The sequence below is a fragment of the Rhodococcus sp. YH1 genome (genome assembly GCF_009939605.1).
GTDB classification, from domain to species: domain Bacteria; phylum Actinomycetota; class Actinomycetes; order Mycobacteriales; family Mycobacteriaceae; genus Rhodococcus; species Rhodococcus aetherivorans.
In genome coordinates this window covers 1-40,807 of the sequence record NZ_WVTE01000236.1, presented here as the reverse complement: position 1 = coordinate 40,807, position 40,807 = coordinate 1, and the positions used below count along the sequence as shown (strand labels likewise).

The following is a 40,807-nucleotide window of genomic DNA, read 5'->3' as shown; positions in this document are numbered from 1 at the left end:
ACCGAGAAGGTGCCGACCGGGGTCTCGTAGCCGGGCTTGCCCATCGACGCCGGCATCGTCCGCACCACCTCGCCGTTGAGGATGACCGTGAACTGGTGCGTCGACCGGTTCGCGACGGCGACGAACTCGTCGCCGACCTGGAACTCGGTGCGCGCCCCGGCCACGGCGACGGTCACGGTGGTGTGCCCCGGCCAGAGGCGGTCGGGAACCCACTGCACGCGGCTGTCGTCGAGCCACGCGAAACGGCCGCTCACGGGCTTCGACGTGGTGATCTCGACGGCACGTTCGGCGGCGGCGCGGTCACCGACCGGTGCGCCGAACCGGACGGTCACGGGATGTCCCACCCCCACCACCGCGCCGTTCGCCGGCTCGAGCGCCGACGCGGGCAGCCTGGCCGGCGGCGCACCGCCGACGGTTCCCGCCGCGGCCGCGGCCCCCGAACCGAGCAGGGCCATGGCGGTCAGGATCGAGACGAGAAGAAGTCGTGCAACCCGCTGTGCGTTCGGCATGGCCGTCAGCCCCCTCGAAGATGGCGCGGTTGGCTCGTTACCAGTCAACCACGCCAAGATCGAACTCGAAACGGGTCCTTTGTCACTCCCCCGGCGGGCACGACCACGACGCCGGGAAACGACGAAGGGCACCGCGGTCCGGCGAACCGGACGACGGTGCCCTTCGGATCAGCTGTCAGCGCAGCAGCTTGCGCAGCGCCAGGGCGCCGATGACGACACCGACCGCCGCGAGCGCGTACTTGACGTTGGGCTGGTTCACCTTCTCCATCACGGTCTGCTTGGCATGGGCCATCACGTTCTTCGGGCTGGCGCGCACACTCAATTCGTCGAGGGTGCTCGCAAGCTGGTTGCGGGCGTTCTCGATGTCCCGTTCGATGGCCTCGGTGTCCCTACCCACGTGATCCTCCAGTTGGTCGCTGCACTGTGCTGCGACCACGGTAGTGGACGCACGGGTCCGTTACCCTCTCGGAGGTGACGGAAAACAGCAGCAGGCTCGCCCCCGGCGATACGGCTCCCGAGTTCACCCTCCCCGACGCGGACGGCAACGAGGTGTCGCTGTCGGACTACCGCGGACGCAAGGTGATCGTGTACTTCTACCCCGCCGCGAGCACCCCCGGGTGCACCAAGCAGGCCTGCGATTTCCGCGACAGCCTCGCCGACCTGAACGGCGCCGGGCTCGCCGTCGTGGGCATCTCCCCCGACAAGCCGGCCAAGCTCGCGAAGTTCCGGGACGCCGAGCAGCTGACGTTTCCGTTGCTGTCGGATCCGGACAAGACCACGCTCACGGCGTGGGGGGCGTTCGGCGAGAAGAAGATGTACGGCAAGACCGTCACCGGAGTGATCCGTTCGACGTTCGTCGTCGACGAGGACGGCCGGATCGAGGTTGCGCAGTACAACGTGCGCGCCACCGGGCACGTCGCGAAGCTGCGCCGCGACCTGTCGGTCTGAGCGGCGGCTCACCGCGTGAGGGAGGCGAGCACCAGCGCCTCCGCGACGGCCATGTGCTCGAGCTCGGACGGGTCGATGCTCTCGTCGGGCCCGTGGATCCGGGCGCTCGGCTCCTCCACGCCGAGCAGCGCGATCTCCGCGTCCGGCAGCACCTGTTGCAGCACCGTGCACAGCGGGATCGATCCGCCCTGCCCGACCGTGCCGACCTCGCGTCCGTAGACGGCGCCGAGCGCGCTGCGCAGCGCGGCGTATCCCGGTCCGTCGGTCGCGGCCCGGAACGGTTCGCTCACGCCTTCCCGGTCGACCCGCACCCGCACGTTCCACGGGGCGTGGGCGTGCAGGTGGGCGACGAGGGCGTCCTGAGCGGTGGCCGGATCCATCCCCGGCGGGACGCGGAGGTTCAGCCGGGCCGACGCGCGCGGCACGACCGCAGCCGCCGATCCCACCACCGGTGGGGCGTCGATGCCGAGGATCGTCAGCGCGGGACGCGCCCACACGGCGTCGGCCACGGACCCGGCCGACAGCAGTGAGACCCCGTCGAGCACACCGGCGTCGGCGCGGAACACCTCCTCGGGATACGGTTCGCCGCTCCAGATTCCGGTGGGGTCGAGCCCGTCGATCACGGTGTCGCCGGCCTCGTCGCGCAGGCTCGACAGCAGGCGCACCAGCGCGGCGAGCGCGTCGGGGGCTGCGCCGCCGAACTGGCCCGAGTGGATCTCCCCGGCGAGGGCTTCGACGTGGACGACGACGTTCGCCAGGCCGCGCAGCGACGTCGTGAGGGTCGGCCGTCCCACCTCGGCGTTGCCGCAGTCCGCGACGAGCACCAGGTCGGCGGCGAACAGATCGGGCCGTTCGCGGGCCAGGTTCTCGAGCCCGCCGCCACCGGTTTCCTCCGAGCCGTCGCCGACGATCCGGATCCCGACGGGAAGCGGTCCCCGCTCCCGAAGCGCGCGCAGCGCGAGCAGGTGCATCACGAGATTGCCCTTGCAGTCCGCGGCGCCGCGCCCGTACCAGCGGCCGTCGCGTTCGGTGAGCGTGAACGGCGGAGTGTGCCAGAGCGATTCGTCGCCCGGGGGCTGCACGTCGTAGTGGCTGTAGAGGAGCACGGTCGGCGCTCCCGCCGGGGCCGGCGTGTGCCCGAGCACCGCGAGCGAGCCGTCCGACGTCTCGATCAGCGCGGTGTTGTCGACGCCGACCGCGGCGAACGCATCGCGCACCCATCGGGCGGCAGCGACGCATTCCTCGGCCGGGAACAGCCGCGGATCGGCCACCGACCGGAACGCCACCAGTTCCCCGAGGTCCCTGCGCGCCCCGGGCATCAGCCGGCGCACCCGCTCCCGCATGTCCGCGACGTCCACCGCGCCTCCTCGATCGTCGTGTCTCGTTTTCGCTACGGGTACCGCCCCTCGAGATCGAAGCATGCTCGCAGCGGCCGCGTCCGGCGTAGATTCCGCGATATCGAGGTTGCCATCGGGCGGAACGGTCCAGGAAGCGGGACCGGACGGCCCTCGAACGGAAGGCACAGCGATGCCACCCAGCCCGCAGAGCGCGCTCACGCCGTTCTATCGGCAGGTCCAGTCCCACTACGACCTCTCGGACGAGTTCTTCACGCTGTTCCTCGACCCGTCGATGACCTACAGCTGCGCGTATTTCGAGCGGGACGACATGACGCTCGAGCAGGCCCAGGCCGCGAAGGTCGATCTGTCGCTCGGCAAGTGCGACCTGCACCCGGGCATGACACTGCTCGACGTCGGATGCGGCTGGGGCTCGACGATGCTGCGCGCCGCCACGCACTACGACGTGAACACGATCGGGCTCACGCTCAGCCGCAACCAGTACGAGCACGTCCGCGACCTCGCAGCGGGGCTGCCCGGCCCCCGCACCGTGGACGTGCGGCTGCAGGGCTGGGAGGAGTTCGACGGGCGCGTGGACCGCATCGTGAGCATCGGCGCGTTCGAGCACTTCCGGAGCGAACGCTACGACCGGTTCTTCACCAAGTGCCACGACATGCTGCCCCCGGACGGCCGGATGCTGCTGCACACCATCGTGGGGCACCGCCTCGCGACGCTGCGCGAGCGGGGAATCCCGGTGACCCGGGAGAACGCGCTGTTCCACATCTTCATCAAGCGGGAGATCTTCCCCGGCGGGCAGTTGCCGCAGCCGGAGACGGTGGTCGACGGCGCGGAGCGAGCGGGGTTCCGGGTCGAACGCATCCAGGCCCTGGCGCCGCACTACGTCCGCACCCTCGAACACTGGGCCGCGGCGCTGTCGGCCCGCCGGGACGAGGCGGTCGCCCTGTCGTCGGAGGAGATGTACGAGCGCTTCATGAAGTACCTGAACGGTTCCGCCGAACACTTCCGCACGGGCCACATCGACGTCATGCAGTTCACACTCGTCAAGTGAGCGCCGGCGACCGCGGCACCACCGGCGGTGTTAGCTGAGACTCGCCCTCACAGCTAAAAGTTCGGAATTCGGACAACCTCCAGTTAGCCTGGGCGCGTGGAGTCTGCAACGAAGCGCGGCCGCACCCCACGCCGTATCGATCCGGCGCTGGAGGTCCAGGCGGCGCCCCAGGAACTCGTGCCGCGCCGTCGCCCGACGCAGGAGCGCAGCCGGCGCAAGTTCGACGCGCTGCTCGCCGCGTCCCGCGAACTGCTCACCGAGGTCGGCTTCGAGTCGTTCACCTGCGAAGAGGTGGCTGCCCGTGCCGATGTCCCCATCGGAACCCTCTACCAGTTCTTCGCCAACAAGTACGTCATCGTGTGTGAACTGAACCGGCAGGACCTGGTGGGTGTGCAGGACGAGCTCGCCAAGTTCGACGGCGTCATCCCCTCCGTGGATTGGCTGCGGTTCCTCAACGCCTTCGTCGACCATCTCGCCGGGCTGTGGATGTCGGACCCCTCGCGGCGGGAGGTGTGGCTCGCGATGCAGTCCACCCCGTCGACCCGGGCGACCGGCGCGATCCACGAGAAGGAGTTCGCCGAGCAGATCGCGCGGATGCTGGCTCCGCTCATGCCCGACACCCCGCGCGAGCGTCGCACGCTGATGGCCGAGGTGCTCGTGCACGTCGTCTACTCGATGCTGAACTTCTCCGTGCAGGACGACCAGAGCCACGCCGACGCGGTCGTCGAGCTCAAGCGGCTGATGGGTGCGTATCTGATGGTGGCGGAGAAGGAGTCACGCACCAGCGCCAAGCGGCGCAGGCGCCGTGAGGCCGCCGCCCGGGCGGAGGAGACCGAGCGGCCGGTCCCGGAGGACGACGGCCAGGTGGAAACGCGTCAGGCGGAGGAGACGCACGCCTCCCCCGCCTGACGCGGAATTCTCCCGCAGACTCCTACGCCTGCGGGTCGTCCTCGAGCACGACGAACGCGCCGGCCATGTCTCCGTCGTGGGTGAGCGAGACGTGGATCCGCACCCCGGTCAGGTGCTCGGCGACGTCGCCGTGCAGCCGGATCCCGGGTCGGCCCCACGCGTCGGAGACCACCTCGATCTGCCGGTGCACGGTCTCCGGCAGCACCGGTGGGCTGCCGAACAGCGACGCCGACCACGCCTTGATCAGCGCCTCCTTCGCCGCCCACCGGGCGGCGAAGTGCCGGCCCGGACGGGAGCTGCGGGTGTTCGCGTCGCGACGCTCGCCCGGGGTGAAGTTCGAGAGCATCGCCGTGCCTGCCCGGCCCAGCTGTTCCTCGAACTCCGACACCGTGACCAGGTCGAACCCGATCCCCGCAACTCCCATCCGTCCCGTGACCCGCTCTCTGTGACCGTGCGGCCGGCGGCTACTTGCAGCCGGGCAGACCCGAACGGTACACGTCGCCGTCACCCAGTCGTGCCTCCGGCGAGAGCAGCACGTCGGCCTCGAGCTGGCGTGCCGCCTTGGCCGGCACCGAGTCCCCACCGAAGCGACGGTCGGCGGGCCGCTGGTACAGGGCCGCACCCCCGGTCATCGCCTCCGCGAGGCGGCGCTTACCGGCGACGGCGCGGGCCTGAGCCTGCTCCACGTAGGCCTCCCGGCGCTCCGCCGGGATCGCCTCGACGAACGCCTGCGGGTGGACCACCGCGATCAGCCCCGACACGTGACCGAACCCGAGGCTGGTCAGCAGACCGGCCTTGAGCGCGTACCGCTCGCCGAAGCGCAGCGGGGTGCGCGGCCACACCAGGTGCTCGAACTCGGCCATCTTGTCGTCGACGCAGTCCAGGCTGCGGTTCGGCGGGACGACGCCCTGGCTGAGGACCTGGCACAGGCCGATCAGCTGGAACGCCGCCGCGCCGCCCTTGGCGTGACCGGTCAGCGACTTCTGCGACACCACGAACATCGGCGCGCCCTTGCTGCGGCCCAGCGACCCGGCCAGACGCTCGTGCAGCTCCGCCTCGTTCGGGTCGTTGGCCGCCGTGGAGGTGTCGTGCTTGGAGATCACCGCGATGTCGTCGGCGGTGACGCCGAGCTTGCGCAGCTCCCGCGCCAGGCCCGACTCGAGCCCGCCGCGACCGGCGCCGAGGGCACCGATGCCCGGAGCCGGGATCGAGGTGTGCACGCCGTCGGCGAAGGACCCGGCCCACGCGACCACACCGAGGACGGGCAGGCCCATCTCCAGCGCCAGGTCGCCGCGGGCGAGCAGGACCGTGCCGCCACCGGCGGACTCGACGAAACCGCCGCGCCGGCGATCGTTGGCCCGGGAGAACCGGCGATCGCTGATGCCCTTGGCCGTCATGTCGTCCGACTTCGCGGTGGCCGACATGTCACCGAACCCGACGATGCCCTCGATGCCGAGGTCGTCGAAGCCGCCGGCGACGACCAGCTGCGCCTTGCCCAGCTTGATCTTGTCGACGCCCTCCTCGACCGACACCGCGGCCGTCGCGCACGCCGCCACCGGATGCACCATCGCGCCGTAGCCACCGACGTACGACTGCACCACGTGCGCGGCGATGACGTTCGGCAGGGCCTCCTGCAGGATGTCGTTCGCGCGGGACTCGCCGAGCAGCGTGTCGATGTACAGCGACCGCATCGAGGTCATGCCGCCCATGCCGGTGCCCTGGGTGTTCGCCACGTACGAGGGGTGCACCCAGCGCATCAGCTCCGACGGGGTGAAACCGCTGGAGAGGAACGCGTCGACCGTGGTCACGATGTTCCACAGGCCCACCCGGTCCACGGACTCGGCCATGTCGGCGGGGATGCCCCACTTGGTGACGTCGAACCCGGTCGGGATCTGGCCGCCGACCGTGCGGGTCAGGTTCATCTTGCGGGGCACCCGGATCTCGGTGCCGGCCTTGCGGGTGACGGTCCAGTCACCGCTGTCCGGAACCGAGTGCGCGACGGTGTTCTCCGGGTCGGCGTCGACGAACGCGCGGGCCTCGGCCTCGGAACCCACCACAAACGACAGGTCCTTGTCCAGGAACACCGAGGTCAGCAGCGGCGCCGCGTTGTCGACCATCGCGCCGTCGTCGGCGTAGCGGCGGATGCCGCAGCGCTCGACCACCGCGTCGTGGTACCGGTCGGCGATCTCCGCCTCGGGCACCAGCTCGCCGGTCTCCGCGTCGTACCAGCCCGGCTTGGGATCGTTCTCCCACGCCACCAGGCCGGTGGCCCACGCCAGCTCGAGCACACCGGCGGCCGACAGCTCCTCGTCGACCTCCATCTCGAAGCGGGTACGGGCCGACCCGTAGGGGCCGAGCTCGCCGGCGCCGACGATGACCACCAGATCGGCGGGGTCGACGTCGAGCGTGTTCCACTCCGGTGCCGGCAGCGTCGCGTCCAGGCGCGGCGGTGCGGGCAGCGCCGCGATCGTCGCGTGCTCGGGCTCCGCCGCGGCGTCCTTCGCGGCCTCGGCCTCCTCCTGCGCCTGCTTGGCCAGGGCCGGCAGGTCGATGTCGGCCTCCGACAGACCCCCGGTCAGGTCCGCCACCAGCGGCTCGACCGCGGCGGCCTCCTTGGAGCCGGCGGTGACGAGCTTCAGCAGCTCGACGGCCATCTCGTCGGTCGACCAGGTCCGCACACCGGCGGCCTCGGCGGCCTCCACCAGCGGATCGTTGCCGCCCATCAGGCCGGTGCCGCGCACCCACCCGATGAGGGCGTGGGCGAGGGTGACCCGCTCGGCCCAGATGCGCTCGGCGTGCCAGCGGTTGACGATCGCGTCGAGCGCGGCCTTCGCCTCGCCGTAGGCGCCGTCGCCACCGAACTTGCCGCGGTTCGGCGAACCCGGCAGCACGACGTGCAGGTGGGTGTCCACGTCACGGTCGGAGCCGATGTCGGCCAGGCCCGCGATCAGGCGCTCCACCGACCACAGCAGGACCCGCATCTCCATCTCGGCGCGGGCACCGGCGTCGGCCATCGACCCGGACACGCGCGGCGCGGCGAACGGGAACAGCAGCGTCGGAGTCAGGGCCTCCTTGATCAGCTTCTTGGCGCCGCCCGCGGTCTCCACGGTTTCGGTGCCGAGCCACGTCACCAGGGCGTCGACGTCGGCGTAGGACGCCATGTTGGCCGGGACCACCCACAGCGCCGCACCGGAGCGTGCGTTGCGCGCATACAGCTCCTTGTAGAAGCCGAGGCGGCTGTCGTTCAGGCTCGACGTGGTGACCACGACCGTGGCGCCGCCGGCGAGCAGCTTCGCCGCGACCGCGGCCGCGATCCCGCCCTTGCTGGCGCCGGTGACCACGGCGACCTCGCCCGCGTACTCGGCGTCGCCGGTCTGCCGGGCGGCCGTCGCGACGGCGTCGAAGACCTGCGCGAGCTCCGTGCGGCCGGTCTCGGTGGCCTTGCCCGCCCAGAACGCGGCGTGCGCGGCGACCGTGGCACCCGCACCGGCGAACCGCTCCGCGCCGATCTCGGCACCGAGCCAGATGCGAGCCAGGTCCTCGCGGGCCGTCGCCCACCGGTCGTCGATCAGCACGGCCTTGCGGGCGTCGAACGCCGGTGCGACCAGCCGCGGCCAGTCGGAGCCGAGCTCCGCCGAGACCAGGTCGACCAGCTCGGTGTCCGCCTTGTCCGCGAGGTCCGAGGCCGCGTCGGCCAGGCCCAGCTCGGACAGGATCAGGCGGGCGGTCTTGGCGAGCACACCGTTCGAGCCGGTGATGCCCTCGGCGAACTCGCCGAGCGCGGCAGCGTCGACGGTGGCACCGCCACCGCCACCGGCGGACGGCATCGACACCGCGACACCGCGGCGGCCGGCGACCGACTGCACGGCCGCGTCGATCAGCTTGTCGACGGCGGCACCGTCGGACAGCGCGCCGTCGGAAAGGCCGCCGAGCGCACCGCCGCGGACGGACGAACCGTCCCGGCTGCCCAGCGCGACCTCCGCGGTCACGTGCGACGCCCAGCCCTCGCCGAGACCCCACACCTTGGTGACCCGGTCGGCGACGTAGGCGGGACGCTTGCCCGACGGGCCGAACACCTTGCGCAGGTGGTCGTTGATCGAGTCCGACAGCACCGGACCGAAGGGCCGGTAGGTGCGGGCCAGGCGATCGACCGTGCCGGCGAGCGCGCCCATGTCGGCGTCGGCCGCACCGTCGATGGCACCGAGCGACAGCTCCGAGCCGAGGTCGACGAGCAGCTGGTTGCGCCGCGAGGACACGCCGTCGCACAGCGCCTCGATCGTGTCGGCGGGACCGATCTGATCCGGGCGCAGCTTCGTCCACAGGGCGATGAGCACCTTCGTGGCGTCGGCGGCCTTGAACGCGATGTCGTCCGGACGCGGACCACCCGCGGGAGCTGCGGGCGCGGCGGCCGGAGCGGCGGCCGCGGCCGGAGCGGCAGCGGAAGCGTCGGCCGAGGCCGGCTCGTCGTCCTCCACCGGCGCCGGATCGACGTCCGTGGAGTACACGATCGAGGCCTCGCGCTCGATGTTGAGCACCTCGACCGGCTGGCCGAAGCGGCCCGGCAGCTTCAGCGTCTGCGACGCCAGGTTCGCCACCGTCGGGGCGGCGCCGAGGCCGACCTCGACGAACCGCTCGACACCCAGGCCACCGTCGGCCTCGTCGGCGAACAGCAGATCCTGCGTCTCGATCCAGCGGACCGGGGACGCGAACTGCCACGCGAGGAGCTCGGCGAGCACCACGCGGCACAGCTTCGAGGGGTCGGCCGCCCAGGTGTCGAAGTCCGCGAGGACCTCGGCCAGCGGCTCGGACGGCACCAGGTCCGCGATCTCCTGGACGAACTCCCGGCCCAGGTTGAACGGCTTGGGCACCAGGTTCGGGATGTAGCGGCCGATGAGGATGTCGGGATCGATCTGCTCGGGCAGCAGGTTCAGCAGGCGCTCCCGGAAGTCGTCCACGCCGCCGCGCAGGACGGTCGAGTGGAACGGCACGTCGATGCCCGGGACCAGGATGAACGCACGCTTGCCCCCGAACTCGGCGACCTTGCGCTCGATCACGGACTCGAGGGCCTCGAGACCGGCGACCGTACCGGCAATCGCGTACTGCGAGCCGCGCAGGTTCAGGTTGACGATCTGCAGGAACTCCCCGGTCTCCTCGGCGACCCCGGCGACGAACGCCTCGAGATCGGCGTCGGCGACACCGAACTGCGACGGCCGGATCGCGGCCATGCGGTAGTTCGAACGGCCCTGCTCGTCGCGCGGCACGAGGGCGTGCATCGCCGACCCGCGGCTGAAGACCACCTCGAGCACCGCCTCGAGCGGCAGCACCCCGGCGACCGCGGCGAGCGCGTTGTACTCGCCCACCGAGTGGCCGGCCAGGAGCGCACCCTCGACGAAGGCGCCGGCCTCACGCAGTTCCGCGATCTGGGCGACACCCAGGGTCGCCATCGCGACCTGCGTGAACTGGGTCAGGTGCAGCACGCCGTCCGGGTGCTTGTGGGTGACGCCGCGGGCCTTGAGCACGGTCGGGTTGTCGCGCACCACGGCAAGGATGGAGAAGCCCAGGGCCTTGCGGGTGTGCTTGTCGGCGCGATCCCAGATCTCCCGGGCGGCCTTCGAGCGGGCGCGGGCGTCCAGGCCCATGCCGGGCCGCTGGATGCCCTGGCCGGGGAACGCGTACACCGTGCGCGGGGCGGCGGTGCGGCCAGTGGCGACCATCACCAGGTCCCCGTCCACGCGGCAGCTCACCTCGACGATCTCGGCGCCACGGTCGGTCGCGATGCGGTCGACGCGCACGTCGATCTGCGCACCCGGACGCACCATGCCGAGGAACCGGGCGGTCCACGCCGTCAGGCGGCGGGCCGGCAGCTTGGCGTCGGCCTCGAGGGCGGTGACGACCTGCTGGGCGGCGGCGGACAGCCACATGCCGTGCACGATCGGGGTGCCCAGGCCGGCCAGGAGGGCGGCGTTGTCCGAGGTGTGGATCGGGTTGTGGTCGCCCGACACCCGCGCGAAGGCGCTCATGTCGATCGGGGCGACGATCACGGCGTCGCGGCGGCGGCGACGCGGGGTCTCCACCGCGTCCTCGCTCACGGCACCGCCGGCACGGACCGGATCGGCCAGCTCGGCCTTGCCGGTGCGGCCACGGATCGCGAACCGCTCGATCAGGGTGGCGACCGTGGTGTCACCCGAGCCGTTGCCGTTGTCGGCGGTGATCTCGACGTGCACCTCGACGACCCGGCCGAGGTCGGTGTCGGCCACGTCCCGTGCCTCGGCCTTGACGCCCAGGATCGACGGATCGGTCGGCAGACCGTCCTTCACGTCGACGGCGTGGTCGAGATGGACCAGGTCGAGCATGCCCTCGATCACCGACAGGCTGTCGTCGGTCTGCGCGGCGCCGAGCGCGGCGAACACCGCCGGCCAGCACGCGCCGACCAGGACGTCGGGCACACCGTGGCCGCTCGGGGTCAGGTTCAGCGGCAGTCCTGAACCGGTGACACCGGCGTGGTCGGCGATCTTCTCCGGCAGCCAGCCGAGGGTGATGCGGGCCGCGCCCTTCTTCACCGCGGGCAGCTCCTGCCCCGCGGCGACACCGAGCAGCGCCGACATCGACGCCGACGCGTCGTCCGCGGTGACGACCGGGGCGCCACCGGTGTGCACGGTGGCGGGCACCGTGAGGCGGATCTCGACGGTCTTGTCGCCGGCGAGCGGCACCGTCAGGCCCACGTGCTCGGCGTCGAGAACGCTCAGCGTGGCGCCCGTCGCGCCGTGCACGGCGGCGGTGTCGGACTCGACGGACCACTCGTCCAGGTCACCGAGGCGGTGCACCGGGTTGACGGTCTGCCGGCCGGCCCAGTTGACATCCGGAGCCGACAGCACGGCGTCGAGCAGGCCGGCCGCGAGGTCCTGGTGGCGGCGGGCCGCGATCTGCACCGGCTCGACGCCGGCCGCGATCAACTCGTCGACCGCAGCCTTCTCGAAGCGGTCGAGCAGCTCACCGACGGGCTCGTCGGCGCGGGTGATGCCCGCGACGGCGACGGTGCCCGGGATGATGCAGACCTGATCGGCGCTGTAGCGCGGATCGTGGGCCTGCCACAGGGAGTCGGACCGCCACCAGCGACGCACGTCCTGGTCGACGACCGGGACGAAGTTCACCGGCTTGCCCGGGGTGCGGCACAGCGAGACGAAGAACGGAACGTCGGCGGGGTGCAGGACCACCGAGTCGGCGTCCGGGAACTGCTCGGTCAGCGCGGCCAGCGCCGCGTACGGCCGGTCGAGGGCCGCGTCGTCGGCGAACAGCGTCGGGATCGGGCCACGGTCGGCCGGGTGCAGGCGGGACTCGGCGCGCTGCAGCATCTCGTGGAAACGCTCACGCCAGGTGACGTCGATCCACGGGTTCTCGGCCGCGTCGGCCACCTCCTGCGAGCCGACGGCCAGCTCCAGGTAGCGGGCGAGCCACTGCCCGTAGGTCATCTCGGCGACGTCGCCGAAGTACGGCTTCGCGGTGACGTCGAGCGCGGCGATGATCTCGTCGCGGCGCGCGGCCACGGCCTCGGCGTCGCCCGCGACCTCGTCGAGCAGGCGGCCCGTGCGGGACGCGGCGTTGTCGATCTCGTGGATGTCCGCGCCCAGCTGGCTACGGCCGGAGGCCATGCCGCCGGAGGCGGTGCCGGCGCCGACCCAGTCGGGGGTGCCGGGGGTCTCGACGAGCATCCGCTTGACCTCGGGCGACGTGGTCGCCTCGAGCGTCGCCATCGCCGCGGTGCCGACGAGGATGCCGTCGAGCGGCATCGCCGGGAAGCCGTGGGCGGTGGACCAGCGGCCGGTCAGGTAGTCGGCGGCCCGCTCGGGGGTGCCGATGCCACCACCGACGCACAGCACCAGGTTGGAGCGGGTGCGCAGCTCGGCGTAGGTGGCGAGCAGCAGATCGTCGAGGTCCTCCCACGAGTGGTGGCCACCGGCGCGGCCGCCCTCGATGTGGACGATGACCGGGTAGTTCGGCACCTCGTTCGCGATGCGGATCACCGAGCGGATCTGCGCCACGGTGCCCGGCTTGAAGGCGACGTAGCTGATGCCGGCCTCGGTCAGCTCCTCGATGATCGAGACGGCTTCCTCGAGCTCGGGGATGCCGGCGGTGACGACCACGCCGTCGAACGGCGCGCCCGCGGCGCGGGCCCGCGGCACCAGCCGCTTGCCACCCACGTGCAGCTTCCACAGGTACGGGTCGAGGAACATCGAGTTGAACTGCACGGCGCGGCCCGGCTCGAGCAGCCCCTTCAGCTCCTCGACGTGGTCGGCGAAGATCTGCTCGGTGACCTGGCCGCCGCCGGCGAGCTCGGCCCAGTGGCCGGCGTTGGCTGCCGCGGCGACGATCTTCGGATCGACGGTGGTCGGCGTCATGCCGGCCAGCAGGATCGGGGAGCGGCCGGTCAGGCGCGTGAACGCCGTCTCGACGCCCTGGCGGCCGTCGGGCAGGGTGACCGGCTTCGGCGCGAACGCGGACCACGGCTGCGGCACCTCGGGCTCCGCGCCCGGGGTCAGCAGGTTGCGCTGACCGCCGCGGGTGGCGGCCGCGATGATGCCCACACCCTGGCCACGCAGGCCCGAGCTGGTCATACGGGTCAGCAGCTCACCGGGACCCATGTCCAGGATCCACGAGGCGCCGGCCGCGACGGCGTCGTCGACGAGGGCGACCCAGTCGACCGGGTCGACGAGCACTTCCTGCGCCAGCGAGCGGGCGAGGTCCGCGTCCAGGCCGCAGCGGGCGGCCCAGTCGGCGACCTGCTCGACCGCGTCGGCGAGAGCAGGGTGGTGGAAACCGATCTCGGCGGAGACCGGCTCGAAGGTCGGGGCGAACACGGCACCGCCGCGCTTCTTCGCCTCACGCTCGCGGGTCTCCGCGGCGGAGATCTCCTCGCAGCGCTGCTGCACGCGAGCCAGGGCGGCCGGCGGGCCGGACAGCACGACGCGGCGGCGGGCGTTGCGGATGGCGACGACCGCGGAGCGCTGCGGGTCCTGGTCGGCGAAGACCTCGGCGACGACGGCGCCCAGGCGCTCGGGGTCGACGTTCGCGACGGCGAGCATCGGGAAGCGCTCGGCGCCGGCGATGATGCCGCGGCGACGGCCGACGAGGGTGGCGGCGGCACCGATGAGCTGGGCGATCGCGAGGATCTGCCCGTCCTTGGCGCCGGCGGCCTCGGTGGCCGCGACGGCCAGCACGCCCTGCGAGTGGCCGATCACGGCGGCCGGGGCCTGGGCGGTCACGTCGAGGCCCTGGTTCGCCAGCGCGCGCAGCGCGGCCACCTGGGTCAGGAACACGCCGGGCAGCGAGACCGCGGCGGAAGTCAGCGTGGACTCGGAGGGGCCGGAGACGGGCGTCTCGTCCTCGTCGGCGACCTCCTGCTCGAGCATCCAGGCGATGGGGTCGAAGCCGCTCGGACGCACGACGACGAGGTCGTGTGCGACGGGCGCGAGCAGCGCGGTGGCCTCGTTGACCAGTTCGGTCAGGACCGGCTCGAGCCCGTTGTCGCGGCTGAGTTCTTCGAGGGAGCTGAGCCAGGGAGCGCCCTGGCCACCGAAGGCGAGTGCGTAGGGCTCCCCGGCGAGGAGCTTGTCGACCAGCGCGCCCTTACGGGAAGCGGGGGCGTTGCCCCGGTCACTGGCGCGTCGTGATGCCTTCGAGTTCCGTCCGTTGTCGGCTGGTGTGGTCTCGTCGATCGTCACGCGTGTAGTTCCTCTCCTGAACACCGCAAGGGCGTGGTCTCGTGGCCGCCCGCGCCGCCGTTGGCGTTCTGATGGGCTCTGATCTGCTCGTTCGGGCTACCCAAGAGTGACACAAAATCATGAGGGGTTCCTCATGTTTTGTTCCGCGCGGGTTACCTCCCCCGAGGGGGCACGTGAGATCACTCACAGCAGGTCGGAGAAGTAACCGGTTGGTAGGGAGAGTCGGCGCAGGCTGCGCGGCTACATGGACGTCCATCAACCTGAGGAATCCCTCAGGTTTATCGTTACACAATCGTTACCATCTTGACTGACCGCGAAACGCGTGCATGAGGGCACTTTCGGCAATTTGTCGGCGCCGTCCGATACGGTTCCGCGCATCGAACATGCATTCGACAAGGGGGGTACGCGCATGAAGTACACGCGGGAGGTTTTGGAAGAGGCCGTCGCCAAGTCGGTAAGTGTGGCGGGCGTCATACGGTATCTCGGACTGGTGCCGAGCGGCGGAGCTCACGCACATCTGAGCCGGCGGATCAAGAAGTTCGGCATCGATACCTCACACTTCACGGGGCAGGCGCACATGACCGGCCGGCCGCCGCGAAACCGCATGGCATGGGCTGCGGTCCTCGTCTGCAAACCGACCGGCGCGGCTCGGGCAAAGCCCAAGATGCTTCGGCGTGCGTTGCTCGAGTCCGGACGTCCTCACCAGTGCGAATCGTGCGGCATTGAGCCGTACTGGAACGGGAGCGTCCTGACGCTCCATGTCGACCACATCGACGGCAATCCGAACGACTCCCGTCCCGAGAACGTCCGTTTCCTCTGCCCCAACTGCCACAGCCAGACACCGACGTGGGCCGGTCGACGGCGCTTCGGAGTTGGGGATGTCGAATCATGCCCCGGTGGCGATATCGCGTAAGGTGACACGTGCTTGCGCGAGTGGCGTAACGGCAGCCGCGCCTGGTTTAGGTCCAGGTGTCCGAAAGGACGTGGGGGTTCGAGTCCCCCCTCGCGCACCACGTGACCTCGCCCACGGCCCCCCGACCGCTCTTGGCAGGTCGAGGGGCCGCTCGGGTACTTTTGATGACGTGTCCGAGAACCGTCCGCCGCGTCGCCTTGCCCTCGTCGTACTGGTGGCGGTCGCCGCGGCCGGCTGTCTCGGTCTGGGTTTCTGGCAATGGACGCGGTTCGAGGCCGTGGGCGGCACGTTCCAGAACCTCGGCTACGCCCTGCAGTGGCCCGCCTTCGCCTTCTTCTGCGTCTACGCCTACCGCCGGTTCGTGAAACTCGAGACCGAGGACGCCGAGAGCCAGGCCACGGGTGCGCCGCGCGCGTCGGAACCGAAGGAACCCACCGAGATCCCCGAGGATCTCCTCCCCCAGCGGCCCCGCACTGGGCTCGATCCGAACGCGGCCGTCGATCCGGACGACCCGGAGGCTCGGCAGATGCTGGAGTACAACGATTACCTCGCGCAGCTTGCGCGCAGGTCCGATAGGAGCGCTCAGTGAGCACGACCCCCGAGCAGGCACCCGACCAGACGAGCGGTTCGACCGCGCCGCAGTCCCGTCCGGAGGCCGACCGGAAGAAGATTGCCTCGGCCCTGACGCGGTACCGCGCGCTCGCCTGGATCACCGGCGTGTGGCTGCTCGTGCTCACCGGCGAGATGGTCGCGAAGTACATCCTGAAGGTCGAGAACGTCCCCGGCTGGATCGCCGTGGTCCACGGCTGGGTCTACGCGGTGTATCTGGTGCTCACGCTCGACCTGGCGATCAAGGTGCGCTGGCCCGCGGGCCGCACGATCGGCACCCTCCTCGCCGGCACGATCCCGTTCCTGTCGTTCTTCGTCGAGCACCAGTGCACGAAGCAGGTCAAGGCCGACTTCGGCGTCTGATCCGGCCGGCCGATCGGCGCGCGAAACAGCAAGCCGCCCACGCGATTGCGTGGGCGGCTTCTTGTTTCGCGTGGGAGCGCAGGCTTCGCGCCGCGGCGGCGGGCGTCAGCGGGCGAGCGCTGCGAGATCGGGCACCAATCGTGCCAGTGCGCGCCCGCGGTGCGACGAGGCGTCCTTCTCCTCGGCGCTGAGCTCGGCGGCGGTGCGCTCCTCCCCCTCGGGCCGGAACACCGGGTCGTAGCCGAAACCGTTGGCGCCGCGCGGGCTGTGGACGATGGAGCCGCGCCACTCACCGCGCACGACGTGCACCGCGATCTCGCCGTCGTCACCGGGGACGGCGAGGGCACAGGCAGAGACGAATGCCGCGCCGCGGCGCTCGTCGGGAACGTCCTGCAGCTGCCCGAGCAGCAGTTCGGTGTTGGCGTGGTCGTTGCCGTGCCGCCCCGACCACCGGGCGGAGAGCACCCCGGGCATCGCATTGAGGGCATCGACCTCGAGTCCGGAATCGTCTGCGACGCACGGCATTCCGGTCGCCGCCGCGCCGTCGCGCGCCTTGGCGGCCGCGTTCTCCTCGAACGTCGCGCCGGTCTCGGGCGCCTCGTCGTAGGGCGGCACGGCGTCGAGTCCGACGAGGTCGATCCCCTCGATCCCGGCGGCGTCGAGGACGCGCCGCAGTTCGCGCAACTTCTTCGCGTTCCGGCTCGCCACGAGCACCTGCACCCTGTCAGACACCGAACTTCTTCCTGGTCCGCTCGGGGGTCACGGGCTGCGGCAGCGTGCCCGGGTAGGGGGCGTCGAGCGCCTGCTTCTGGATCTCGCACAGTTCGGCGATGCCGGCGAGCGCGGAGTCGAGCATCTTGTCGAGGGTGGACCGGGCGAACGTCGCACCTTCGCCGGTCCCCTGGACCTCGACGAGGGTGCCGGTGTCGGTGGCGATGACGTTCATGTCGACCTCGGCGCGCACGTCCTCCTCGTAGGGCAGGTCGAGGCGGACGCGGCCGTCGACGACACCGACGCTCACGGCCGCGATGGCGCACGAGATCGGCTGCGGGTCGGTGAGGCGGCCCGCCGCGCTCAGCCACGCGACGGCGTCGACGAGGGCCACGTAGGCGCCGGTGATGGCGGCGGTGCGGGTGCCGCCGTCGGCCTGCAGGACGTCGCAGTCGATGGCGATGGTGTTCTCGCCGATGGCGGCGAGGTCGATGCAGGCGCGCAGGGCGCGGCCGACGAGGCGGCTGATCTCCTGGGTGCGGCCGCCGAGCTTGCCCTTGACGGATTCGCGTCCGCTGCGGGTGTGGGTGGCGGCGGGGAGCATCGCGTATTCGGCGGTGAGCCAGCCGAGACCGGAGCCCTTGCGCCAGCGCGGCACGCCCTCTTCGACGCTGGCGGTGCACATGACGCGGGTCTGGCCGAATTCCACGAGCACCGAGCCCGCGGGGTGGTTGGTGAATCCTCGGGTGATCCGGATGGGGCGGAGTTCGTCGTCCGCTCTGCCGTCTTCTCGTGTGGTCACCCGGACGAGCCTATTAGATGGGGTAGACGTCCCCGGCGGACACCGCGTGGACGGGCCCGGAGTACTGCTCCTTGGCTTCGGCGATGACGTCCTCGCGCGAGGTCCACGGCGGGATGTGGGTGAGCAGCAACTCGCCCACCTCGGCGCGAGCGGCGAGCATGCCGGCCTCGGCGCCGGAGAGGTGGATGCCGTCGGGGCGGTCGTCGGGTGCGTGGGTCCACGAGGCCTCGGACAGCAGGACGTCGGCGCCGCGCGCGAGCTCGACGACCTCGTCGCACATGCCGGTGTCGCCGGTGTAGACGACGGTGCGCCCGGAGTCGCTGGTGATGCGGAATCCGTAGGCCTCGGGCGGGTGGTTGACCCGGCCGGGGTGGATGGTGAGCGCGCCGAAGCGGAAGGCTTCGCCGTCGGCGAGGGGGCGCACGTCGAGGGTGTCGCTGACGTCGTCCATCTCGCCGGCGATCTCGGCGGAGGCGGCGCCGATGCGCACGCTGGTGTCCGAGGGGCCGTAGACGAGGGTCCGTCCGGTGGGGCGGTTCGGGGAATAGCGCCGCCAGACGAGCAGGCCGGGGATGTCGAGGCAGTGGTCGGCGTGCAGGTGCGAGAGCAGCAGCGAGACCTCACCGGGGTCGGCGTAGCGCTGGAGGGCCCCGAGGACGCCGGGACCGAAGTCGATCACCAGGGGCGGGGTGCCCGGGGCGGTGATCAGGTAGCCCGACGCGGCGGAATCCGGCCCGGCCACGCTGCCGGAACACCCCAGGACGGTCATGCGCATGGGGGTCATGCTGCCACGTCCCTGTGGCTGCGACGAAGCCAACGCAGGTTTTGATCGAGAGATGTCACAGTTGCGGCGACGCTGTGAGCCTACCGATCGGTCAGTTGTTGCGCGGGGGTGCGTCTCACCCGAACGAGGAGGTGGGCACGGCCGGCGGGCGGCGGCGGCGACGCTCGTCGGCGGAGAGCAGCCAGGCGGCCAGGACGCCGCCCACGGCGCCGAAGAGGTGCCCCTGCCAGGAGACGCGCGGATCGCTGGGCAGCACGCCCCACAGGATGCTGCCGTAGACGAACAGCACGATCACCCCGATGACGATCTGGCTCGACTGCCGGGTGAAGATGCCGCGTGTGATCAGGTAGGTGAGCCACCCGAAGACGAGGATCGACGCGCCGATGTGCACGAAGCCGGACCCGGCGGTGAGCCAGGTGCCAAGCCCGCCGACCACCCAGATGATCGCGGTGGCGGCCAGACCGCGGCCGATGCCGGAGACGAGCACGAGGAAGCCGAGCACGAGCAGCGGAATGGTGTTGGCGCTCAGGTGCGCCCAGTCGGCGTGGAGCACGGGTGCGAACGCCACGCCCCACAGCCCGTCGGCGGTTCTCGGTTCGATACCGGCGGAGTCGAGGTCGGCGGGCGCGGCGGCGTCGACGGCTTCGACGCCGTAGAGCAGGGCGACGAATCCGGCGATCAGGAGCGCCGCGCGCTGCCAGACGGGCCGGGGCCCGGGACGGGAACCGTCGGGTACGGTCATGCGCTCGCCCTTCGCGTGTGTCCTGTGCTGTGTTCCTGGCTTTCGAGCCTACCGACGTGCGCACCGCTCGACACGTGCGCGGCGACGGTCGGGCTTCGCCGTGAAAGCCCTGTCGACCGGCGGCCCGGTGGCTACTGTGGGAGGCACCGTCGGACCCGGGAGGCAGTCGTGCCGAGAAACGTCGGAGATCGCTACGCCTGCGAGAAGTGCGGCGCGCAGATCGTCTACGAGAAGCCGTGCCCCTGCACCGAGGGGATGCCGCATTCGGAGATCTGCTGCGGCGACCAGATGAAGCGCGTGTCGGAGGGCACGTCGGGCTGAGCCCTCAGCGCGGCCCTCAGCGCGACGTGGGAATCCCGGCCGTGAAGGCGGAGGGGAACACGTCACGATAGGCGGGGATACCCGCGACCGCGGTGGCCTGCAGCACCGCGTCGACGACGGCGCGCTGGACGACCTCGGCGGCCGCCTCGCACACGGCGGCCAGCACGGGCAGTTCGGGCGCGAAGGCCTCCGGGATCGGTCGGCTCGCGCCGGGGGGCGTCGCGGTGCCGGTGGCCAGGGCGAAGAGTGTGTCGCCGTCAAGGGGTGAGTGGGCGGGGCGGACGGCCCGGGCGAGGCCGTCGTGCCCGGCGACGGCGACACGGCGGCAGGCCGCGGCGGTCAGGTCGGCGTCGGTGGCGACGACGCCGATGGTGGTGTTGAGGGCGGTGCCCTTGGGTGCGAGGGCGTTGGCGGCGGCGAGATCGGTTGCGGTGGGCGCGACGAGCCCGAGCCGGGCGGCCCGGGCGGGGCCGAGGCCCCAGGGCAGGCCGGTCTCGGGATCGAACACGGCTCCGACGGGGTTGGCGACGACGAGGGCTGCGACGGTGACGCCGGCGGCGGGGCCCTCGGTCAGGAACAGGCTCGCGGTGCCGATGCCGCCCTTGAGGGTGCCGGCGCGTGCGCCGACTCCGGCGCCGACGGTGCCGCGGGCGACGGTCGTGCCGGCGGCCGCGGCGGCCCGGTATCCGCTGTCGGCGGTGGGCCGGGCGGTCCACTCCCCCACGGGCAGGTCGAAGACGACCGCGCCCGGCACGATGGGCACCACGGCCCCCGGCGGCCCCATCGGAATGCCGCGGCCCTGTTCCTCGAGCCACCGCATCACGCCGTCGGCGGCGGCGAGCCCGTAGGCGCTGCCTCCGGTGAGGAGCACCGCGTCGACGCGCTGGACGGAGTGGCTGGGATCGAGCAGGTCGGTTTCGCGGGTGCCGGGCCCGCCGCCGCGGACGTCGACGGCGGCGGTGACGGCACGGTCGGGCACGACGACGGTGCATCCGGTGGCCCGCCCGGTGCCGAAGGCGTGGTCGGAGCCGAGGGTGACGTCGGCGTCGAGGGCCTGCCAGTGCCCCACGCGCAGGCCGGCGACGTCGGTGAGCGAGTCGGTGGGTCCGGGCGTGGCCGTCACGGCAGCAGCGCCTGGACGAGGGAGTCCTGCATCCAGGTCAGCCAGTGGTAGACGTCGAGGTGCGGGGCCCGCGGGTCATCTTCGTCGAGCGTCTCGGGGGTGTCGTCGTCGATGCCGAGGGTGGTGCCGAGGGCCAGCCGGAGGTCGTTGAGCCCGTACAGCCAGGCATCGGCCTGTTCCGGGCTGAGCACCACCTTGCCGCCGGATTCGGGGACGGTGCGCAGGATGACGGCTCCGGCGGCGAGCTTGGCGTCGATGATGTCGGGTTCGTGCAGGCTGCGCAGGGCACCGTTGAGGTCGGCGGATTCGTCGTCGGGATGGACGGTGGCGTCGGCGTCGGGCCGGTGGAAGTCGGGCAGCAGCCGTTGCAGGGCGGGGACGTCCGGCGGGGTGCAGTTGCCGGTGCGCAGGCCGGTGAGGGCGGCGAGGTCGTCCTGCGGGGCGCCGGCGGCGCGTTCCTCGAGCATGCCGAGTACGGATGCGACGAGCGAGCGCAGCACCGACGCCTCGTGTGCGTCCATCTCGGATCGCAGCTTCACGCCTCCGAGCGAGTTCTTCCTGCTCCACTGCCGCACGTCGGTCGGCTCCTCCTGGCTTCGCGGTCGGGATGGTCGGCGAGCGGGCGGCCGGTCACTCGGCCCGCTGCATCGTCGCCCACAGCCCGGCGGCGTGCAGGCGTTGCACGTCGTGTTCCATCTTGTCACGCGAGCCGCTCGAGACGACCGCCTTGCCTTCGTTGTGCACCTTGAGCATCAGCTCGGTGGCCTTGGCCTTGCTGTACCCGAACAGCTTCTGGAATATGTACGCGACGTAGTGCATGAGGTTGACCGGGTCGTCCCACACGACGGTGACCCAGGGCCGGTCGACTGCTTCGATCTCCTCGACGGTTTCGGCTTCCGCCGGCATTGCCTGCCCTGCCGCCATGGTGACGGCGGGAAACGAGGCCACGGTGACTGCGTCGGACGGCTCCGGGGGGGCGGTGCCGAACGGGCTTGTCGGGGAACACGTCGCCATGTCTCCAGGGTACGGCGTCGGCGCCCGGCAATACAGCCGCATCCCGGCCCGCGCTCTACAGTGATCGGGTGCCCGATTCCCTTCTGCCGCGCACCGCGACGGCGAGCACCGCCCTGTTCACGGACGTCTACGAGCTGACGATGCTCGAGGCCGCGCTCGCGGACGGCACCGGTTCCCGCCCTTGCACGTTCGAGGTGTTCGCGAGGCGTCTGCCGCCCGGGCGCCGGTACGGCGTGGTCGGTGGGACCGGCCGGCTGATCGATGCGCTGGAGACGTTCCATTTCGGCGAGGAGGAACTGGCCGTAGCGGCACGGTTCCTCGACGCCTCGACCGTGGAGTGGCTGCGCGGTTACCGGTTCTCCGGCGACATCGAGGGCTACCGGGAGGGCGATTTCTACTTCCCCGGTTCGCCGGTGCTGGCGGTGCGCGGCACGTTCGCCGAGTGCGTCCTGCTCGAGACCCTGATCCTGTCGATCCTCAACCACGACAGCGCGGTGGCGTCGGCGGCGGCGCGGATGGTCAGCGCCGCGGACGGCCGCACGCTGATCGAGATGGGGTCGCGCCGCACCCACGAGGAGGCGGCGGTCGCGTGTGCGCGGGCGGCATACCTCTCGGGCTTCGACGCGACGTCGAACCTCGAGGCGGTGCGCCGGTACGGGGTGCCGGGCACGGGTACCGCGGCGCACGCGTTCACGCTCGTGCACACCACCGGGGCGGGCCGCGACGAGGCGGCGGCGTTCCGGAGCCAGGTCGAGACGCTCGGGGTGGGGACCACGCTGCTGGTGGACACGTACGACATCACCAACGGGGTGCGCACGGCCGTCGAGGTGGCCGGCACCGGACTCGGGGCCGTGCGGATCGACTCGGGCGATCTCGGCGTGCTGGCCCGGCAGGTGCGGGAGCAGCTCGACGGCCTGGGGGCGACGAACACGAAGATCGTGTTGTCGGGTGACCTGGACGAGTACTCGATCGCAGGTCTGCGCGCCGAGCCGGTCGACGTGTACGGCGTCGGGACGTCGCTGGTCACCGGCTCGGGCGCGCCCACGGCCGGGATGGTCTACAAGCTGGTCGAGGTCGACGGCATCCCGGTGGAGAAGCGCAGCGCGCACAAGGAGTCCCGGGGCGGCGCCAAGCGGGCGGTGCGGTTCGCCCGCCCGACCGGCACGCTGGTGGAAGAGGTGATCTACCCGGCGGACGCGCCCGTACCGGGGGGCGACGGCGAGGTGGTGCACGAGCTGATGGTTCCGCTGGTCTGCAACGGCGAGCGGGTCGGCGACGGGCCTACGCTGGAGGAGAGCCGGGCATTGCTCGCGCACGGGCTGATCAGTCTCCCGTGGGAGGCCCTGACCCTGTCGGCGGGCGAGGCCGCGGTGCCGACCCGATTCGTGAGGTGAGGACGTTGTCGCGGGCGCTGATCATCGTCGACGTGCAGAACGACTTCTGTGAGGGCGGGTCGCTGGCCGTGGCCGGCGGCGCCGCGGTCGCCGCGGACATCAGCCGGTATCTGGCCGCACACGCGCAGGACTACGCGCACGTGGTCGCCACCCGGGATCACCACGTCGATCCGGGTGCGCACTTCGCCGAGGAGCCGGACTTCGTGGACTCGTGGCCGCCGCACTGTCGGGCGGGAACCGAGGGTGCCGAGTTCCATCCGGCCCTCGACACCACCCGCGTGGAGGCGGTCTTCTCCAAGGGGGCGTTCGAGGCCGCGTACTCGGGCTTCGAGGGCAGCCACGACACGGGCGAGTCCCTCGACGGGTGGCTGCGCGGGCACGGGGTCACCGCGGTCGACATCGTGGGTATCGCCACCGATCACTGCGTGCGGGCGACCGCGCTCGATGCCACCGCCGCCGGGTTCGACACGCGGGTGCTGCTGCCGTACACGGCCGGGGTGAGCGAGGCGACCGTCGAGTCGGCGCTCTCGGCGCTCCGGGAGGCGGGTGTGGACCTGGTCGGACAGGTCGGGCCGCGAACCTGACGGTGGTGCCCAGTACCCTGACGCGGTGCCCGAACTCCCGAATGTGCCGGAACTGCTGCGCACCGCGGTGCACGCGCTGGGCGGCAAGGAACGGCGCAACCAGCTGACCATGGCCTCGGCGGTGGCGCATTCGCTGGACACCGGCGAGCACCTCGCGGTCCAGGCCGGCACCGGCACCGGCAAGTCGCTGGCCTACCTCGTGCCGGCCGTGCGGTATGCGGTGCAGACGGGCCGGGCGGTGGTGGTCTCCACCGCGACGATCGCGCTGCAGCGTCAGCTGGTGGACCGGGACCTGCCGCGGCTGGCCGGCGCGCTGGAGTCGGCGCTGGGCCGGCGCCCCCGCTTCGCGATCCTCAAGGGCCGCGGGAACTATCTGTGCCTGAACAAGATCCACACCGGTCTGGCCGAGGAGCCGCCTGCGGACGACCAGTTGTTCGACGCGTTCGCCCTGTCGCGGATCGGCCGGGAGGTGCGTCGGATCACGGAGTGGTCGTCGGCCACCGGCACCGGCGACCGCGACGACCTCGTCCCCGGCGTGTCGGATCAGGCGTGGCGTCAGGTGAGTGTCACCGCCCGCGAATGCCTGGGCAAGTCGCGGTGCCCGGTCGGCGACGACTGTTTCGCGGAGATCGCCCGCGCCGAGGCCGGGCAGGTCGACGTGGTCGTCACCAACCACGCGCTGCTGGCGATCGACGCGATCAGCGGCATCTCGATCCTGCCCGAGCACGACGTGGTGGTGGTCGACGAGGCGCACGAACTCGTGGACCGCGTCACCGGGGTGGCGACGGCGGAGCTGTCCGGCGGCACCGTCTCGGCCGCGGCGCGGCGCTGCGTGAAGCTGATCGAGGACGAGGACGTCGACCGGCTCGAGGGGGCCGCCGAGAACTGGGAGGCGCTGCTCGAGGAGCTGCCGCCGGGGCGGTGGGACGAGTTGCCCGAGGGCGCGGGCGCGGCGCTGGCCGCGATCCGCGACGCGGCGTGGGCCGTGCGCACGGCGATCGGACCACCCAAGGCGGGGCTCGACGCCGAGGCCGCGGCGGCCCGTAACCAGGCGCTGGCGGACGTCGACGAGGTGCACGACTGCGCGGTTCGCGTGCTGACCGCCTTCGAGGAGACGGATCCCGCTGCCCGCCGGGACGTCGTCTGGCACGCCGCCGACGAGTTCCGCGGCAATACCCGCCGCACGGTGCGGATGGCGCCGCTGTCCGTCGGCGGACTGCTGCGGTCCCGGCTGTTCGCCGCGTCGACGGTCGTCCTGACCTCGGCGACGTTGACGGTGGGTGGCTCGTTCGACGCGCTCGCCGTCAACTGGGGGCTGCCGCCGGAGTCGCCGGCACGCAGCGACACCGGCGCGGCGTCGGGGACGCAACCACCGTCGGACGACGGGGACCTGCGGTGGAATTCCCTGGACGTCGGATCGCCGTTCGATCACGCCCGCTCCGGCATCCTGTACGTCGCCAAGCACCTGCCGGCCCCCGGCCGCGACGGGCTCTCCCCCGCGTACCTGGACGAGATCGCGGAGCTGGTCGAGGCCGCCGGCGGCCGCACGCTCGGGCTCTTCTCGTCGATGCGCGCCGCGAAGGCGGCGGCGGAGGCGATGCGGGAGCGCCTGGACACGCCGGTCCTGTGCCAGGGCGAGGACGCGACCGGCGCCCTGGTGGAGAAGTTCGCGGCCGACGAACCGACGTCGTTGTTCGGGACCCTGTCGCTGTGGCAGGGCGTGGACGTGCCGGGACCGTCGCTGTCGCTGGTGATCCTGGACCGGATCCCGTTCCCGCGACCGGACGACCCGCTGCTGGTGGCGCGGCAGCGGGCGGTGGAGGCGCGCGGGGGCAACGGCTTCCTGTCGGTGGCGGCCACCCACGCCGCGCTGCTGCTCGCGCAGGGCGTGGGCCGGTTGTTGCGCAGCACGGACGATCGGGGTGTCGTGGCGGTGCTCGATCCCCGCCTGGCGACCGCACGGTACGGCGGGTATCTGCGCGCGTCGCTGCCCCCGTTCTGGGAGACAGCCGATCCGCGGGTGGTGCGCAAGGCGCTCGTCCGTCTGCGGGGCTGACCGGGCCGCGACGCGTCCGATCCCGAAACGTTCACGACTTTCCCGGAATTTCCGGCCGTTTCGCGGCAGCATCGAAGGCGGCGCAGGCGCCGGAGTCGAGGGTCGCAGGGACAGGGGGCTTTTCGGATATGCCACAGGGCGTTGTGAAGTGGTTCGACGAGGAGAAGGGGTTCGGCTTCATCGCGGAGGAGGGCGGCGGGCCCGACATCTTCGTCCACTACTCGGAGATCGCGGGGACGGGCTTCCGCTCGCTGACAGAGGGTCAGCGCGTCGAGTTCGAGATCGGACTGGGTGTGAAGGGACCTCAGGCGGAGAACGTCCGACCGGTGTGAGAACCGCGGCCGCCGCGGCACCCGGTGATCAGACCCGCAGGCCCACCTCGACGATCGCCTTGGCAACCGACCGCACGGGTGCCTGGTTGCTGCGGGCGTGGCCGCGGATGAGCCGGAACGCCTCGTCGGGGGTGGTGCTCCGGGCGTGGGCGATGATTCCCTTCGCCTGTTCGATGACGATGCGCGAATCGAGCGCCGTCTGCAGTTGCGCGTTCAGCTGCTCGTGCTGCCGCAGCTTGTTGGAGTTGACGATGTAGCCGGTGGCCATGTCTGCGAAGATCTGCGCCGCCGCGATCTCACGATCCGCCCATTCGCGCGGTTCGCACGCGTACAGGTCGAGAGCGCCGATCTTCTCGTCCGCGAGCTGCATCGGTATGCCGGCCACCGCCGCGATCCCGTGCTCGCGGGCCTTCTCGGCGTAGTCCGGCCACAGGTCCGATCGTGTCCGCACGTCGGCGACCGCGATGGGCTCGCCACGATCGAACGCGTACTGGCACGGCCCCACCCCGGCCTCCTCCTGGCAGCGTTCCATCTCCCCCACCACCTCGGCGGCCGCGGTGACGAACTGCAGCCGGCCCTCGCACTGCAGGCTCACGCCGCACCCGAGGAGACCCAGAACGGCGGTCACGCCGTCGACGAGCTCGTCGAGCGCTGCGCCGACGTCGTAGGGGGTGGGCAGCAGGCGCGCGAACCGCGACAGCACCGCCATGAACTCGTCCTGGTCGAACACCGGCGCGCCCCCTCCGGTCGGCAACACCCTCGATAGTGACACACATCACAGTTCTTGGGTGGCATCGCACGCGTCACATCACATATCCTGGCACACAGAGCGTCCGCCCCAGATCCCGGCGACGCCAGAATCGGAGCCGCCCCGACCCCCGGTGCTCCTCTCTCACTCTCCACGAATCGTGTGGACAGGTTTTCGGGAGAACACCGCTCGAGGCCCGGTTGCCCGTCGCTCCGAGCAGGTGTACCTCCCGGACACGATCCGCGAAGAAGGAACACCCATGGCTCACCTCGCCCATCCGGCTCCCCACAGCGACCACTCGCCGCTGCTCTCGGTACCGTCCATCGTCGTCGGTGCCGGCACCCTCTCGTGCGGGCTGGCCGTCGCGATCAGCCGATCCCTCACCCTCGGCGTGCTGGCCGCCCTTCTCACGGTGGCGACGGTCGCGGTCGCAGCGGTGATGATCCGCTCCTGACCTCGCCCACTCCCGACTCCGACGGCCCGCCCGGGCCCACCCGAGCAAGGAACCGATGAACCACCTCAATCACGTCGCCGACCCGAGCACCGTCCCGGGTTCGGCGATGAGCACGGCCGAGATCAAGGCTCGTATCGACGCGATGTTCGCGGACGACCACGGGAGCACTGTGACCGGCGACGATCGCAGGGCCACCGCGGCCTCGCCCCGGCGCCCCGGATGGGCGTCGAGACGGCGCGGCCGCAGGAGCTGACCACCGACGTTCTCCCGGCGTCGGTGGTCTCCGACCGGACCACCGGCTTCCGGACAGCGCCGCAGGGGGGCGCTTCCGGAAGCCGGTGGTCCGTCACTGCCGGTTCACGGCTGATGTGTCACTGCCGGTTCACGGCTGATGTGTCACTGCCGGTTCACGGCTGATGTGTCAATGCCGGTTCACGGCTGATGCGTCACTACGGGGTCACGGCGCCGCGACGAGCGCGGGCGAGGTCGAGACGTCCCACTTCATCGAGACCGAGGTGCCGTCGGGGACGGTGACGACATCCGTGTGGGACGTCAGGGTCCGGATCAGCGCGAGCCCGTGGCCACGGCAGCTGTCGCCGGACGGATCCTCCGGGGTGCGCCAGCGGCCGTGATCGGTGACGATCACTTCGACGGAACGTTCCCCCGGTCGATAGACGGCCTCCAGGTCGACCGCGCCGACACGATCCCCGTACCCGTCGGGATACGCGTGCTCGACGGCATTGGCCAGCGCTTCGTAGCTGGCCAGCAGCACATCCTGCCCGAGTTCGACCTCGAGGTGGAGGCGGTCCAGCCACCGGTCCAGGGCCTGCCGGAGCATCGTCACCTGGCTCGGCTCGGCGCGGACCCCGCGGTAGAACAACCCGGTCGATGTGAACGCCTGAGAGGCGTGTCGCGAGTGCATCCTCCTCCTCGATTTCCGATGCGTCCTCGGTCGGACGCATCGGGTGTATACCCACCGCCGCGCGGTCCTATACCTCGAAGCGAGGGCGTGCGCACAGCGACGGGCGACCGTCCCGGTCAGCCGGCACGGGCGACCCGCGCCGGATAGACGAATCCGGGCAGCACCCGCCCGGCGACGGTCGCGACGCCGAGGACGACGAGGAGCGCCGGCACCAGCGTGGTTCCCACGTAGCCGATCCCCGGGTCCGTGAGCCCGATCGCCCCGGCACACACCGCGGCGGGCACATGCGGCGCCCGCAGCAGCGCCATGGCGACGACCGCAAGTCCCGCTGCGACGGCGGCGCCGGCCTGCGACGGACCGGCGACGGCCGCGACGACGAGCGCCGCGGCCGCGGCCGCAGGGTAGGCCCGCACGATCGCTCCGGGCCGGGCGGCCGGGGTGCCGGGTGCGAGGGCGATGAGGGCTGCGGACGCGACGTACGGCAACCCGAACACCGCCCAGTGGGCGAGGTTCTCGAGGGCGGCGAGCGCGCCGGCCGCGCCGAGCGCGACGGCCCCCGGGGCGAGGGCGGCGGCCAGGGCACGGCGGGACCCGTCCGGTGCATCACCGAGAAGCGGTGGCATCCGATTACTCTCCTTCGGTCTCGGAGTGTGCGGCCGGGTTCAGAGTGCGGCCGGGTTCAGAGTGCGGCCCAGGAATCCACGGACGAGGTCCGCGATCTCCGGCCCGTGGGTCTCGAGGGCGAAGTGGCCTGCGTCGAGCAGGTGAATCTCCGCGTCGGGGAGGTCGCGGGCGAATGCTTCCGCACCGGCGGGACCGAAGATCTCGTCGCCGCGGCCCCACGCCACCAGGGTCGGCGGCCGCCAGGCGCGGAAGTACTCCTGGAATGCCGGGTACGCGTCGAGGTTGAACTGGTAGTCCCAGAACAACTGGAGCTGGATCTCCTTGTTGCCGGGCCGATCGAGGCCCAGTTGGTCGAGCAGCCAGGCTTCCGGGGCGATCCGGTCGAGCCGGTCCTCGGGGACACCGTGGACGTACTGCCACCGGGTCGCCTCGGGCTCGAGGAGGGCACGGACGGCGGATTCGTGGGCGGCGCGGTCCTGTGCGTGGGCGAAGAGGACCTCCCAGAACGGGGTGAACCCTTCGCGGTAGGCGTTGCCGCTCTGGGTGATCAGCGCGGTGACGCGCTCGGGGTTCCCGGCCGCGATCCGCAGGCCGATCGGGGCGCCGTAGTCGTGGAGGTAGAGGGCGAAGCGCGTCAGCCCGATCCGGTCGAGCAGCGCATCGGTGATCTGCGCGAGACGGTCGAAGCTGTAGTCGAACTCGTCGACGGCGGGCATCGCCGATCGCCCGAAGCCGATGTGGTCGGGGGCGACGAGGTGGTACTGGTCGGCGAGCTCGCCGAGCAGGTGGCGGAACATGTGCGAGCTGGACGGGAAGCCGTGCAGCAGAACGAGAGCCGGCGCACCCGGGTCCCCGGCCTCGCGGTAGGAAACGTCGAGCCCGTCGATGGTCTCGGTGCGGTGGCGGACAGTGGAAGCGGACATGAGTCCTCCTCGGATCGGTCGGAGAACGAGCGTTCTCCGGTACGTGGTGTAGCGTAGAGAACGATGGTTCTCGATGCAAGAGGGAGGGGCCCGATGGACGCGGACACCGCGCAGACCCGGCTGCTCGACGCCGCCGAGGAACTGTTCAACGAGCACGGCATCCAGGCCGTCGGAATGGACACGATCCGGGCCCGCTCCGGGGTGTCGCTCAAGCGGCTCTATCAGCTCTACCCCGCCAAGGACCGGCTCGTGGAGGCCGTTCTGACCCGGCGCGATCACACCGTGCTGACGGATCTGCGCCGGTATGTCGATGCCCGCACCGATCCGCGCGAGCGGGTTCTCGCGGTGTTCGACTTTCTCGAGGAATGGTTCGCCTGCAGCGACTTCCGCGGCTGCACCTTCATCAACACGTTCGGCGAACTCGGCGGAATCTCCGGTGACGTCGCCGAGATCGCCCGCACGCACAAGGACGCGTTCCGGCGCTACCTGCGCGGACTCGTGGCGGACGCGGGCAGCCCCCCGGCACTGGGCGACCAGCTGGCGATCCTGGCCAACGGGGCGATGGCGACGGCGGCGATCTCCGGTTCTCCCGCCGTCGCCCGGCAGGCCCGCGACGCCGCGCGCGTCCTGCTCGACGCGAGCGGCCGCGGGCCCGGCGCGGAGAGCTAGCTAGGCGAGCACGACCTTGCCGAGTTCGGCGTCCGACGCGAGCAGCTCGTGGTGCGGCAGCACCCGCACCGTGTAGCCGACCGACCCGGCCATCGGCAGCGCGACCTCGACCTCGAAGACCTCGCCCAGCGGGTCCGTGCCGGTGTGCCGCATCGGCACCGTCACCACGTCGGACAGGGTGTCGTCGACCCCGACCCGGCCGACGACGGCCTGAACGACCACGTCGGTCACCCGGAGACCGTCGAGGTACACGTGGGCGGTCAGGGCCAGTTTGGAGCCGATCTCCGGGATGTCCGGCAGTCCGGCGCTGTCGACCTGGGCCACCCGCACGGCCGGCCATGCCGCCTCGACGCGACGCCGGTAGTGGGCGAGCTCGCGCGCTCCGGCGAACCCGTCGGCGACCGCCTCGCGCGCGGCCGCGGCCGCCGGCGCGTAGTACTGCACGGTGTAGTCCCGGACCATGCGGGAGGCGAGCACCTTCGGACCGAGGTTCTGGAGCGTGTGCCGCACCATCTCGATCCAGCGGGTGGGCACACCGCTGCCGTCCCGGTCGTAGAACCGCGGCAGGACCGAGCGCTCGAGCAGCTCGTACAGGGCGCTGGCCTCGAGGTCGTCGCGGCGGTGTTCGTCGATCACACCGTCGGCGGTGGGGATGGCCCAGCCGTTCTCGCCGTCGTACATCTCGTCCCACCAGCCGTCGCGGATGGAGAGGTTGAGCCCGCCGTTGAGGGCCGACTTCATCCCGGAGGTGCCGCACGCCTCGAGCGGGCGCAGCGGGTTGTTCAGCCACACGTCGCAGCCCCAGTAGAGGTACCGGGCCATGGACATGTCGTAGTCCGGCAGGAAAACGATGCGGTGCCGCACGTCGGCGGCATCGGCGAACCGCACCACCTGCTGGATCAGTGCCTTGCCGCCGTCGTCGGCCGGGTGGCTCTTGCCGGCGACGACCAGCTGCACGGGGCGCTCCTCGTCGAGCAGCAGGGCCCGCAGTCGTTCCGGGTCGCGCAGCATCAGGGTGAGCCGCTTGTAGGTCGGCACCCGGCGGGCGAAGCCGACGGTGAGCACGTGCGGATCGAAGACCCCGTCCACCCAGCCGAGTTCGGCCTCGGTGGCGCCGCGCTGGAGCCAGGACCGGCGCAGCCGCCGACGGATCTCCTCCACCAGCTGCGCACGCAACGTGTTGCGGGTGGCCCACAGCTCGCGCGGTTCGACCGTCTGCAGCAGTTCCCAGCCCTGGGCCTCCTCGACCCGGTCGGGACCGGCGAGACGGTTGGCGAACTCGAGCCACTCGCGGGCGGCCCAGGTATGGGCGTGCACGCCGTTGGTGACCGACCCGATCGGCACCTCGCCGGCGTCGAAGCCGGGCCACAGGCCCACGAACATCTCGCGGCTGACCCGGCCGTGCAGCTTCGACACGCCGTTGCTGCGCTGGCCGAGCCGCAGACCCAGGTGGGCCATGTTGAACACACGGGGGTCCGATTCCCGGCCGAGGGAAAGGACGCGGTCCACCCCCAGGCCGGGCAGCAGCGCCGACTCGTTCTCGCCGTTCGGTCCGGAGAAGTAGTGCCGGACGAGTTCCGCCGGGAACCGGTCGATGCCCGCGGGAACCGGGGTGTGGGTGGTGAAGACGGTGCCGGCGCGCACGGCGGCGAGCGCCTCGTCGAAGTCCAGACCGGCGCCCGTGACCAGTTCGCGGATGCGTTCGGCGCCCAGGAACCCGGCGTGTCCCTCGTTCATGTGGAACACCTCGGGATCGCGCAGTCCCGCGATCCGGGTGTAGGCGCGGACGGCGCGCACCCCGCCGACCCCGGCCAGGATCTCCTGCTTGATGCGATGGTCCTGGTCGCCGCCGTAGAGGCGGTCGGTGACCCCGCGCAGTTCCTCGTCGTTCTCGGCGATGTCCGAGTCGAGCAGCAGCAACGGGACGCGGCCCACCTGGGCGATCCACACCCGGGCGGTGAGGGTGCGATTGCCGGGCATGGCGACCTGGATCAGGGCAGGGGTGCCGTCGGCCTCGGTCAGCAGCCGCAGCGGCAGGCCCTGCGGGTCGTAGTTCGGGTAGTGCTCGCTCTGCCATCCGTCGGCGGTCAGGGACTGACGGAAGTAGCCGGAGCGGTAGAGCAGGCCGACACCGATGAGCGGCAGGCCGAGGTCCGAGGCCGCCTTGAGGTGATCGCCGGCCAGGATGCCGAGTCCGCCGGAGTAGTTCGGCAGAACCTCGGAAACGCCGAACTCCATGGAGAAGTAGGCGATGCCGGACGGCAGCCCGGTGCCCTCCTGCTGCTGGTGCTGGTACCAGCGCGGCCTCGCGAGGTAGTCGTCGAGGTCGGCCGACTCGGCGTCGAGCCGCGCAAGGAACTCCTCGTCGGCGGCGAGCGCGTCGAGACGGGCCGGCGGCACCTCGCCGAGCATCCGCACCGGGTCGTGCTCGACGCGACGCCACAGCGCGGAGTCGATCGAGGCGAACAGGTCCTGCGTGGGCGTGTGCCACGACCAGCGCAGGTTGACGGCGAGCGGGCCCAGTCCGGCCAGCCGCTGGGGAAGGTGGGCTCGTACGGTGAACCGACGCAAGGCTCTCACCCCGGGAAGACTACCGACATTCGGCCGGCCGGGAAGACCGGCAAATGCGGCGGCCGTCCGGCGGCCGGGCCACGTTCCCGGCGAGCGGACGCGCGAGCCCCGCGGCACACGGCGCCGCGGGGCTCGCTCGTTCCGGCGCGTCGACCCCGGGTAACAGCTATTGCGGGGCGTCGACGACATTGCGCGTCGCATGAGGGGACGGCGGTGCGTACCTCCACTACGGTTGGGGACGGGCCGCATCCGAAGGCTCGTCAGCAGTCCGTGCGAGGGAAACGGAGCCGGCATGACAGACGGAACGGAGCGAGCGTGACAGGTCGAATCGGAGCCAGCGCGACAGGCCGCCTCGGCATCGACGATGTCCGTCCCGACATCTCGGGAGGGCGACATCCGGTCAAGGCCGTTGTCGGGGAGGTGGTTCCCGTGTCGGCAGTCGTGTGGCGAGAAGGCCACGACGCCGTCGCCGCCACCCTGGCCGTGCGCGGGCCGGGATCGGACCCGGAGAGCGAAGGGAAGCTGATCCGGATCCCGATGGTTCCCGGCGAGGTGCCCGACACCTTCCACGCCGTGTTCACCCCCACCAGTCCGGGACTGTGGACGTACCGGGTGGAGGCCTGGAGCGATCCGGTGAGCACGTGGCGGCACGCGGTGGACGCGAAGGTCGACGCCGGCCAGGGTCCGGAGGACCTGGCGAACGACATCGAGATCGGCGCCCGCCTGTTCGAGAAGGCCGCGAAGACCGCGCCGCGCCCCAACCGGCCGGCCCTGCTCGCCGTGGCCGCGGCGCTGCGTTCGGAGCGGCCGCTCGCTGACCGGATCGCCCCTGCCTTCGCCGCCGACATCACCGAGATCCTGCGGGCCAATCCGCTGCGCGAGCTGATCACCCGCGGGAAGGCGTACACCGCCGTGGTCGATCGGGAACGGGCCCTGTTCGGTTCCTGGTACGAGTTCTTCCCCCGCTCGACGGGCGGGTGGAACGAGGACGGCACGCCACGGCACGGCACCTTTGCCACCGCCGCGGAGGAACTGCCGCGGGTCGCCGCGATGGGCTTCGACGTGGTGTACCTGCCGCCCATCCACCCGATCGGCAAGGTCAACCGCAAGGGACCGAACAACACCCTCACCGCCGGCCCGGACGACGTGGGCTCCCCCTGGGCCATCGGCTCCGACGAGGGCGGCCACGACGCGATCCACCCGCAGCTCGGCACGGAGGACGACTTCCGCGCCTTCGTCGGCCGGGCGCGCGAACTCGACCTCGAGGTGGCCCTCGATCTGGCGCTGCAGTGCGCCCCGGACCACCCGTGGGCGAAGGAGCATCCCGAGTGGTTCACGGTCCTGCCGGACGGCACGATCGCCTACGCCGAGAACCCGCCCAAGAAGTACCAGGACATCTATCCGGTCAACTTCGACAACGATCCGGACGGCATCTACGCCGAGGTGCTGCGCGTGGTGCGGCACTGGGTCAGCTTCGGCGTCAAGATCTTCCGGGTCGACAACCCGCACACCAAGCCGCCGAACTTCTGGGAGTGGCTGATCGCCGAGGTCAAGCGCACCGATCCCGACGTGCTGTTCCTGTCCGAGGCCTTCACCCGTCCCGCCCGCATGTACGGCCTCGCCCGACGCGGGTTCACGCAGTCCTACACGTACTTCACCTGGCGCGTGGCGAAGTGGGAGCTGACCGAATTCGGACAGGAGATCGCGGCGAAGGCGGACGAGGCGCGCCCGAACCTGTTCGTCAACACGCCCGACATCCTGCACGAGTCGCTGCAACACGGCGGGCCCGGAATGTTCGCTCTGCGCGCGGCCCTCGCGGCCACGCTCGCCCCGTCGTGGGGGGTGTACTCCGGTTACGAACTCTACGAACACGTCCCGCTGCGACCCGGCAGCGAGGAGTACCTCGACTCGGAGAAGTACCAGCTGCGTCCGCGACGGTTCGACGAGGCCCGCCGCCGCGGCGAATCCCTCGAGCCGTGGATCGCCACGCTCAACCGGATCCGGCGCGCCCACCCGGCCCTGCAGCAGCTGCGCAACATCCACTTCCACCACATCGACAACGACGCCCTCATCGCGTACTCGAAATTCGATCCCCGGACCGGGGATTCGGTCCTCACCGTGATCAACCTCAACCCGTTCGGCGCCGAGCAGGGCACCGTCTGGCTGGACATGCCGGCGCTCGGCCACGAATGGCACGACCAGCTCACGGTGTTCGACGAGGTGTCCGGCGCGCAGTACTCGTGGGGCCAGGCCAACTTCGTCCGGCTCGAACCCTGGCGCGCGGTGGCGCACATCCTGGCGCTGCCCCCGATCGGTGTACCGACGCGAACCACCCTCGCCTACAGGAGCAACTCGTGACAGTGCCCCCGACTCGACGCCACTCCCCCAACCCGCACGACCTCGCCCGGCTGGCGGCCGGCGAGCACCACGATCCGCACTCGGTGCTCGGCGCCCACCCGCATCCGGAAGGCACGATCATCCGGGCCATGCGTCCCCACGCGGAGAAGGTGGCGGCGCGCATCGGCGGCATCGATCACCCACTCGAGCCTCTCGGCCACGACGTGTTCAGCGCGCTCGTCCCGGTGCACGACCTGTCGGACTACCGGCTCGTGGTGACCTACCCGTTCGAGCACACCGTCGTCGTCGCCGACCCGTACCGGTTCCTGCCCACGCTCGGGGAGCTGGACCTGCACCTGTTCGCCGAGGGCCGGCACGAGCGGCTGTGGGAGATCCTGGGGGCGCATCAGCGCTCGTACGAGACCCCCGACGGCACGGTCCGCGGCACGTCGTTCGCGGTGTGGGCGCCCGGCGCGCGCGGCGTCACGGTCGTCGGCGACTTCGACGGCTGGAGCGGCCGGCTCGCGCCGATGCGGGTGCTCGGCTCCAGCGGCGTGTGGGAACTGTTCCTGCCCGACGTGGAGCCGGGTGCGCTGTACAAGTTCCGGGTCCACGGCCGCGACGGCTCGGTCCAGGACAAGGCCGACCCGATGGCGTTCGCCACCGAGGTGCCGCCGGCGACGGCCTCCGTGGTCAACCACAGCAGCTACGTGTGGGGCGACGACGCGTGGCTCGCCGCCCGGGCCGACTCCCGGCCGTGGCAGGAGCCGATGAGCGTCTACGAGGTGCACCTCGGCTCGTGGCGTCCCGGTCTCGGATACCGGGAGCTGGCCGACCAGCTCGCCGAGTACGTCGCGGCGGCCGGCTTCACCCACGTCGAGCTGCTGCCGGTGGCCGAGCATCCCTTCGGCGGATCGTGGGGATACCAGGTCACCTCGTACTACGCCCCCACCGCCCGCTTCGGCACGCCCGACGAGTTCCGTGCGTTCGTCGACCGGTTGCACGCCGCCGGCATCGGCGTGATCGTGGACTGGGTGCCCGCCCACTTTCCGAAGGACGAGTGGGCCCTGGCCCGCTTCGACGGCAGCGCCCTCTACGAACACCCCGATCCCCGGCGTGGCGAGCAGCTGGACTGGGGCACCTACGTCTTCGACTTCGGCCGCCGGGAGGTGCGCAACTTCCTCGTCGCCAACGCGCTGTACTGGATCGACGAGTTCCACATCGACGGCCTGCGCGTCGACGCCGTCGCCTCGATGCTGTACCTCGACTACTCGCGGCCCGAGGGCGGCTGGACCCCCAACGTGTACGGCGGCCGGGAGAACCTCGAGGCGGTGGCCTTCCTGCAGGAGATGAACGCCACCGTGCACAAGCTCCACCCCGGCGTCGTCACCGTCGCCGAGGAGTCCACGGCATGGCCCGGCGTCACCCGGCCCACCCATGCGGGCGGGCTCGGGTTCTCCATGAAATGGAACATGGGTTGGATGCACGACACCCTCGGGTACATCGGCCGGGACCCGGTGCATCGCACGTACCACCACCATGAGATCACCTTCTCGCTGGTGTACGCCTGGAGTGAGAACTTCGTCCTGCCCGTCAGCCACGACGAGGTCGTGCACGGCAAGGGCACGCTCTGGACCCGGATGCCGGGTGGCGACCGCGAGCAGGCCGCCGGCCTGCGCGGCCTGCTCGCGTACATGTGGGCCCACCCCGGCAAGCAACTGCTGTTCATGGGGCAGGAGTTCGGCCAGACCGCGGAATGGTCCGAGGAGCGGGGCCTGGACTGGTGGCAGCTCGACGATCCGCACAACGGACCGCTGCACCAGGGCGTGCACCGGCTCGTCGCCGACCTCAACCGGATCTACCGTGAGCACCCCGCCCTGTGGACGCTGGACACCTCGCCGAGCGGGTACTCGTGGATCGACGCCAACGACTCGGCGAACAACGTGCTGAGCTTTCTCCGTCACGGGAGCGACGGTTCCGTCGTGGCGTGCCTGTTCAACTTCTCCGGATCGACGCATTCGGACTATCGTGTCGGACTACCCGAAACAGGACAGTGGTCGGAGATCCTCAACACGGATTCGACGGCCTACCAGGGCAACGGCGTCGGCAACCTCGGCGCCGTGACGGCCACGGCACGCTCCTGGCACGGGCGCCCGGCGTCGGCGGAGGTGACGCTGCCTGCTTACGGTGCGATCTGGCTGACGTTGCAGCGGTGACCGCCGTCCTCGGACGACAGGAGAAGAACAGGTGACTCGGACGCGGCTGCCGTTCCGCCTCGCGGTACCGGCGCTGGCCGTGATGGTGCTCGCCGGATGTGCCGCTCGCATCGAGGGCACCGCCGTCTCCATCTACGACAACCCGTTCTCGGTGGCGGGCCTGCCGGTGTCCTCGGGCCCGAGCGGCCCGCGGCCCGCCGCCCCGGACGCGCAGGTGACGATCGAGAACTCGGACGGCGGGGACGTCGACGTCCTCGCCGGCAACGCGGTCGCCGACATCGAGGCCTACTGGAACGAGGAGTTCCCGCGCATCGCCCGGGGCGCGTTCGAGCCCGTCGGCACGATCGCCTCGTGGGATCCCGACGAGCGCGGCCCGAAGTTCTGCGGCGAATCCACCTTCGAGTTCATCAACGCCGCGTACTGCAACCGCGACGACGTCATCGGGTGGGACCGCACCTACCTGATGCCGCAGCTCATCGAGACGTTCGGCCCGATGGCGGCCGTGACGGTGCTCGCCCACGAGTACGGGCACGCCGTCCAGTTCAAGGCCGGGACGGTCGCCGAGGACGATCCGGGAATCGTGTTCGAGCAGCAGGCGGACTGCTTCGCAGGCGCCTTCATGCGGCACGTCGCCGCCGGCAACTCGGATCACTTCCGGTTGAACACCTCGGACGGGCTGAACTCGGTGCTGGCGTCGATGGTGTCCTTCCGCGACAGCGACCCCAACGACCCGGACGCGATCCACGGGTCGGCATTCGAGCGGGTCACCGCGTTCCAGATCGGCTTCACCGACGGTGCGGGATCGTGCACCCGCATCGACGCCGCCGAGATCGAGTCCCGGCGCGCCGATCTGCCGCAGTTCTTCGACAGTTCCGACGACGGCGAACTTCCCGTGACCGAGGAGTCGGTGGAGGCGCTGATGGCCTCGTTCCGCCGGGTGTTCGATCTGCCGGAGCAACCGGAGCTCGACCTGTCCGGCGCCGACCTCGGCTGTCCGGACGCGAAGGCCACGTCGCCGGTGTCGTACTGTCCCGCCACCAACACCATCGGGGTGGACGTCGACGAGCTGGCGGACCGCGGTACCCCGTTGCAGACCGGCGCCGGGGGGATCACGACCGACGTACGGGGCGATTACGCCGCCTACGTGCTGCTCGCCTCCCGGTACGCCCTGGCCGTGCAGAACGCGGCCGGCCAGTCGCTTGTCGACCCCCAGACGGCGCTGCGGGCTGCCTGCCTCGCCGGCGTGATCAGCGCGGAACTGAGCCCCGACAGCACCGGCGCCCAGCCGGCCGAGGACATGGTGTGGTTGTCGCCGGGCGATCTGGACGAGGCGGTCTCCGGCCTGCTGACCGACGGCCTCGCCGCCAGCGACGTCAACGGCAACACCGTGCCGAGCGGATTCTCCCGGGTGGACGCGTTCCGCACCGGGGTTCTCGGCGGCGAGGCCGCCTGCTCGGGCCGCTACCACTGACCGACGCGCGGTGGCGGCCCGGGAAGCCGGACCGCCACCGCGGGTCGGGAACCGATCAGTACAGCGCCGACGCCAGCTTGCGGCGCGCGGTGACGACGAACGGCTCGGCGGGATCGAACAGCTCGAACAGCTCCAGCAGCCGCGTGCGGGCGGCGTTCCTCTCGTCGCCGGCGCTGCGGGCGACGAACCCGATCAGCCGGGTGAAGGCGGCCTCGGGCTGCTGGGCGAACAGTTCGGCGTCGGCCGCGACGAGCTGCGCCTCGAGGTCGGCCGGGGCGGCATCGGCCGCGGCGATCGCGTCCTCGGGCACCGACTGAGCGCGGGCGAGGAACCGGACCTGCCGCAGCGCGGCCAGAGCGTCGGCATTGGCGGGCTCGGAGTTCAGGATCAGCTCGTACGCCGCCTCGGCACCGGCCAGGTCCCCTGCCTCGAGGGCCTGCTCGGCGGCGACGAACCGCGGATCCTCCTGCTCCTCGACGGGCTCGGCGCCGGGCGGGCCGGACAGCTTTCCGGCGACCGCGTCCTGGATGGCGGCGAGCCATTGCCGAAGCTGCGGTTCGGGCTGCACGCCCTGGAAGTCGGCGAGGGGCTGCCCGGCGGCGATCGCGACGACGGTCGGCACGGACTGCACACCGAACGCCTGCGCGATCCGCGGGTTGGCGTCCACGTCGACCTTCGCGAGGACCCAGCTGCCGCCGCCCTCGTGGGCCAGCTTCTCGAGGACGGGCGAGAGCTGCTTGCACGGGCCACACCAGGTGGCCCACAGGTCCACGATGACGGGGACCTGCATCGAGCGCTGCAGCACCTCGGCCTCGAAGGTGGCCTCGGTAACGTCGACGACGGGCGTGAAACCGGACTGGGGGCCGGTGCCGGAGCCGGGCTGCGACGGAGGTGGGGGCGCGGTAGACCGCTCCTTGAGGGGCGCGAGATCCACCGCGCCGGACATCGCCGCGGCGGTCGCGGCGGAACGTGCTGCAGGACGGGAACCTGGTCGAGTCACGCCGTCCAGTCTGTCACGTTCCGCGCGACAGGGGACAGCAGGTCAGGCGAGTGCGGGCGCGTCCACCGGACGCGCTTGCGCGGACAGTTCCGCCAGCCGGCCGGTGCGCACAGCCCACCATTCGAAGACGATCGTGCCGAACGGCGGGACGGACGAGATCAGGGCTAGGCCCGTGGTGACCAGGTTCCACTTCAGCGCCCGCGCGGTGAGGAGGGCGACGAGGACGAAGGCCACGAACACGCCGCCGTGCAGCGGGCCGAAGATCTTCACCCCGATCTCGTTGCCGTTCTCGGGCAGGTACTTGAACGCCATGCCGACGAGCAGGCCGGCCCAGGTGAAGGCCTCGAGGACGGCGACGAAGCGGAACCGCTTGGCCGGGGTGCTGAGATCGAAGAAGTTCGCCATGCACACCATTGTGCCGATCGGCTACGACGAGCTGTCGTTGCTGTGAGAGACGTCACCGCCCCCACGCGGTGCGCGGGGGCGGCGACGAGAGTATTGGACGCGGTCTACGCCTTGGGGACGCGGACGATGAGGGCGTCGCCCTGGCCGCCGCCGCCGCACAGGGCCGCGGCCCCGACACCGCCGCCGCGGCGGGCCAGTTCGAGCGCCAGGTGCAGCACGATCCGGGCCCCG

General features: G+C 71.4%; 36 protein-coding genes, 1 tRNA gene and 1 pseudogene. 18 read left to right on the top strand and 20 right to left on the bottom strand.

Annotation, left to right across the window (positions count from 1 at the left end):
- Positions 1–509: Ig-like domain-containing protein (locus AIIKEEIJ_RS21685; protein ID WP_161996531.1), on the bottom strand; the 509-nt coding region annotated here is incomplete at its 3' end.
- A gap of 175 nt (positions 510–684) precedes the next feature.
- Positions 685–906 (bottom strand): DUF3618 domain-containing protein, encoded by a 222-nt coding sequence (locus AIIKEEIJ_RS21680; protein WP_006937565.1) that lies wholly within the window; start codon positions 904–906, stop codon positions 685–687.
- A gap of 74 nt (positions 907–980) precedes the next feature.
- Between AIIKEEIJ_RS21680 and bcp the strand changes: the two genes are divergently transcribed.
- On the top strand, positions 981–1,457 hold the full coding sequence (bcp, locus tag AIIKEEIJ_RS21675) for a thioredoxin-dependent thiol peroxidase (protein WP_006937563.1): 477 nt from the start codon (positions 981–983) through the stop codon (positions 1,455–1,457).
- A gap of 8 nt (positions 1,458–1,465) precedes the next feature.
- Here the strand turns inward: bcp and AIIKEEIJ_RS21670 are convergent, their stop codons facing one another.
- On the bottom strand, positions 1,466–2,800 hold the full coding sequence (locus AIIKEEIJ_RS21670) for a dipeptidase (RefSeq protein ID WP_037201611.1): 1,335 nt from the start codon (positions 2,798–2,800) through the stop codon (positions 1,466–1,468).
- Between the two features lie 184 nt (positions 2,801–2,984).
- Here AIIKEEIJ_RS21670 and AIIKEEIJ_RS21665 point away from each other — a divergent pair, with 184 nt between their 5' ends.
- Together AIIKEEIJ_RS21665 and AIIKEEIJ_RS21660 are read left to right on the top strand one after the other, a co-directional pair.
- Positions 2,985–3,860: a cyclopropane mycolic acid synthase family methyltransferase gene (locus AIIKEEIJ_RS21665; RefSeq protein WP_006937561.1), complete on the top strand. Its 876-nt coding sequence runs from the start codon at positions 2,985–2,987 to the stop codon at positions 3,858–3,860.
- Between the two features lie 135 nt (positions 3,861–3,995).
- Positions 3,996–4,769 carry a TetR/AcrR family transcriptional regulator gene (locus tag AIIKEEIJ_RS21660; protein WP_373566480.1) on the top strand — a complete coding sequence of 258 codons (774 nt, stop codon included), beginning with the start codon at positions 3,996–3,998 and terminating at the stop codon, positions 4,767–4,769.
- A gap of 22 nt (positions 4,770–4,791) precedes the next feature.
- On the opposite strand, the gene acpS is transcribed toward AIIKEEIJ_RS21660, so the two are convergent.
- Together acpS and AIIKEEIJ_RS21650 are read right to left on the bottom strand one after the other, a co-directional pair.
- Positions 4,792–5,193, bottom strand: coding sequence for a holo-ACP synthase AcpS (acpS, locus tag AIIKEEIJ_RS21655; protein WP_006937559.1), 402 nt, complete (start codon positions 5,191–5,193; stop codon positions 4,792–4,794).
- A gap of 40 nt (positions 5,194–5,233) precedes the next feature.
- On the bottom strand, positions 5,234–14,488 hold the full coding sequence (locus AIIKEEIJ_RS21650; RefSeq protein ID WP_161996530.1) for a type I polyketide synthase: 9,255 nt from the start codon (positions 14,486–14,488) through the stop codon (positions 5,234–5,236).
- A gap of 409 nt (positions 14,489–14,897) precedes the next feature.
- Between AIIKEEIJ_RS21650 and AIIKEEIJ_RS21645 the strand changes: the two genes are divergently transcribed.
- The 4 genes from AIIKEEIJ_RS21645 (at position 14,898) to AIIKEEIJ_RS21630 (ending at position 16,373) form a co-directional block, all read left to right on the top strand.
- Positions 14,898–15,401 (top strand): HNH endonuclease, encoded by a 504-nt coding sequence (locus AIIKEEIJ_RS21645; protein WP_161996533.1) that lies wholly within the window; start codon positions 14,898–14,900, stop codon positions 15,399–15,401.
- A 14-nt stretch (positions 15,402–15,415) separates the two neighbouring features.
- Positions 15,416–15,501 (top strand) — tRNA-Leu (locus tag AIIKEEIJ_RS21640).
- A 69-nt stretch (positions 15,502–15,570) separates the two neighbouring features.
- Positions 15,571–15,990 carry a hypothetical protein gene (locus AIIKEEIJ_RS21635; RefSeq protein ID WP_006937553.1) on the top strand — a complete coding sequence of 140 codons (420 nt, stop codon included), beginning with the start codon at positions 15,571–15,573 and terminating at the stop codon, positions 15,988–15,990.
- The gene (locus AIIKEEIJ_RS21630; protein WP_161996529.1) at positions 15,987–16,373 is read left to right on the top strand and encodes a DUF3817 domain-containing protein; all 387 of its coding nucleotides are present in this window, start codon (positions 15,987–15,989) and stop codon (positions 16,371–16,373) included. The genes AIIKEEIJ_RS21635 and AIIKEEIJ_RS21630 overlap by 4 nt, the downstream gene beginning before the upstream one ends.
- Positions 16,374–16,478: 105 nt before the next feature.
- Here the strand turns inward: AIIKEEIJ_RS21630 and rdgB are convergent, their stop codons facing one another.
- From rdgB to AIIKEEIJ_RS21610, 4 genes are all read right to left on the bottom strand, one after another.
- The gene (rdgB, locus tag AIIKEEIJ_RS21625) at positions 16,479–17,087 is read right to left on the bottom strand and encodes an RdgB/HAM1 family non-canonical purine NTP pyrophosphatase (protein WP_044476031.1); all 609 of its coding nucleotides are present in this window, start codon (positions 17,085–17,087) and stop codon (positions 16,479–16,481) included.
- Between the two features lie 10 nt (positions 17,088–17,097).
- Entirely contained in the window at positions 17,098–17,886 is a 789-nt protein-coding gene (gene rph, locus AIIKEEIJ_RS21620; protein ID WP_006937538.1) for a ribonuclease PH, read from the bottom strand.
- Between the two features lie 13 nt (positions 17,887–17,899).
- Complete coding sequence (locus AIIKEEIJ_RS21615) at positions 17,900–18,661, bottom strand: cyclic nucleotide-degrading phosphodiesterase (protein ID WP_043799009.1); 762 nt, start codon at positions 18,659–18,661, stop codon at positions 17,900–17,902.
- 124 nt (positions 18,662–18,785) lie between these two features.
- Positions 18,786–19,412 (bottom strand): rhomboid family intramembrane serine protease, encoded by a 627-nt coding sequence (locus tag AIIKEEIJ_RS21610; RefSeq protein WP_050035023.1) that lies wholly within the window; start codon positions 19,410–19,412, stop codon positions 18,786–18,788.
- Positions 19,413–19,580: 168 nt separating this feature from the next.
- On the opposite strand from AIIKEEIJ_RS21610, the gene AIIKEEIJ_RS32705 reads away from it, so the two are divergent.
- Positions 19,581–19,733: a hypothetical protein gene (locus tag AIIKEEIJ_RS32705; RefSeq protein ID WP_006937532.1), complete on the top strand. Its 153-nt coding sequence runs from the start codon at positions 19,581–19,583 to the stop codon at positions 19,731–19,733.
- Positions 19,734–19,749: 16 nt separating this feature from the next.
- On the opposite strand, the gene AIIKEEIJ_RS21605 is transcribed toward AIIKEEIJ_RS32705, so the two are convergent.
- The 3 genes from AIIKEEIJ_RS21605 to clpS are packed head-to-tail and all read right to left on the bottom strand — an operon-like array spanning position 19,750 to position 21,870.
- The gene (locus AIIKEEIJ_RS21605; RefSeq protein ID WP_006937530.1) at positions 19,750–20,856 is read right to left on the bottom strand and encodes a P1 family peptidase; all 1,107 of its coding nucleotides are present in this window, start codon (positions 20,854–20,856) and stop codon (positions 19,750–19,752) included.
- Positions 20,853–21,431, bottom strand: a complete 579-nt coding sequence (gene aosR / locus AIIKEEIJ_RS21600) for an oxidative stress transcriptional regulator AosR (protein ID WP_006937528.1) — start codon at positions 21,429–21,431, stop codon at positions 20,853–20,855. The genes AIIKEEIJ_RS21605 and aosR overlap by 4 nt, the downstream gene beginning before the upstream one ends.
- A 55-nt stretch (positions 21,432–21,486) precedes the next feature.
- Entirely contained in the window at positions 21,487–21,870 is a 384-nt protein-coding gene (gene clpS / locus AIIKEEIJ_RS21595; RefSeq protein ID WP_029542980.1) for an ATP-dependent Clp protease adapter ClpS, read from the bottom strand.
- Between the two features lie 68 nt (positions 21,871–21,938).
- On the opposite strand from clpS, the gene AIIKEEIJ_RS21590 reads away from it, so the two are divergent.
- The 4 genes from AIIKEEIJ_RS21590 to AIIKEEIJ_RS21575 all read left to right on the top strand — a co-directional run bounded on the left by AIIKEEIJ_RS21590 (position 21,939) and on the right by AIIKEEIJ_RS21575 (position 26,236).
- Positions 21,939–23,264, top strand: coding sequence for a nicotinate phosphoribosyltransferase (locus AIIKEEIJ_RS21590; RefSeq protein WP_006937508.1), 1,326 nt, complete (start codon positions 21,939–21,941; stop codon positions 23,262–23,264).
- A gap of 5 nt (positions 23,265–23,269) precedes the next feature.
- Positions 23,270–23,848, top strand: a complete 579-nt coding sequence (locus AIIKEEIJ_RS21585) for an isochorismatase family protein (protein WP_029542976.1) — start codon at positions 23,270–23,272, stop codon at positions 23,846–23,848.
- A 25-nt stretch (positions 23,849–23,873) separates the two neighbouring features.
- On the top strand, positions 23,874–25,904 hold the full coding sequence (locus AIIKEEIJ_RS21580; protein ID WP_161996528.1) for a helicase C-terminal domain-containing protein: 2,031 nt from the start codon (positions 23,874–23,876) through the stop codon (positions 25,902–25,904).
- 128 nt (positions 25,905–26,032) lie between these two features.
- Entirely contained in the window at positions 26,033–26,236 is a 204-nt protein-coding gene (locus AIIKEEIJ_RS21575) for a cold-shock protein (RefSeq protein WP_029542972.1), read from the top strand.
- A gap of 28 nt (positions 26,237–26,264) precedes the next feature.
- Here the strand turns inward: AIIKEEIJ_RS21575 and AIIKEEIJ_RS21570 are convergent, their stop codons facing one another.
- Positions 26,265–26,966, bottom strand: coding sequence for a GAF and ANTAR domain-containing protein (locus AIIKEEIJ_RS21570; RefSeq protein ID WP_006947395.1), 702 nt, complete (start codon positions 26,964–26,966; stop codon positions 26,265–26,267).
- A 277-nt stretch (positions 26,967–27,243) separates the two neighbouring features.
- Between AIIKEEIJ_RS21570 and AIIKEEIJ_RS21565 the strand changes: the two genes are divergently transcribed.
- Both AIIKEEIJ_RS21565 and AIIKEEIJ_RS21560 read left to right on the top strand, forming a co-directional pair.
- Positions 27,244–27,438 (top strand): hypothetical protein, encoded by a 195-nt coding sequence (locus AIIKEEIJ_RS21565; RefSeq protein ID WP_202917400.1) that lies wholly within the window; start codon positions 27,244–27,246, stop codon positions 27,436–27,438.
- 55 nt (positions 27,439–27,493) lie between these two features.
- Positions 27,494–27,691, top strand: a complete 198-nt coding sequence (locus AIIKEEIJ_RS21560) for an AMP-binding protein (protein WP_161996527.1) — start codon at positions 27,494–27,496, stop codon at positions 27,689–27,691.
- Positions 27,692–27,895: 204 nt separating this feature from the next.
- Here the strand turns inward: AIIKEEIJ_RS21560 and AIIKEEIJ_RS21555 are convergent, their stop codons facing one another.
- The 3 genes from AIIKEEIJ_RS21555 to AIIKEEIJ_RS21545 form a co-directional block, all read right to left on the bottom strand.
- Positions 27,896–28,360, bottom strand: a complete 465-nt coding sequence (locus AIIKEEIJ_RS21555) for an ATP-binding protein (protein ID WP_029542966.1) — start codon at positions 28,358–28,360, stop codon at positions 27,896–27,898.
- A gap of 116 nt (positions 28,361–28,476) precedes the next feature.
- Positions 28,477–28,983, bottom strand: a complete 507-nt coding sequence (locus tag AIIKEEIJ_RS21550) for an HPP family protein (RefSeq protein ID WP_006938378.1) — start codon at positions 28,981–28,983, stop codon at positions 28,477–28,479.
- Positions 28,984–29,022: 39 nt separating this feature from the next.
- Positions 29,023–29,907, bottom strand: coding sequence for an alpha/beta fold hydrolase (locus tag AIIKEEIJ_RS21545; RefSeq protein WP_050035019.1), 885 nt, complete (start codon positions 29,905–29,907; stop codon positions 29,023–29,025).
- Between the two features lie 93 nt (positions 29,908–30,000).
- On the opposite strand from AIIKEEIJ_RS21545, the gene AIIKEEIJ_RS21540 reads away from it, so the two are divergent.
- Entirely contained in the window at positions 30,001–30,576 is a 576-nt protein-coding gene (locus AIIKEEIJ_RS21540; protein ID WP_006938382.1) for a TetR/AcrR family transcriptional regulator, read from the top strand.
- Here AIIKEEIJ_RS21540 and glgP read toward each other — a convergent pair whose 3' ends face one another.
- Positions 30,577–33,156 carry an alpha-glucan family phosphorylase gene (gene glgP, locus AIIKEEIJ_RS21535; protein WP_044476069.1) on the bottom strand — a complete coding sequence of 860 codons (2,580 nt, stop codon included), beginning with the start codon at positions 33,154–33,156 and terminating at the stop codon, positions 30,577–30,579.
- 306 nt (positions 33,157–33,462) lie between these two features.
- Here glgP and AIIKEEIJ_RS21530 point away from each other — a divergent pair, with 306 nt between their 5' ends.
- The 3 genes from AIIKEEIJ_RS21530 to AIIKEEIJ_RS21520 are packed head-to-tail and all read left to right on the top strand — an operon-like array spanning position 33,463 to position 39,171.
- Positions 33,463–35,505, top strand: a complete 2,043-nt coding sequence (locus tag AIIKEEIJ_RS21530; RefSeq protein WP_161996526.1) for a maltotransferase domain-containing protein — start codon at positions 33,463–33,465, stop codon at positions 35,503–35,505.
- On the top strand, positions 35,502–37,700 hold the full coding sequence (gene glgB, locus AIIKEEIJ_RS21525) for a 1,4-alpha-glucan branching protein GlgB (RefSeq protein WP_006938391.1): 2,199 nt from the start codon (positions 35,502–35,504) through the stop codon (positions 37,698–37,700). Before AIIKEEIJ_RS21530 ends, glgB begins: the two co-directional genes overlap by 4 nt.
- 31 nt (positions 37,701–37,731) lie before the next feature.
- Entirely contained in the window at positions 37,732–39,171 is a 1,440-nt protein-coding gene (locus AIIKEEIJ_RS21520) for an LIPOPROTEIN PEPTIDASE LPQM (protein ID WP_006938392.1), read from the top strand.
- Positions 39,172–39,226: 55 nt separating this feature from the next.
- On the opposite strand, the gene AIIKEEIJ_RS21515 is transcribed toward AIIKEEIJ_RS21520, so the two are convergent.
- The 3 genes and pseudogenes from AIIKEEIJ_RS21515 to AIIKEEIJ_RS21505 all read right to left on the bottom strand — a co-directional run.
- The gene (locus AIIKEEIJ_RS21515) at positions 39,227–40,117 is read right to left on the bottom strand and encodes a tetratricopeptide repeat protein (protein ID WP_029542958.1); all 891 of its coding nucleotides are present in this window, start codon (positions 40,115–40,117) and stop codon (positions 39,227–39,229) included.
- A 96-nt stretch (positions 40,118–40,213) separates the two neighbouring features.
- Entirely contained in the window at positions 40,214–40,585 is a 372-nt protein-coding gene (locus AIIKEEIJ_RS21510; RefSeq protein ID WP_006938400.1) for a DUF3817 domain-containing protein, read from the bottom strand.
- 95 nt (positions 40,586–40,680) lie between these two features.
- Positions 40,681–40,807 (bottom strand): annotated as a pseudogene (locus tag AIIKEEIJ_RS21505) (acetyl-CoA C-acyltransferase); the annotation flags it as partial.

What these genes read in the sequence shown, in the direction of transcription:
- acpS (WP_006937559.1), bottom strand. Translation starts at nt 5,193, where the DNA reads ATGGGAGTTGCGGGGATCGGGTTCGACCTGGTCACGGTGTCGGAGTTC.
- AIIKEEIJ_RS21545 (WP_050035019.1), bottom strand. Translation starts at nt 29,907, where the DNA reads ATGTCCGCTTCCACTGTCCGCCACCGCACCGAGACCATCGACGGGCTC.
- AIIKEEIJ_RS21670 (WP_037201611.1), bottom strand. Translation starts at nt 2,800, where the DNA reads ATGCGGGAGCGGGTGCGCCGGCTGATGCCCGGGGCGCGCAGGGACCTC.
- AIIKEEIJ_RS21510 (WP_006938400.1), bottom strand. Translation starts at nt 40,585, where the DNA reads ATGGTGTGCATGGCGAACTTCTTCGATCTCAGCACCCCGGCCAAGCGG.
- AIIKEEIJ_RS21550 (WP_006938378.1), bottom strand. Translation starts at nt 28,983, where the DNA reads ATGCCACCGCTTCTCGGTGATGCACCGGACGGGTCCCGCCGTGCCCTG.
- AIIKEEIJ_RS21615 (WP_043799009.1), bottom strand. Translation starts at nt 18,661, where the DNA reads ATGCGCATGACCGTCCTGGGGTGTTCCGGCAGCGTGGCCGGGCCGGAT.
- AIIKEEIJ_RS21575 (WP_029542972.1), top strand. Translation starts at nt 26,033, where the DNA reads ATGCCACAGGGCGTTGTGAAGTGGTTCGACGAGGAGAAGGGGTTCGGC.
- clpS (WP_029542980.1), bottom strand. Translation starts at nt 21,870, where the DNA reads ATGGCGACGTGTTCCCCGACAAGCCCGTTCGGCACCGCCCCCCCGGAG.
- AIIKEEIJ_RS21565 (WP_202917400.1), top strand. Translation starts at nt 27,244, where the DNA reads ATGGCTCACCTCGCCCATCCGGCTCCCCACAGCGACCACTCGCCGCTG.
- AIIKEEIJ_RS21540 (WP_006938382.1), top strand. Translation starts at nt 30,001, where the DNA reads ATGGACGCGGACACCGCGCAGACCCGGCTGCTCGACGCCGCCGAGGAA.
- AIIKEEIJ_RS21645 (WP_161996533.1), top strand. Translation starts at nt 14,898, where the DNA reads ATGAAGTACACGCGGGAGGTTTTGGAAGAGGCCGTCGCCAAGTCGGTA.
- AIIKEEIJ_RS21515 (WP_029542958.1), bottom strand. Translation starts at nt 40,117, where the DNA reads ATGTCCGGCGCGGTGGATCTCGCGCCCCTCAAGGAGCGGTCTACCGCG.
- AIIKEEIJ_RS21665 (WP_006937561.1), top strand. Translation starts at nt 2,985, where the DNA reads ATGCCACCCAGCCCGCAGAGCGCGCTCACGCCGTTCTATCGGCAGGTC.
- AIIKEEIJ_RS21610 (WP_050035023.1), bottom strand. Translation starts at nt 19,412, where the DNA reads ATGACCGTACCCGACGGTTCCCGTCCCGGGCCCCGGCCCGTCTGGCAG.
- AIIKEEIJ_RS21555 (WP_029542966.1), bottom strand. Translation starts at nt 28,360, where the DNA reads ATGCACTCGCGACACGCCTCTCAGGCGTTCACATCGACCGGGTTGTTC.
- AIIKEEIJ_RS21560 (WP_161996527.1), top strand. Translation starts at nt 27,494, where the DNA reads ATGAACCACCTCAATCACGTCGCCGACCCGAGCACCGTCCCGGGTTCG.